We start from the raw sequence: 57,671 nt of genomic DNA, 5'->3' as shown, positions 1-57,671 counted from the left end.
CCGGAGACGGCGCCGAACAGGGTCCCCAGCGCCACCGCCACCAGGGCCGCCACTAAACCGACCACGATCGAGGTCTGGCCGCCCTTGATGGTTTTTTTAACGATGTCGTGGCCCCATTTGTCGGCGCCGAAAGGCAGGGTCGTGGCTTTGACCGCCTGCGTGGCATGGCCGTGCCGGACCAGCTCCGTCCTCAGTTCGGCGATATCGGCCGCCAGCGGATCGAAGGCATTCGGCGGCGTGGGCGCGAACGGACGGCCCAAGGCCGCCAGCGCGGGATCGGGACCGACGAAGGTCGGCGGCGCATAGTTGAGCGCGACTTCGTCCTCCCAGTCGGCGGCCACCAGGCCGGTGGCGGACAGCAGCACCGACAGCAGGAAGATCAGCACCACCGCCAGCGAAGCCATGGCGATGCGGTCGGCGCGCATTCGGCGCCAGGCGAGCGCCCACAGGCCGGGCGAAGCGTTTTCGATCATTTGAGTCATTTCATTTGCTCATTTGAGCAGATCACTTGAGCTGGACACGCGGGTCCACCGCCTGGTACATCAGATCGGCCAGCAGGTTGAACACCATGGTGGCGACGGCCACGTAGACCGTGATCGCCTTGATCACCGGAAAGTCGCTGCGCTCGACCGCCAGGATCACCTCGCGTCCGATACCCGGGATGCCGAAGAAGCGCTCCAGCAGGAAGGCGCCGATCAGGAGGGCCGGCAGGTTCGCCATCACGTAGGTGATGATCGGAATCGCGGCATTGCGCAGCACGTGGACCCAGACGATGCGCCGCTCCGACAGGCCCTTGGCGCGCGCGGTGCGCACATAGTCCTGCCCGACTTCGTCCAGCACGAAGCTGCGGAACAGGCGCAGGGTGGGCGCCACCGACACCGTCAGCCCGATCAGGATCGGCAAGGTGGCGTAGCGCAGCAGGTTTTCGAGGAAATGGTCGCCCCAGCCCTGCACCGGAAACAGCCCCAGCTTGTAGGCCAGTCCGTACTGGAACACGATGATGTAGACCAGGATCGAGATCGACATGCCGACCGTGCAGGCGATCATCACCAGGCGGTCGGTCAGCGAGCCGCGCACGAAAGCGATGGCGAGCGCCAGCGCGATCCCGATCAGGGTCTCCAGCACGGTCAGCGGCACCAGCACCGTCAGCGAGGGACCGAGCCGGGTGGCCAGGATGTGCGAGACCGGTTCGCCGGTGCTCCAGGCATTGCCGAAATCAAAGCTCAGGATCTGCTTGACGAAGATGCCGAGCTGCACGTACCAGGGCTGGTCCAGGCCGAGCTGGGTGCGGATGTTGGCGATCGCCTGCGCATCCGCCATCTTGCCCGCCAGCAGGTAGGACGGGTCGCCGCCGACCCAGTTGAACAGCACGAAGACCAGCACCACCACGCCGGCCATGGTCGGCAGCATTTGCCACAGCCGCCGGAGGATATAAGCAAACATCGGGTATTCCGGGTGAAAAACGAAACTATAGAACAGTTTCCGAATGTTGCAGAGCAAAAAATTTCCCACCTCCTAGCAGGGGAAATGCATACAAGTGTGGCATTTACGCAATGTTACGAGGAATTCATATTCATTCATATTGACACTGTAAGGACAGGAATGATCTGATGAGCCCCCGTAAGGTGAAAAAATTCTAATTTCTCACCGGACCACCATTGGTTACCTCTAGTGCTCGTATTCCTTGGTATATGCATGCCAAAGATTGACAAAAAAGCATATGCATGTGTGGACCGATTCATCAGACCATTTCTTGGAGTTGGAATGTATAAAAGAAAAGCTGTAGCCCAAGCAGTCTCCTTCGCCGTCGCCTACGTGGCGTTCGGCGCCGCCGCGATGGCGCAGGACACCTCGTCCGCCCCGATGCAGCGTGTCGAAGTCACGGGCTCGAGCATCAAGCGCGCCACCGCCGAAACCGCCTCGCCGGTCCAGGTGGTCACCCGCGAAGACCTGGCCAAGTCCGGCAAGGGCACCGTCGCCGAATACCTGCAGACCCTGACCGCCGACGGCGCCGGTTCGCTGCCGACCGGCTTCGGCAACGGTTTCGCCGCCGGCTCGACCGCGATCTCGCTGCGCGGCCTGGGCGCGACCTCGACCCTGGTGCTGCTGAACGGCCGCCGCATGGCGCCGTTCGCGCGCGCCGACGACGGCCAGAAAAGCTTCACCGACCTGTCGACCGTGCCGATGGAAGCGGTGGAACGCATCGAGATCCTGAAGGACGGCGCGTCCTCGATCTACGGCGCGGACGCGATCGCCGGCGTGGTCAACATCATCCTGCGCAAGGACTTCACCGGCCTGGTCGCCAAGGGCGAACTGGGCGAGTCGCGCTACCGCGACGGCGAAGTGGCCAAGGGCACCCTGACCTGGGGCAAGGGCGACCTCGACACCGACGGCTTCAACGTCATGACCAACCTCGAGGTCTACGGTAACCACGAGCTGATGAACAAGGACCGCGCCGGCCGCAAGTGGATCGGCCAGGGCGACATCCGTCCGTGGGGCTATGCGGCCAACAGCCAGTTCGCCGGCGGCTACATCACGCCGGGCGCTTCCAGCCCGACCCCGACCGGCGCACTGCGCGATCCGAAGACCGGCAACTATGTGTCGCTGCCGGGCTGCTCGCAGTTCTCGCCGGTGGTCAACCAGGACCCGGCCGGCGGCTGCCTGTGGTACCAGGACCAGTTCCGCTCGATGCAGCCGAATATCGACGGCGTGAACCTGTATGCGCGCGGCACCAAGAACCTGGACGGCGGCCTGCAGCTGTACGCGGAAGCCGGCTACTCCAAGCGCGACACCTCGTTCACCCTGACCCCGCCGTCGACCAGCCCGACCGTCGCCTTCCCGCCGAACGCGGCCAGCCCGACCGGCGTGATCGCCTACGGCAACACGATCCTGATGTCGGCCAAGCATCCGCAGAACCCGTACGGCGCCGACGTGCGCCTGCGCTACTCGATGTTCGACGTCGGCCCCAGCACCCGCTCGGTGGACAATGCCTTCAACCGCTTCGTGATCGGCATCAAAGGCCAGAAATTCGGCTGGGACTTCGACACCGCCTACCTGCACTCGATGTCGAAGCTGGACCTGAACTACAGCAACATGATCAACATGAAGGTGCTGCAGGCCGCCCTGGGCAATCCTTCCAGCCCCTACTTCCCGTACTACATCGGCACCCAGGCCAGCAAGAACCCGGCCTCGCTGTACGCCGCGATGGTGACCAATGCGACCTCGCATTCGACCACCAAGCTCGACATCGTCGACTTCAAGGCCTCGCGTGAGCTGATGCAGCTGCCGGGCGGCGCCATGGGCCTGGCGGTCGGCGCCGAACACCGCCGCGAGTCGCTGGACAACCCCTCGCTGTCGGGCACCGCCGACGGTTCGATCAACTCCTCCTACGTGGCGGCCAAGGGCGACCAGAACATCTCGGCGGTCTTCGTCGAAGTGGCTGCGCCTGTGATCCAGACCGTCGAACTGACCGGTGCACTGCGCTACGACAAGTACAAGAACTTCTCGTCCACCACCCCGAAAGTCGGCATCAAGTGGACCCCGCTGAAGACCTTCGCCCTGCGCGGCACCTACTCGGAAGGCTTCCGCGCCCCGGGTCCGGCCGAAGCAGGCGTCGAGTCGCAGAGCACCGGCAGCTCCTCGGTGCGCGATCCGGTCCGTTGCCCGGGCGGCGTCCCGGCAGCCGGCGGCGCAACCCAGGCCGACTGCGCGATCTCGATCGGTGCGGTCAAGGTCGGCAACCCGAAACTGTCGCCGGAAACCTCGAAGGGCTACACCCTGGGCATGGTCTGGGATCCGCTGGCCAACACCAGCCTGTCCGTGGACGGCTTCAAGATCCGCCGTGAAAACGAGATCAACCCGCTGTCCTACGTCGAAGCAGCCGCCCTGCCGACCGCGATCCGCAACGACAACAACCTGGTCGTGAACGGCGTCGTGATCCCGAACACGGGCACCCTGCTGCTGTCGAACGCACCGTACCAGAACTCGAGCTTCACCGAGATCAAGGGCGTGGACTTCGACGTCAAGCAGCGCGTCAAGCTGGGCGACTACGGCCGCGCGGTCGTGGGCCTGACCTGGACCCACATCGCATCGTGGGTACGCGCCGAGAAGAGCGGCACCCGTTACCAGTACGCCGGCACCCACGGCAACTGCGACACCTCGAACTGCGCCGGTACGCCGAAGGACAAGATCAGCCTCAGCGCTTCGTGGGACTACAGCCCGAAATTCAACATGACCGCGACGGCCAACTACCGCGCCGACATGCAGAACGTGTACTTCGCCGGCGACAAGTGCGCCTCGCAGTTCGCGAACGGCAACCCGGCGCCTGGCGACTGCCGCCTGGCCTCGTTCACCACGGTCGACCTGTCGGCACGCTATAACGTGACCCGCCAGCTGCAGATCTACGGCTCGATCCAGAACCTGTTCGACAAGGTTGCTCCGCTGGATCCGCTGACCTACGGTGGCATGAGCTACAACCCGATGGACGCCAGCGGCGCCATCGGCCGCTACCTCAAGGTCGGCCTGCGCTGGACCATGTAAGCAAGAAATACGGCGAACCTCGTTCGCCGTATTTCGCAGCCCCCGCGCAGGCGGGGGCCCAAGGTGTCCAGCACAACGGCGAGCCCCCGGGCTCGCCGTTTTTCATTCCGCGGCGCCTGCGCGCAGGCGCTCCAGCAGCACGCTCGCCGCTTCCGCCGACGATCCGGGGTTCTGGCCGGTGATCAGGAGCCCGTCGCGGACCACGTAGGATGCCCAGTCCGCCCCCTTCGAATACACCCCGCCCTTCGCCTTCAGCTCGTCCTCGACGAGAAAGGGCACCACATCGAGCAATCCGACCGCGGCTTCCTCGCTGTTCGCGAAGCCGGTTACCCGCTTGCCCTCGACCAGGGGACAGCCGTCCGGCGCACGCACGTGGCGCAGCACGCCCGGCGCGTGGCAGACGAATCCGACCGGCTTGCCCGCGGCCACGAAGGATTCGATCAGGCCGATCGAAGCGGGATCCTCGGCCAGGTCCCACAAGGGGCCGTGCCCGCCCGGATAGAAGACAGTATCGAAAGCGGCCTGGGACACGCTGTCGAGCGGCACCGTGGAAGCGAGCTGCGCCATCGCGTCGGCGTCGGCTTCGAAACGGCGGGTGAGATCGGTCTGGAAATCCGGCTCATTGCTTTTCGGATCGAGCGGCGGGCGGCCGCCTTTCGGCGACGCCAGGACGATCTCGGCGCCGGCATCCTTAAAGGCATAGTAAGGCGCGGCCAACTCTTCCAGCCAGAAGCCGGTCTTGCGCCCGGTGTTGCCGAGTTGGTCGTGCGAGGTCAGGACGATCAGAACTTTCATGCTACTCTCCCATGGTTGAGACCACTAATAGACCAGTCGTCTAATTCGCGGTTAAAAAAATGCACCTCACGACGAGGTGCCATTGCCCCTGCTCCGGTCAGGGGGCAAGGTGAAGCATCCGGCGCGTCGTCGCCAGTGCGGTATCGAAGGGCCTGGCTGCGCGCTCTATCTTGGCCATGATGCTGGCCCCCAGCCACAGCTGGTACAGGCTGCGCGCCACGCTCGCGGCATCGCCGTCGATGGCCAGCGAGCCCTCGTCCACGCCGGCCGCGATGGCCTGGGTCAGCCGGCTGACGATCCCTTCCGTGCCGTGCTGCAGCGCAAGGCGCATCGCTTCCGACAGGTCCGCCACTTCCGCGCCCAGCTTGACCGCCAGGCACTTTCCCTGGCAATCCTCGTAGGACTGCGATGCCCGCCACAGTTGCCAGTAGTCCATCAGGCGCTGCGCCATCGTCAGGCCCGGCTGTGCCAGGATGCGGTCGAATTCGGCCAGGTAGTCCTCGAAATAATGCTCCAGCAAGGCTTTGCCGAAAGCGTCCTTGGAGCCGAAGTAGTGATAGAACGACCCTTTCGGCACGCCAGCCGCCGTCAGGATCTCGTTCAGGCCCACGGCCGAGTAGCCCTTGCCGGCCATGATGCGCTGACCGGTCGCGAGAATGCCGGCGCGGACATCGGAATACTGGGCTGTGCTTTCAGTTGTCATGGGATGCAGCTTAAACCGAATTAGACCAGTCGTCTAGAACTATTTCCGCTGCTCCGGCTCAAGCGAGCCGGAGCAGCAATTGGACTGGCATTAGCGCTCAGTCCTGGCGCAGCCGGCGCTGGCGCACCGCCTGCGCCAGCCCCTCCAGCACGCCCACGCTGGTCTCCCAGTCGATGCAGCCGTCGGTCACGGACTGGCCGTAGACCAGCTCCTTGCCCGGCACCAGGTCCTGGCGTCCGCCCACCAGGTGGGACTCGACCATCACGCCGACGATGCGGTCGTCGCCGGCCGCGATCTGGCCGGCGATGTCGGCGCACACCGGCACCTGGTTCTGCGGATTCTTGCTCGAATTCGCGTGCGAGGCGTCGATCATCAGGCGGCCGGCGAGGCCGTTCGCGGCCAGTTGCTTGCAGGCGTCCTCGACGCTGGCGGCGTCGTAGTTCGGGGTCTTGCCGCCGCGCAGGATGATGTGGCAATCCTCGTTGCCGGCGGTCGACACGATCGCCGAATGGCCGCCCTTGGTCACCGACAGGAAATGGTGGGGCTGGGAGGCCGCCTTGATGGCGTCGGCCGCGATCTTGATGTTGCCGTCGGTACCGTTCTTGAAGCCGACCGGGCAGGACAGGCCGGAAGCCAGCTCGCGGTGCACCTGCGATTCGGTGGTGCGGGCGCCGATCGCGCCCCAGCTGATCAGGTCGGCGATGTACTGCGGGCTGATCACGTCGAGAAACTCGGTGCCGGCCGGCAGGCCCAGCTCGTTGATGTCGCGCAGCAGCTCGCGCGCCATGCGCAGGCCGTCGTTGATGCGGAAGCTGTTGTCCATGTAGGGGTCGTTGATCAGGCCCTTCCAGCCCACCGTGGTGCGCGGCTTCTCGAAATACACGCGCATCACGATCTCGAGTTCGCCGATGAAGCGGCGGCGCTGCTCGGCCAGGCGGCGCGCGTATTCCACCGCGGCCTTGGTGTCGTGGATCGAGCACGGGCCGATCACCACCATCAGGCGGTCGTCCTGGCCGTGCAGGATGCGGTGCAGCGCCACGCGCGCCGAAGCCGCGGTGTTCTCGGCGCTCGCCGTCACCGGAAACTCACGGATCAGGTGAGACGGCGGCGTCAGTTCCTTCATTTCGCGGATGCGTAGGTCGTCGGTGCGGGGCATTGCTGTTCTCCGTTGTCTGTTGATGCGCTGAGCTGGTCTGAAAACGAAAAAACCGCCATCGCTGGCGGTTTTTCTGGAATCTTGCGTCGGACTTCGTTCTGCTGATGCGTGAACCTGCCGCTACTCCACCGCCGTCGGGCTGGAATGGCTAAACCAAAAATAAAAGGTAAAGAAGGCAGTGTGGCGCATGTGTGGTCCGGGGTGTTCGGTTGACTATAACAACAATATATGAGCATTGGCAAGCTCTTTATCCGTCGCGTGCGACCGTCATGACAGTCGATCGGTTGCGTGAAGCAGACATCCAACCTGGGCAAGCCAAACACGGTTGAGAGATGTCAGTCGTTCATGCAGCTCCGATGCAAAAGTCGGGACATGCCCCGGCCGACTTGCGCCCTCCGCGAGCCGGGCCGGGAATCCCTCAATGCCAACTGGAGTCTGGAAATGACTGAAACCCCGATATCCCGATCGATCCGCCGCCTGTTCGCCAGTGGCGGCGCTGCCGGTCTGGCGCTGCTGGCGCTGCCGGCCACGCTGCCCTTGTCGGCCCAGGCGCAGGAAGCCGCGCCCAAGCCGATCCAGCGCGTCGAAATCACGGGCTCGAACATCCGCCGCTCCGAGGCGGAGACCGCGTCCTCCGTCATCACCGTCAACCGCGCCGACATCGAGCGCTCCGGCAAGGCCACCGTGGCCGAGCTGCTGCAGACCCTGGCGGTCGACAACCAGGGCTCGGTGCCGGTCAGCTTCGGCAACGGCTTCGCCGCCGGCGCTTCCGGCATCTCCCTGCGCGGCCTGGGCGCGGCCTCGACCCTGGTGCTGCTGAACGGCCGCCGCATCGCGCCCTACGGCCTGGCGGACGACGGCCAGAAGCAGTTCGCCGACCTCAACATCATTCCGAGCGACGCCGTCGAGCGCATCGAGGTGCTGAAGGACGGCGCCTCGGCCATCTACGGCTCCGACGCCATCGCCGGCGTGGTCAACGTCATCCTGCGCAAGGACTACCAGGGCAACACGGTGCGCGTCTCGCGCGCCTTCACCCAGGACTGGGACGGCAAGCAGACCAACATCGCCTTCACCAAGGGTGTCGGCAGCCTCGACACCGACCGCTACAACTTCCTGTTCAGCATCGAATACAAGAAGTTCGACGAAATCTGGTACCGCGAACGCGCCGACCGCGACTGGATCGGCCGGGTCGACCTGCGGCCCTGGGGCTATTCGTCCGAACAGGCCCTGGGCGGCACCGGCGCCATCATTCCCGGCAGCGGCACCGCCGGCAGCGCCATCAACGGCAACGTGCGCCCGGTGGGCTCGACCGGCGACTACGTCAACCGCGGCACCCTGATCCCGGCCGCGGCCTGCTCGAACTTCACCAGCCACCCGCAGGGCGACCCCGGCGGCGGCTGCCTGATCGATGCGCCCCAGCTCTACAACCAGCTGATCCCGAAACAGGAAAACCTGAGCTTCTTCGCGCGCGGCACCTTCCAGGTCACGCCGGACATCCAGGCGTACAGCGAGCTCAACTACTACACCAGCCAGACCAGCACCTCGACCACGCCGTCCACGGTCAGCGGTTCGGTCGGTTTCCCGGGCGGCCCGGTCAACAACGGCATCGTCCGCCTCGGCCCCACCCATCCGGACAATCCCTTCCCCGGCACACCCGCCACCCTGCGCTACCTGGCCGCCGACGTCGGTCCGCGCACCGCCCGTCTCGACGGCAACTTCATCCGCTGGATCGGCGGCGCCAAGGGCAGCAACTACGGCTGGGACTGGGACACGGCGATCCTGTTCTCGCACAACCACGTCAACAACACCCAGAACGGCTTCCTGCAGCGCGACGTCGCCTTCGCCCTGCTCGATCCGAGCGCGGCGAACGTCGCCGCCGCCCGCGCCGGCAGCCCGGCCTATGCGGCCCTGCCGCCGGGCACCGTCTCGCGCATCGGCGAGAACGCCGGCCTGAACTCGCCGGCGCTGTATGCGGCGCTGTCGCCGACGATCGGCAACCGCGCCAACACCAAGATGGTGCAGGGCGACGTCAAGGCCACGCGCGAATTCGACGGCATTCCCTACCTGGCAGGAAAGCTGGGCCTGGCACTGGGCGCCGAATGGCGCCACGAGGCGACCGAGCTGCAGCCGACCAGCGGCACGGAGCGCGGCAACATCATCGGCCTCGGCTATTCCGCCTACGAAGGCGCGCGCAACGTGTTCGCCCTCTACGGCGAGGCGCTGGTGCCCCTGCCCTACAAGGTCGAAGCTTCGCTGGCCCTGCGCTGGGACCACTTCACCGACGTCGGCAACTCCTATACGCCGAAGGCCGGCCTGAAGTGGACGCCGGTGCGCGAGTTCGCCCTGCGCGGCACCTTCGCGCGCGGCTTCCGTGCGCCGAGCTTCGCCGAGAACGGACGCGGCGGCCTGGCCGCGTACTCGACCGCCGCCGACCCGGTGCGCTGCGCCCTGGGCATCGCCAGCGCCTGCAACCCGGCCTCGGTCGCCCTGATCACCTCGCCCAACCCCAAGCTGTCGCCCGAGCGCTCGTGCAACTACTCACTGGGCATGATCTGGGATCCGCTGCCGCGCACCAGCATCTCGGTCGACTACTGGAAGATCAAGCGCAAGAACGAGATCAACCAGGAACAGGTCGCCTCCGCCATCGCCGCCGGCAGCGTGGCGCGCGACCCCACCAACGTCAGCGCCATTCCCGGCGACCCCGGCCCGATCACCGCGGTGCTGACGCGCTACGTGAACTCGAACCAGACCAAGGTGCGCGGCCTCGACGTCGATGCGCGCTACGCCCAGCGCCTGCCGGACGACTACGGGCTGGCGACCGTCGACGTCAAGTACACCCGCCTGTTCGAATGGCTGCGCACCGAGCAGGACGGCAGCAGGACCGAGTACGCCGGCACCCACGGCAACTGCGACGTGACCAACTGCACCGGCACACCGGACAACAAGATGAACCTGCGTTTCGGCTGGGAGCGCAACGACTGGCGGGTCTCCCTCAACGCCAACTTCCGCGGCCGGATCCAGAACACCCTGTTCCGCGGCGACGCCTGCGCAGTGACCTTCGACAGCGGCGCCAACGCCCCGAACGGCAGCTGCGAACTGCCCTCGTTCACGAGCTGGGACCTGGTGGCACGCTGGAAGCCGCTGAAGGATTGGGAGGTCTTCGGTTCGATCCAGAACCTGTTCGACAAGGTCGCGCCGCTCGACCCGCTGACCTACGGCGCCCAGTCGTACAACCCGCTCGACTTCGAAGGCGCGCGGGGGCGCTTGTTCACGCTGGGGGCGCGGTATACCTTCCAGTGAGCGGCTGATACACCGCGCAAAAACAAAAATGCCCGCAGCGATGCGGGCATTTTTCGTGTGGCGGGGGCTGTCGATCAAGCCGTACCACCCACCGTCACGCCATCGATGCGCAGGGTCGGCTGGCCCACGCCCACCGGGACGCTCTGGCCTTCCTTGCCGCACACGCCCACGCCGGAGTCCAGGCGCATGTCGTTGCCGATCATCGAGATGCGGTTCATCACGTCCGGGCCGTTGCCGATCAGGGTCGCGCCCTTCACCGGGTAGGTCACCTTGCCGTTCTCGATCATATAGGCCTCGCTGGCCGAGAACACGAACTTGCCGTTGGTGATGTCGACCTGGCCGCCGCCGAAGTTGACCGCGTAGATGCCGTTCTTGACCGAGGCCAGGATCTCCTGAGGATCCTTGTCGCCGGCCAGCATATAGGTGTTGGTCATGCGCGGCATCGGCAGGTGGGCGAAGGATTCGCGGCGCGCGTTGCCGGTGACCGGCATCTTCATCAGGCGCGCGTTCATGGTGTCCTGGATATAGCCCTTCAGGATGCCGTCCTCGATCAGCGTGGTGCACTGGGTCGGGTTGCCTTCGTCGTCCATATTGAGCGAGCCGCGGCGGTCCTTCAGGGTGCCGTCGTCGACCACGGTCACGCCCTTGGCGGCGACGCGCTGGCCGATCATGCCCGAATACGAGGACGAGCCCTTGCGGTTGAAGTCGCCTTCCAGGCCGTGGCCCACCGCTTCGTGCAGCAGCACGCCGGGCCAGCCCGGGCCGAGCACGACGGTCATCGGACCGGCCGGGGCCGGACGCGCCTCGAGGTTGACCAGGGCCGCCTGCACGGCTTCGTCGGCATATTTGTCCAGCAGCTCGTCGCTGAAATAGCTGTAGTCGTAGCGGCCGCCGCCGCCGGACGAGCCCATCTCGCGGCGGCCGTCCTGCTCGGCGATGACGGTGACGGACACGCGCACCAGCGGACGGATGTCGGCCGCCAGCACGCCGTCGCTGCGCACCACCAGCACCACGTCGTATTCGCCGGCCAGGCCGGCCATCACCTGCACCACGCGCGGATCCTTGGCACGCGCGATCTTCTCGATGCGCTCGAGCAGTTTCACCTTGGCGGTGGCGTCGAGGGAATTCAGCGGATCGTGCGGCAGGTAGAGCGAGCGGCCGCCGCTCGGCTGGATGCTGGAGGCGACCTTCACGCGGCCGGCGCCGGCACGGGCGATGGTGCGAGTGGCCGCGGCGGCGTCGAGCAGCGCGGCCTGCGAGATCTCGTCGGAATAGGAAAAGGCGGTCTTGTCGCCGGACACGGCGCGCACGCCCACGCCCTGGTCGATCGAGAAGCTGCCGCTCTTGACGATGCCCTCTTCCAGGCTCCAGCCTTCGCTCTTGGTGAACTGGAAGTACAGGTCGGCATAGTCGACCTTGTGCGTGAACATCGTTCCGAGCGTGGTGATGAGCTTGCCTTCGTCGAGCCCGAACGGCGTCAACAGCACGTCGCGCGCGACGGCGAGGGAGGAAAGATTCGGTTCGAATGGCTTCATGTTCAGGTCTTTCTGGTAAGGATAGGGGCATTTTGCCATATCGCGCCGGCGTTCGCGTTTGGCTGCGTTCGCGTGGGCACCCTGTGCCCACGCACGACCATGATTACAGTTTGCGGTGTTTCAGCGCGGGCAGGCTCTGACGGACTTCGGCCAGGACGTTCGTATCGATCTCGCCGACAACCACGCCTTCACCCTCCGGCAGCTGGCCGATCACCTCGCCCCAGGGCCCGATCAGCATGCTGTGGCCGAAGGTGCGGCGGCCGTTGCGATGGGTGCCGCCCTGGGCCGAGGCCAGCACATAGCACTGGTTTTCGATGGCGCGGGCGCGCAGCAGCACTTCCCAGTGGGCCATGCCGGTGGTATGGGTGAAGGCGGCCGGCACCACGATCAGGGCGACCTCGCCCATCGCCCGGTACAGTTCCGGGAAGCGCAGGTCGTAGCAGACCGACAGGCCGACCTTGCCGAACGGCGCTTCGAAGCTGCCGACGGCTTCGCCGGGCACGATGGTGCGCGCTTCGTCGTAGCTTTCCTCGCCGCGGGTGAAGCCGAACAGGTGGATCTTGTCGTAACGGCTGGCCGGCCTGCCTTCCGGATCGTAGACCAGGGTGGTGTTGAGGACGCGGCCCGCTTCCGGCGACACCAGCGGCAAGGTGCCGCCGATCAGCCAGAAACCGTGCTCGCGCGCCTGCGCCGCCATGAATTCCTGGATCGGGCCCTGGCCCGCCTGTTCGGCGTGGCCGACCTTGTCCGAATCCGACATGCCCATGATCGGCCAGTACTCCGGCAGGGTCACCAGCTTCGCGCCCTTGCCGGCGGCTTCCGCCAGCAGGCGGCGCGCGGTTTCCAGGTTTTCGTCGACGTCCGGTGAGGACACCATCTGCACTGCTGCGACTGTCGTCTTGCTCATCATTGGCCTTTCTTCTTCGCGGTTTGCGCAGGCGGCGCCGGATTGCCCGCGGCGGTGGCCGCCGCATTCGCCGCCTGGGTGTCGAGCTTGATCACATTGGGCGACTTCCACGGACCGGTCACCTGCATGTGGTAGGTCAGCGCCTTCATCACCGGCGCCCTCAGGAAGAGCTGGGCCAGGTAGCTGCCCAGGCCGATGACGGGGTTGACCGCCAGCGCATACACCAGCGGTCCGGTGCCGAGGTTGAATTCCGGGATCACCACCACGTGCAGGTTGGTCGATTCGTTGGCGATGTCGGCGGTGCCGTCCATCAGCACCGTGGCCGCCACCCCATGCATTTTAAGATTATCGGTGTGCACCACCCCGCGCGAGATCATGGCGTTGGCGGTGATGCCGTCGAAGGCCAGGCCWTCCGAGAAYACRTCGTGGAAGTCGAGCTTGAGCATGCGCGGCAGCATCTGCAGGCTCAGCACGCCGAGCAGCTTGGCCGCGCCCGGGTCCTTCTTGAGGAACTGGCCGTCCTCGACGTTCATCTGCAGCTGGCCCGAGAGGCTCGGGATGTCGAGCGAATACGGCAGCCCGGCCCAGGAGATGTCGCCCGACAGCGAGCCCTTGCCGCGGCGCAGGGTGCCGGGGAAGCCGAGGCGGTCGAGCAGGCGGCCGGCATCGCTGATGTCGAGATTGAAGTTGAGCGCGGTATTGCTCTTGCCGTCGCGCGTCAGCCAGCGCCCGTTGGCCTTCAGCTGGCCGTCCGGATTGGTGATGGCCAGCCGCTCGATGCGCCATTCGCGCCCGGCCAGGGCCTGGGCATTGCTGGCCACCAGCTCCAGGCGGCCGAACTGCTTGTCGAACAGCTCGAAGCGCTCGGCCACGATGTCCAGGCCCGGGATGTTGGCGCCCGGGTCCTTGCCCGCTTCCAGCAGATCCTTGACTTCCCTGGCCGAGGATTCCGGGATGTCCAGCGAGGCCAGGCGCGCCGTCACCTTGCCCGACAGTTGGCCGTTCCGGGCTTCATCCCAGGTGACCCAGCCGGTGATCTGGCGCGAATCGACGCTCGCCTGCCACACGCCCGGCTGGTGCGACACGCCCAGCACCACATCGTGCAGCGAGCGCTCGCCGATCACCAGTTCGCCGGCGCGCGCGCCGATCAGGTCCGGCACCACGTACTGGGCCATGCCGCCGCCGGCATCAAGCGAAGCCGCGCCCTGGCCGGATGCCTCGGCAGATCCGGCGATGCTCGATGCCGCCGCCAGCCAGCGGTCGACGTTCACCGACTTCATGTCGACGTTGATCATCATGCCGCTGTCCGGCTCCGGCGCCGGCACGTTCACGCCGATGCCGCCGCGTTTGACGATCCAGGGACCGTGGGGCTGGCGCTCGCGCACGTAGCGCGCCGCCATCGTGCTGCCGAGGGCGACGCGGATCTCGTCGTGGGCCACGCCGTTTTCCCCAGTCGGCTGGCCGGTGAGGGTGAAGTGCAGCGGCAGCGCGTCGGCGGCCGGTTTGTTCAGCGGGGCCGGCAGTTCGACGCCGAGGCCGGCCAGGTTCGAGTCGAGCACGATCTGGGCCTGGCGGTCCCTGACCGTCACCGAGCCGCCGAAGCGGGCGCCGCCGGACAGCTTGCCGGCCAGGCGCTGCAGGGCCGGCAGCGAGCTCGTCGCGCGCATGCCATCGGCGGTGGCGGTGCCGGCCATGCGGATCACGATGGCGCCGTCGCGCTGGGTGCCGCCGGACAGCTGCAGCGGCCCGCCCAGGAAGCTGGCGCCGATGCCGTTCAGGTTCACGCCGTGTTCTGTGAATTCGACCTTGCCGAGCGCGGCCTGGACCGGCGGCAGTTCCGGGAACAGGGTGATGTCGTTGTTCTGCAGCTGCAGCGCGCCTTGCACCTTGGTCTCGTGCAGGTCCGCCAGCGGCAGGTGCAGTTTCAGGCCCAGGCGCGCGCCGCCGGTGCCCTTGGTGTCTTCCGTGAAGTGGCCGATCCATTCCAGCACCGGGCTGCTCGCCACGTAGCGCAGGAATTCCTGCAGCTGGCCGGCGGCGGTGCCGTCGATGTCGAGCATCGACTCGTGGGCGCCCAGTTCGGGGATCACGGCGCGCACATTGCTCAGGTTCAGGCCGAGGGTGCGGGCGGTCTCGGCACGGATTTCCATGCGCGCGCGGTCGAACACGATGGAGCCGTTGATGTTCTCGGCCAGCGGCCACAGCGGGGTCTTGCCGTCGGCCGCGCGGTGGGTCGGCGCGTACTCGAGCTTGCCGTTGTCGATGCGGCCGCTGACGCGGAATTCGCCGCGCGCGCGCTCGGCCGCGGTGTCGCCGTGGAAGGGGAAGTGGGCGAGTTCGCCGCGCAGGCGCACCCTGGCGTCGCGCAGGGTGCCGCCCTGCAGCGCGCCGGTCAGCCAATCGCGCAGGCCTTCGTGGGTCACCAGCGGCAGCCAGCGGCCGATGGTGGCGATGTCGAAGCCGTCCACGGTGCCGGAAAAGTCGGCGCTGCCCGGGCCCTTGACGCCGTCGCGGTGTTCGTTCAGCGGCAGCAGGTGGCGGCCCGACAGCGAGCCCTTCAGGCTGCCCTGGGTGAAATTGAAGCCGTCGACTTCGACCAGCAATTGATCGTCCTGCGGGTAGGACCAGCGCGCGCGCAGGCCCAGATCGTCGAACGGCAGGTCGGCTTCCGCGAACCAGGCCGGCAGCGCCAGCGCCATCTTTTCGGAGGCGATGTTCAGGCTGCCGCCGCGGTCGCTGGCGTCGATGCTGCCGCTCAGGTTGCGTACGCCCGGCACCGCCGCGCGCGCCGGGCGGGCCGGGTTGGCGCCCTCGGCCGGCTGGGCCGGACGCGCCGCCAGCGGCTCGATGCCGAAACCGTCGACCTGGCCGCGCAGGCGCCAGGCGGCCGGCCGCGGCAGGCTGCCATCCCATTCGGCGTCGACGTCGGTCAGGCGGCCGCGCGGCGCCAGCGCGGTCAGCAGTTCGCGCTGCTGCGGCGCCAGCGGCATCTGGGCCGCCAAGGTGGCCAGGGCGCCAAGGTCGACCTGGTCGGCACGCACCTCGAAGCGCTCCGGCTTGCCGTGCGCCGCCGGACGCCAGGTCTCGCTCAGCGTGGCCGGGGGCAGCACCACGCCGTCGCGGGTGACGACCGCGAAATTCTCGACCCCGATGCTGTGGCCGAGCGCGCCGAAGGTCGGCTTGCCTTCCTGGACGCCGGGCTTGATCTCTTCGCGCGCCGACAGCCGTCCGGAGACCCGCGCCAGCTGCAGCGGCGGCGCATCGGCCGCCAGGCGGGCACTGACCCCGGCCAGGGCGAGGTCGGCGGTAAAGCCTGCCAGGCGGGCCTGGTCGAAATTGATCCAGGCGCGCACCGAGCCGCGGCCGGCATCGACGTTGAAGGGATAGCTGATGTACTGCTTCCAGCTGGCCAGGTCGGTATTGCGCAGGTCGGCGTACAGCTCGCCCTTCCAGCGGCTGGCGTCGGAGGCCTTGGCGCCGAAGGCCGGATGGGTGAAGCGGACGCGCACGTCGAGCGGATCGGAGACCCCGGCCGGCGGCGTGGCGCGCAGGGCCAAACGGTGCGCCTTCCAGCGGTTTTCCAGCACCATGGTGAGGTTCGACAGCTGCAGCACGGGTGCGCCGCGCAGCTCGTCGGTCCAGGACAGGCGGCCCTCGCGCACCACGATTTCATGCTGGCGCAGCAGCCAGTCGGCGCCGCCGCCGCCCTCCTCCTTCTTCTGCTTCGGGTCGATGCGCACGCCGGCCACCCAGAACACGCCGTCCGCGGTGCGGCGCACGTCGAGCTCGGGACGGTTGATTTCCAGGCTCTCGAAGCGCGGCTCGGCGGCCACCACCGACCACCAGGACAGGGTCGCCGATACCGAGGGCAGCGCCAGCAGCTGGCGCCCTTCGCGGTCGCGCAGGTGGACGTCGCCGAGGAAGAGGCTGGGATGCAGTCCGCTCCAGGAGGCGTAGACGCGGGCGATCGTGACCTGGTTGCCGAGCACGCGGCTGGCGGCGCGCTCGATGTCGGGCTTGTACAGGTCGATGTTCGGCAGCACCGCCCAGCGCAGCGCCAGGAACAGCAGCATGAAGGTGAAATAGGCGAGCAGGACCGCCTTCACCGTGAAGCCGAGCACATGGTGCGAAGCCAGGTTGGCATAGCGGTAGGCGGCCTGCAGGCGGTGCCAGCGCTCGGACAGCGGCAGGTGGGCGTGGGCCGCAGGCGAATCGGACGCGGGGCCGGATGCGGATTCGGAAGGCGCAGGCGCATCCGCGACACGGGCGTCTGCCGCGTGCCGGTCCTCGTCCTCTCGTCCGCCCTGCTGTTCCGGGTTGTGCATCAGGATGCTCAAATAAAGGCTTCGCCGTAAATTATTTCATCAATAAGAGAAGCGCTTGCAACAATCGCGGCGTCTACCTTACCATCACGCTGACCCAGGGCAGCATGGCGGGCAATTTTACCGCATAGCACGCCTCCCGGAACGTAGAAACTCGCCTGGATCCGCCCTATGAATTCCCCCGCAAGCGCATCACGCTTCTTTCAACGCTGGCTCGGCGCCGATGCCACACGGGCCGAACGGCTTGCGGCCCTGGCCGAATTATCGCTGTCCTCCCTCGATTTCGGCGCAGCACTGGAGCGTGAAGCCAGCGCCGGCCCGAATGGCGCGAGGCTGCCGCTGGGCCGGGCGATGCGCCGCCTGCGCAATCTTTTGATCTGCGCCATTATCGAGCGCGACCTCGACGGCAGGGCCGACCTCGACGAAGTCGTCACCGCCATGAGCCGCTTCGCCGACTTCGCCGTGCAATCCCACCTGGCCGAGCTGATGGATGAGATGACCGCCATCCACGGCATCCCGGTCGGGGCCGAATCCGGGCGTCCCCAGCAGATGATGGTGCTGGCGATGGGCAAGCACGGCGGCGGCGAGCTCAACGTCTCGTCCGACATCGACCTGATCTTCGTCTACCCGGAAGACGGCGACACCCAGGCCGGGCCGGGCCAGCGCTCGCTGTCGAACCACGAGTTCTTCATCCGCCTCGGCAAGAAGCTGATCGCCGCGCTGTCGGAAATCACGGAAGACGGTTTCACCTTCCGGGTCGACATGGCGCTGCGCCCGAACGGCAAGTCGGGCCCGCTGGCGGCCAGCCTGAACATGGTCGAGGACTACCTGATCGTCCAGGGCCGCGAGTGGGAGCGCTACGCCTGGGTCAAGGCGCGCGCCGTCAGCGGCGACCCGCTGGATATCGAGCTGCTTACCGCCATCGTCCGCCCCTTCGTGTTCCGGCGCTATCTCGACTTCGGCGTGATCGATGCGATCCGCACCATGCACGCCCAGATCCGCGCCGAGGTCAACCGCCAGGAGCGCCTGCACCCTGAACGCAGCGACAACGTCAAGCTGGGCCGCGGCGGCATCCGCGAGATCGAATTCCTGGCCCAGGTGTTCCAGCTGATCCGCGGCGGGCGCGACCCGGCGCTGCGCGAACGTTCGACCCGCAAGACCCTGCGCCTGCTGGCCGAGCGCGAGTTGCTGCCGCCGGAGACGGTCGAGTGCCTGCTGGAGGCCTATACCTTCCTGCGCAACCTCGAACACCGCCTGCAATACCTGGAAGACGCCCAGACCCATACCCTGCCGGTCTCGCCCGACGACCGGCTGACGGTGGCGCGCATGATGGGCCTGCCGGACGAAGCCACCCTGCTGGCGCGCCTGAACGAGCAGCGCGCCTATGTGGCGGCCCAGTTCGACGCCATCTTCGCCGACAAGGCCGCGGGCGCCGAGCCGGCCGACCCGGCGGCCTCCTTCGGCCCCGCCATGAGCGACCCGGAAAACAGCGAGGCGATCGCCCAGCAGCTGGCCGCCCTCGGCTTCGACCGGCCGGAAGAAGCGGCCGCCCGCCTGGTCGCGACCTGGCACGCGCCGCGCCTGCAGACCCTGCCGGAAGCCAGCCGCAACAAGCTGGCGGCGCTGGTCAACACGGCCCTGCCGCAGATCGCCGCCGTGGTGCGCGAAGCCGGCCTGGGCAGCCATGCCGCCACCCTCGGCCGCCTGCTCGACTTCTTCGAGGCGATCGCGCGCCGCGCGGCCTACCTGTCGTTGCTGATCGAGTATCCGCACACGCTGGACCGCGTGATCCGCATGATCAACGCCAGCGGCTGGGCCGCGACCTTCCTGACCCAGCACCCGATCCTGCTCGACGAGCTGCTGGACGACCGCGGCACGACCACCGACTGGACCGGGGAACTCACCGCCCTCGCCGCCAGCCTGGCCGGCCAGCTCGACGCCGCCGCGGGCGACACCGAGCGCCAGCTCGACATCCTGCGCGAAGCCCACCATGCCCAGCTGTTCCGCCTGCTGGCGCTGGACCTGGCCGGCGAGCTCTCGGTCGAGCGCCTGGCCGACCACTTGTCGGCGCTGGCCGACCTGATCGTGCTTGAAGTCGTCAAGCGCGCCTGGCTTACCCTGCCCCGCCGCCACCGCGAGGTGCCGCGCTTCGCCGTGATCGCCTACGGCAAGCTGGGCGGCAAGGAGCTCGGCTATGTGTCCGATCTCGACGTGATCTTCCTGTTCGACGACGACGACCAGGACGCGCCGGGCAACTACGCCAAGCTGGCCCAGCGCTTCATCACCTGGATGACGACGCACACCCCGGCCGGCATCCTGTTCGATATCGACACCGCGCTGCGCCCGGACGGCGCCAGCGGCATGCTGGTCTCGACCGTTTCCGCCTTCGAGCGCTACCAGCGAAGCTCGGCCTGGATCTGGGAGCACCAGGCCCTCACCCGGGCCAGGTTCTGCGCCGGCGACGCCGACATCGGCGCCCGTTTCGAAGCCATCCGCGAGGAAGTGCTGCGCCAGGACCGCGGCACGCGCGAGGCCGAGCTGCGCGACGAGGTGGTCAGGATGCGCAAGCGCATGCACGACGCCCACCCCAGCCACAGCGACCGTTTCGACCTGAAGCAGGACGATGGCGGCATGATCGACATCGAATTCATCGTCCAGTACCTGGTCCTGCGCCATTCCCACGCCCATCCCCAGCTCACGGCCAACAAGGGCAATATCGCCCTGCTCCACATGTGCGGCGAACTCGGCCTCATCGATCCCTCCCTGGCACAGGGCGCGGCCGACGCCTACCGCGTCATGCGCCGGCTCCAGCACCAGGTGCGCCTGCAGGGCCAGGAACAGGCCCGTGTCGACCCCGCCCTCGTGGCAGCCCACGCCGATGTGGTTTTACGCCTGTGGCGCGCCTGTTTCGGCTGAGATCCCGCGAAATTCCGACTCGTTTATGCACGCAGCATAAACAATAGACGTCAATCTTGATATTTCCCCAAGACAAACAGTTAAGGTTGAACGTTGCGCAAAAGTGACAAAGCGCTAAGAAATAGCGCTCTCACGCTGCATTTCTATTGTGCCAGCTTTGCAAAGCATAAACCCGATGACACACTGCACAGGCTGGTTTCCAGCTGTTCGGAAACAATTCTCACGCGCAATTCTTTGTGAGAATTCGGCTGCTTGCGTAACGTGAAATGTTTCAAAAGAACGTTGGTATTTACGCAAATATGCAACAAAATTATTTATTCTCCGGAAACGATTGACATCCGGTTCCACAAGATGATTTTATTGCTGTTTTGGAATGTATGTACTCTGCACATCGTTTCAAATAAGCCGCGACAACGACGGCATTCTTCACGGTTTGCTTGATCAGTCCACCGTGCCCTAACCCTAGGAGTTTTGCAATGATGATGGAAAAAGTCTTATCCCGGTCGATCCGCCTGATCTGTCTGGGTGGCGTTGCTCTCAGTGTGAACGCTACGTATGCGCAGGAGATGCAGACGCAGCAGGGACAGAACCAGAGCGGTGCCGCACAGCAGCAAGCTGCAGCGGCAACCCAGACGCCGACGCAGGCACCCGCCGCGATCCAGCGTGTGGAAGTGACCGGTTCGCGCATCGCCTCGCCGAACGCCGATTCGCCGTCGCCGCTGCAGGTGCTGTCCGCCGCCGACATCGCCGCGTCCGGCGCCACCAACCTGCAGCAGGTGCTGCTGGAAAACCCGACCATGGGCTCGCCGGCGATCAGCCGCACCAACTCGGCTTTCCAGACCGCCAGCGTGGGCGTGTCCACCGTCGACCTGCGTAACCTGGGCATCTCGCGTACCCTGGTGCTGGTCAACGGCCGCCGCTTCGTTTCCGGCATCCCGGGCGAATCCGCAGTCGACCTGAACTCCATCCCGACCGACTTCATCGAGCGCGTCGAACTCCTGACCGGCGGCGCCTCCGCAGCCTACGGCTCCGACGCCGTGGCCGGCGTGGTCAACATCATCACCAAGCGCAACTTCAACGGCCTGCTGCTGGACGCCCAGGCCGGCCAGAGCTCCCACCACGACGACCTGAAGCGCAAGTTCTCGCTGACCTTCGGCACCAGCAACGACGACGGCTTCCTGATGGGCCACCTGGGCTTCACGCGCCAGGGCCAGGTCTGGTCGCGCGACCGCGAAGCCTCGGCGATCGACCAGAACTCGAAAATGATCAGCACCCGCAATCCGGCCGACGCTTTCACGCCGATCCGCCCGTTCTACTCGAGCTATGCACCGCAAGGCCGCTTCTTCCATGATACCGGCAGCTATACTTACGATGCGCAGGGCAACGTCATTCCGTGGAACCAGAACGGCACCAACGGCGTCGGCGCGACCGGTTTCAACCGCTCCTTCTACCGCTCGATCGCCGTGCCGGTCGACCGCTACCTGTTCGCCACCAACGGCGAGCTGAAGATCACGGAGCGTACCCGCGCCTTCATGGAAGGCACCTATGCCTCCAGCCGCGTGTCCTCGACCATCGAGCCGTTTGCACTGGGCGCGGAAAATATCTTCCCGACCACCGGCCAGGTCCCGGCCGCCTCGATGGTCAACGGCAAGCTGGTGAAGAATCCGCTGGTGCCGCAGTACCTGTACGACCGCATCAGCGACACCGACGGCGACGGTATCCCGGACTACTACTTCACCCGCCGCCTGTCGGAAGTCGGCACCCGCAGCAGCACCGCGGACCGCGACACCTTCCGCTTCGTCACCGGCCTCAAGGGAGACTTCGATGCCTGGAAGACCTGGAACTACGAAGTGTACGGCGCCTACGGTCAGACCAAGGAAGCCCAGCAGTCGACCGGCCAGGTCAATGTCCTGAACTTCGCCAACGCACTGCAGGCGATTCCGGGCGAGAACGGCGGTCCGCCGGTCTGCGCCAGCGCCGATGCGCGCGCCCAGGGTTGCGTGCCGATCAATGTGTTCGGCTTCAACAGCATCACGCCGGCCGCGCTGGCCTACGTGACCGCACCGGGCTCGCTGGTGACCCGCACCACCCAGAAGCTGGTGGGCGGCCAGATCAACAGCGAAATCTGGGACCTGCCGGCCGGCCCGCTGGGCATCGCCGCCGGTTTCGAATGGCGCAAGGAACATTCGGAAGCCGTTCCGGATGCCCTGACCCAGGCCGGCCTGAACGCCGGTAACGCGACCCCGCCGACCTCGGGCGACTTCAGCGTCAAGGAAGTCTTCGTCGAAACCCGCGTGCCGGTGCTGAAGGGCCTGCCTTTCGTCAAGGAACTGAACTTCCTGGGCGCCTTCCGCCACGGCGACTACTCGTCGGTGGGCAGCACCAACAGCTGGAACGCCGGCTTCGAATGGTCGCTGGTCGACGACGTCAAGTTCCGCGGCACCCGTTCGCTGTCGACCCGCGCGCCGAACATCAACGAGCTGTACCAGGCCCCGAGCCAGGACTTCCCGTCCGGCATCGTCGACCCCTGCCTCGGCGTGACCGCGACCTCGAACGCAACACCGTATGACGCACTGTGCCGCGCCGCACCGGGCGTCTCGGCGAACATCGCCGCCAACGGCAGTTTCACGCAGAACCAGGCCGACCTGCAGGGCATCAGCGGCTTCAACCGGGGTAACCCGAACCTGAAGGCGGAAAAAGGCCGGTCGACCACCGTCGGCGTGGTCTGGACCCCGCGTTCGATCGACGCGCTGAAGCGTTTCACCTTCACGGCTGACTACTTCAACATCAAGATCGCCGATGCGATCGTGAGCACCGATCGTGCGTTCATCCTGACGAGCTGCTACAGTGGTTCGAACCCATCGTTCTGCCAATTCATTACCCGCCGCCCGGCAGCCACCGGCAACAACAGCGCCGGCTCGCTGCAATATATCGACACCGCCGTGTCGAACAGCGGCACGCTCGGCACCGAGGGTATCGACCTGACGGCTTCCTGGAATGACCGCGTCGGCCCTGGCCGTCTGTCGACCAAGCTGGCGTACACCTATGTGAAGCAGGGCTACACCACGCCGCAACCGAATTCCGACCGCAATCAGTTCGCCGGCGAACTGGGCGCGCCGAAGAACAAGGCACTGTTCGACATCGGCTACAAGTGGAACCAGCTCAGCGTGAGCGCGACCATGACCTACCTCGGCCGCTCTTCGCTGGATGACCAGTTCCTGGCTGGCTTCAAGCTGCCGGCGAACTCGATCAAGGTCGGCTCGCGTACCTACACCGACCTGCAGGCATCGTGGGCCCTGATGAAGTCGACCGAGCTGTACTTCGGCATGAACAATGCGTTCAACCAGAAGGCGCCACCGATCATCAGTGGCCTGCCGGGCGACAGCACCGGTACCGAAACGGATGCCAGCACCTACGATCCGATCGGCCGCCGTTACTACGCAGGTATCCGCGTGAAGCTCTGATCGCTTCCCTGCGGGGATGATCCAGGAACGCCGGGTTCGCCCGGCGTTTTTTTATTCGCGGTTATCATAGAGGGATGCCGGCGCAGGGCCGGCCATCACACTCTATATACATGGTCATCAAACTCAAGAACGACAAGGACATCGCCAAGATGCGCGTCGCCGGCCGCCTGGCCGCCGAGGTGCTCGACATGATCTCCGAACACGTGGTGCCCGGCGTCTCCACCGAGGAGCTCGACCGGCGCTGCAACGAATACATCCGCAAGGTGCAGAAGGCGACCCCGGCCAACGTCGGCTACCACGGCTTCCCGAAAACCCTGTGCACTTCGGTGAACGGCGTGGTCTGCCACGGCATCCCGAGCGAGAAGGACGTGCTGAAGGACGGCGACATCATCAACATCGACGTCACCGTGATCAAGGACGGCTGGCACGGCGACACCAGCCGCATGTACTTCGCCGGCACGCCCTCCCCCGAGGCCAAGCGCCTGGTCGACGTCACCTTCGAGGCCATGATGGCCGGCATCCGCGTGGTGAAGCCGGGCGCGCGCCTGGGCGACGTCGGCCACGCGATCCAGACCCTGGCCGAAAAGGCCGGCTATTCGGTGGTGCGCGAATACTGCGGCCACGGCATCGGCCGCGTCTACCATGAAGACCCGCAGGTGCTGCATTACGGCCGCCCGAACACCGGCCTGCTGCTGAAGGAAGGCATGACCTTCACCGTCGAGCCGATGCTGAACGCGGGCGACGCCGACGTCGAGCAGCTCGACGACGGCTGGACCGTGGTGACGGCGGACAAATCGCTGTCGGCGCAGTGGGAGCATATGATCGCGGTGACGAAGAATGGCTTCGAGATCCTGACGCCCTGGCCCAAGCGGTAATTTCGGCGGAACACCCGCGCAAAACGAAAAAAGCCCGCGGGCAAACATCCGCGGGCTTTTTGCTGCCCGTCCGGCAAGCCGGACGGGTGGCTCAAGCAGGAATCACTTGAAGATGTAGCGTGCGCTCAGGCTGAAGTAACGGCCGTACGGGTTGTGCAGGGTTTCGTTGTAGCCGGAAGCCGTGTAACCCGGATCGTACGGAGCCTTCTCGTCGAAGATGTTCTGGATGTTCAGGCTCATGGTCCAGTTCTTCAGGCCGGTGTACGTGTAACCCAGGCCGAAGGTCAGCCATTCCTTGACTTCGCAGCGCGGGTAGTAAGTCGTGTACAGCGGGATGGTGTTGCTGCCCTTGGTGCTGTACTGGCAGAACGGCTGCGCGTAGGTGGTGTCGCCTTCCCAGATACGCAGGCGGGAAACCTTGCCCACGTAGTTGGCCGACAGGTTGACCGCGTGGTCGCCATAGCGCCAGGTGGTCGAGACGTTGCTCTTCCAGCGCGGGGTCGCGCTGCCGGTCGACAGTGCCCAGTCGCGGACGCTCGGGAACGAACCGGCCAGGTTGTGGATCGGATCGCCGGCGAAGGTCTGGATGTAGAGGGTGTCTACATAGGTCGAACGCAGGGTGGTCGACAGCGAGCCCCACTGGCCAAGGTTCTGGCGCAGGTGAGCTTCGATGTCGGCGCCGCGCAGTTCGGTCATGCCCTGGTTCTGCCACGGCAGGAACAGCATGATCAGCGGACCGGTGCCCGGGATCGGCTTGCCGTTGGCGTCGGTGATGAAGTTGACCGGGTTGGTGTCGCGCACCACGTTGGCCGGCACGCGGTCTTCGTTCTTCAGTGCGTCATACGAGCTGCCCAGCACGATCTCGTTCTCGCGCTTGATGCGGTAGAAGTCCACCGACACGTCGAACTTGGTGCTCGGCGACCAGACGAAGCCCAGGTTGTAGCTCTTCGAGGTTTCCGGCTTCAGGTCCGGGTTGAAGCCGCCGGAGCCGCCCACGCTCTTCGAGCAGTCGGCGGTGGTGCCGTTGGGCTTCGGGGTGACCTCGTCTTCGTTGCAACGCTTCGGATCCCAGGTGCCGTTCAGGAAGAACTGGGCGCCGCCCGGCACGACCTGGCTCAGCGACGGTGCGCGGAAGCCTTCCGCGTAGGTGCCGCGGATCGCGAAGGTGTCGGTGACGGTCCACTTGCCGCTGATCTTCGGCACATAGTTGGTCTTCAGGTTCGGATATTTGTCGGCGCGGCCGGCAAAATCGAACTCGAGGTTCTTCAGGACCGGCAGGCGCGCCTCGACGAAGGCCGACTTGACGTTGCGCTCGCTGTTCAGGATGGTATTGGCCAGGCCGTAGATCTGGCCGCTTGCCACCAGCGGATCCGGGGTCAGGTTGATCTTTTCCTTGCGCAGTTCGAAGCCGGCCGCGAAGCCGATTGCGCCGCCAGCCAGCTGGCCGAACTCGGTGGTGGCCTTGCCGTCCCACTGCGTGATCTGCGACATGTTGTGGGTGACCACGTCATGACCGATGGTCGGGTCGGCCGCCACCGAAGCGATCGAAGCGCCGGCGTTCAGCTTGCTCAGGGTCGGCAGGTAGAGACGGCCGTAGTTGGTGCTTTCGTTCTCGGCACGGTTCCACAGCAGCGCGGATTCCCAGTCCCAGCCGAAGTGCGTGCCCTTGACGCCGGCCAGCAGGCGCTTGCCCTCGTTGATAGCCTGCGAACCGCCGCGCAGGTTGACGAAGCGGTAGCCGAGCGAAGCGCGCGCATCCGGGAACGGGTTGTTCGGGTGGCCGATCGGCAGGATGGTCTGGTAGGAAGCACCCGGACCGTTGGCGGTCCAGTTGGTCACGACGCCGGTGCCGATGGTGATCGGCTCGCCGGTGTAGTCGCGGCGGGCGCGCGAATAGGCGATGTCCGCGAAACCGGTGACGTCCTTGCCCAGCTTCAGCTCACCGTGGGAGATGATGTTGGCATCGCGGCCATAGCCCTGGGCTTCCAGGTAAGGCGTGTTGTCGAAGTTACAGAAGGTGCGGCCCACCAGGGTGCTGGTCGGCAGCAGGCCATTGCCGGCAACGCTGCCGGTGATCTGTTGGCTGGCCGGGCAGCCCAGGTCGAACAGCATGTTGGTCGGACCGGTGGCCTGGGTCACGCCGAAGTTCTTGGAACCCGGACGGGTTTCCTTGTACATGGTCGGGTACTGCGACACCGAGCTGGCATACGGCGACAGGAAGCGGCCGTTCAGCAGCTTGAGCTGGTCGTATTCGACATCCTTGGCATCGCGGCGGGTGGTGCGATCACGCTGGTTCACGTCGGCGGTGATCATGAAGTTGTAGCCGTCGGTGTCCAGGTTGCCCTTGCCGAAGATGCCGTTGAAGCCTTTGCGGCGGAACAGGTTGTCGTCGTTCGCGCTGTAGCGTCCGGCGACTTCCACGCCTTCGTAGTTCTGCTTCAGGATGAAGTTGATGACGCCGGCGATGGCGTCGGAGCCGTACACGGCCGATGCGCCGTCCTGCAGCACTTCGACGCGCTCGATGGCCGAGATCGGAATCGAGTTCAGGTCGTACAGGACCGAGTTGCCGTCGTTCGGGTCGGCATACGGGGCCGGGGTGACACGGCGGCCATTCAGCAGCACCAGGGTCGAGGACGAGCCCAGGCCGCGCAGCGAGGCGGTGGCCACGCCCTTGGCGAAGCCGGAGCCGCTCTGGAAGTCCTGAGCGCCGTCGGTACCCATCGACGGCACGAACTTCATCAGTTCGGATACGGACGCGGCACCGGTGTTCTTGATGTCCTGTGCCGTCATGACGGCGATCGGCGAGGAGCCTTCCGTGTCGGTGCGCTTCAGGTTGGAACCCGTCACGACGACTTTCTGGATGTGGCTGCCAGTCGTGGTCTCGGTAACTGCACTGCCACTGCCACTTACGGTTTGGGCGAACGTGATCGACGTTCCCCCGAGCGTCATCGCCACGGCGATGACGCTACGTTTCAGCATGAGTTGCTTGTTCAAGTTAATCCCTCGGCATCTAGTTGTTATATGCATCACCTGTATGCACATCAAGAGTGTCGCTGAGGAAAATATTTTTTTGTACTGATTTGTATCAAATTATTACAAGAAAATGACCTTCGTTGTATTTTCGAAACATCTTTTTGCTAATATAGTATTTACAACTAGCATAAAACAACGCCCCTGGTCCGGTTTCCCAGTCCAGGGGCGTTTTTACTGCCGGTTAAATCTAACCGATTATTTCGCGTTCATCAGCGCGACGGTGGTATCCAGCATGCGGTTGCTGAAGCCCCACTCGTTGTCGTACCACGAGGAGACCTTCACCAGACGGCCCGAGACCTTGGTCAGGGTGGCGTCGAAGTTCGACGAGGCCGGGTTGTGGTTGAAGTCGACCGACACCAGCGGCTCGGTGTTGTAGGTCAGGATGCCTTTCAGCGCGCCTTCCGAAGCGTCCTTCATGATCTTGTTGATTTCTTCAACAGTCGTGTCGCGCTTGGCGATGAAGGACAGGTCGACGATCGACACGTTGATGGTAGGCACGCGGATCGCGTAGCCGTCCAGCTTGCCGTTCAGTTCCGGCAGCACCAGGCCGACCGCGGCGGCGGCGCCGGTCTTGGTCGGGATCATCGACTGGGTGGCCGAACGGGCGCGGCGCAGGTCTTCGTGCATCACGTCGGTCAGCACCTGGTCGTTGGTGTAGGCGTGCACGGTGGTCATCAGGCCGGTTTCCAGGCCGATGGCGTCGTGCAGCGGCTTGACCAGCGGGGCCAGGCAGTTGGTGGTGCAGGAAGCGTTCGAGATGACGGTATCGGTGCTCTTCAGCACGTCCTGGTTCACGCCGAAGACGATGGTGGCGTCGACATCCTTGCCGCCCGGGGCCGAGATGATGACTTTCTTGGCGCCGCCCTTCAGGTGGGCCGACGCCTTTTCCTTGGTGGTGAAGAAGCCGGTGCACTCCAGCACCACGTCCACGCCCAGCTCGCCCCACGGGATTTCGGCCGGGTTACGCTGCGCGAACACGCGGATCTTGTCGCCGTTGACGATCATGGTATCGCCCTCGACCACGACGGTGCCCGGGAACTTGCCGTGGGTGGTGTCGTAACGGGTCAGGTGGGCGTTGTGCTCGGCGTTGCCGAGATCGTTGATCGCCACGATCTGGATGTCCTGCTTCTTGCCGCCTTCGTAGAAAGCGCGCAGCACGTTGCGGCCGATGCGGCCATAGCCGTTGATTGCTACTTTGATCGTCATGTTTACTCCTGATTGAAAAAAATCTTATCGTCGAAGCATAGCGCGAGACGCTTGCCGCGCAGGCCGTCTCCGGGCCCGCGCGGCATCTACATCAAAACTCAAACCAGCACGGACTTGACCTTGCCGACCACGTTCTCGACGGTGAAGCCGAAGTACTTGAACAGCACCGGGGCCGGGGCCGATTCGCCGAAGGTGTCGATGCCGACCACGGCGCCTTCCAGGCCGACGTACTTGTACCAGAAGTCGGTCACGCCGGCCTCGACGGCCACGCGAGGAATTCCCTTGCCGAGGACGGCGGCCTTGTAGGCGGCGTCCTGGCGCTCGAACACGTCGGTCGACGGCATCGAGACCACGCGCACGGCGATGCCCTGGCCGGCCAGCGTAGCGGCGGCGTTCACGGCCAGTTCGACTTCCGAACCGGTGGCGATCAGCACGGCGCGCGGATTGTCGGCGTCGCGCAGGATGTAGCCGCCCTTGGCGATGTTGGCCACGGTGGTGGCGTCACGCTCCATGAACGGCAGGTTCTGGCGCGAGAAGATCAGGGTCGACGGGCCGTCCTTGCGCTTCAGGGACTCGCCCCAGGCCACCATCGATTCGGTGGTGTCGCACGGACGCCAGTTGTCCAGGTTCGGGATCAGGCGCAGCGAGGACACGTGCTCGACCGACTGGTGGGTCGGGCCGTCTTCGCCCAGGCCGATCGAGTCGTGGGTGAACACGAACAGCGAGCGGATCTTCATCAGCGCGGCCATGCGCAGCGCATTGCGGCTGTAGTCCGAGAAGGTCAGGAAGGTCGCGCCGAACGGGATGTAGCCGCCGTGCAGGGCGATGCCGTTCATCATGGCGGCCATGCCGAATTCGCGCACGCCGTAGTTGATGTGGTTGCCCGGGGTGCCCGAACGGACCGGGATCGATTCCTTCCAGTTGGTCAGGTTCGAGCCGGTCAGGTCGGCCGAGCCGCCCAGGAATTCCGGCAGCACGCCGGCCAGCGCCTGGATCGCGTTCTGGCTGGCCTTGCGGGTGGCGATGGTTTCCTTCTTCTCCAGCGTCGCAGCGATGGCGGCGGCCAGGGTTTCCTCGAACTTGCCCGGCAGCTCGCCCTTCATGCGGCGCTCGAATTCGGCGGCCAGTTCCGGGAATTGCGCGCGGTAGCCGTCGAACAGCTTGTTCCACTGGCCTTCGTCCTCGGCGCCTTTCTGCTTGTGGTCCCATGCTTCATAGATCGGGGCCGGGATGTCGAACGGGATCGCATCCCAAATCAGGTGTTCGCGCACGGCCGCCACTTCCTTCTCGCCCAACGCGGCGCCGTGCACCTTGTCGCCGCCCTGCAGGTTCGGCGAACCCTTGCCGATGATGGTCTTGCAGCAGATCAGGGTCGGACGGTCCGAGGTCTTGGCCTTGGCGATGGCGGCATCGACGGCTTCGACGCTGTGGCCGTCGACGTCCGGGATCACGTTCCAGCCGTAGGCCTCGAAGCGCTTCGGGGTGTCGTCGGTGAACCAGCCTTCGACCTTGCCGTCGATCGAGATGCCGTTGTCGTCGTACAGCCAGATCAGCTTGTTCAGGCGCAGGGTGCCGGCCAGCGAGGCCACTTCGTGCGAGATGCCTTCCATCAGGCAGCCGTCGCCCAGGAAGGCGTAGGTGTGGTGGTCGACCACGTCGAAGCCCGGACGGTTGAATTCCTTCGCCAGCAGCCACTCGGCCAGCGCCATGCCGACTGAGTTGGCAATGCCCTGGCCCAGCGGGCCGGTGGTGGTTTCCACGCCCGGCGTGATATGCACTTCCGGGTGGCCCGGGGTCTTCGAGTGCATCTGACGGAAGTTGCGCAGGTCGTCCATCGACAGGTCGTAGCCCGACAGGTGCAGCAGCGAATAATGCAGCATCGAACCGTGGCCGTTCGAGAGCAGGAAGCGGTCGCGGTTCATCCACCCCGGATTGCCCGGATTGTGGCGATAGTGGCCGTCCCACAGCGCAACGGCGATCTCGGCCATGCCCATYGGCATGCCCGGGTGGCCGGAATTGGCTTTCTGGACGGCGTCCATCGCCAGCGCACGGATCGCGTTGGCCATCAGGGTGGTGGTTTGAACTGGTTTCATGGATGTGGTAAGTCTGAGGATTGGAAAGCGGTGGTGCTGCAATGCATGAGCACTGCTGGTCTTAACCGGGTATTTTACCAGAGCATGCCGGCGAAGCCTTAAAATGCCGACTTCTTATATAGAGAGCTTGCCGTTCATGCCACGTTTCTACTGCCCCCAGCCGCTCATCGAAGGCGCGATCGTCGACCTGCCGGAAGCCGTCGCCCACCACCTGCACGTCGTGCGCCAGCAGCCGGGGGACGAGGTGGTGCTGTTCAACGGCGAAGGCGGCCAGGTTCGCGCGCGCCTGCGCGAGATCGGCAAGCGGCGCGCCAGCGCGGACGTGGTCGCCTTCGAGGACGTCGACGTCGAACTCCCCTACCCCGTCACCCTGGCCCAGGGCCTGCCCGAAGGCAGCACCAAGATGGACTGGATCGTCGAGAAGGCGGTCGAACTGGGCGTGGCCGCGATCCAGCCGCTGGCGGCGGCGCGCTCGGTGGTCAAGCTGTCGGGCGAGCGCGCGGAAAAACGCCAGGCGCACTGGGAAGGCGTGATCGTGGCCGCGTCCGAGCAGAGCGGCCGCAACCGGCTGGCGCGGCTGGCGCCACTGCAGGATTTCGGGCGCTATATCGCGCAGCCGCCGGACCAGCCGCGGATTTTACTGTCGCCGCGGGCGACGCAATCGCTGGCCGGCTGGGCGCGCGCCACGCCGCCCTGCCCGGTCACCTTCCTGATCGGGCCCGAAGGCGGTTTCAGTGCCCAGGAAGAGGATGCCGCCATCGCTGCCGGCGCACTGGCGTTGTCGATGGGGCCGCGGGTGCTGCGCACCGAGACCGCCGGGCTGGCGGCGCTGGCGACCTTGAACGCTGTCTGGGCTGAAGTATAAAAAAAGCCCACGGCGAACCGTGGGCTTTGCTTGATCAGGCGACTTGATCAGTCGGTGATCAGTCGGGGTCAGAGCCCACCCGTGAAAACCGGGCTCTGACCCCAAGGCTACAGTTTCAATTACTTGAACTTGTAGTTGTACTCGGCGCTGAACTTCATCGAACGCGGTGCCGAGAAATAGATCGGCATTTCGTACGTAGCGACGCGCGCGCTGTCGCTGTTGTAGCTTTCATCAACCTTGGTGACGGTCTGGCTGTTGAACACGTTGAAGATGTCCGCACGCAGCGACAGGCCTTGCAGGAACTTCGGACGGTAGGTCAGGTTCAGGTCGACAGTCTTTTCCCAAGGCAGGCGGCCGAGGGAGCCACGCGGCGACAGCACATTGTTTTCGGCAACGTCACCGAAGCAGTAGTGCGCGGCGCTGCTGTAGTCGCCACCGCGATGCAGCGGGTCGGTGCCGAAGCACGAGCGCGGACGGCCCGATGCCAGCAGCAGGTTGCCGCCGATGGCCAGTTCAGGCGTCAGGTCGTAGAAACCGAAAGCCTTGATCTGGTGCGTACGGTCGTTCGGCAGCAGGCCATCTGCGCCGATCATCTGCTCCGGGTAATCCCAGGTCTGGGTTGCTGCGACGTCGGCCTGGGCGGTCGAGGTATCCGACAGGGTCTGGCCTTCGGTATTACCCTTGTTGCGCGACAGGGTATAGGTCAGGCGTGCCCACCAGCCATTGCGGTACGGGTGCTCGAAGGTGAAGTCGAGTGCCGCGTACGAACGCGTCGGCTTGTCGAAGCCCAGGTCGGCCTTGCTCAGGTGAACCTGGGTGTAGTTCTTGTTGCCGGCATAGTCGACCAGGAAGTTGTTGTCTTCACCCGGATTGAACGTGGCGCAGCCGAAGCCGGCATAGTTCGAGGTGTCGATGTTGTGGGCCACGGCATAGGCGTCGATCGGACGCGAATCGCAGAAGTCGTCGATGGTCGACTTCAGCTTGCGGTAGGTGAACTTCATGCCGAAGGTGTAGTCCGGGGTCAACTGGCGTTCCAGGCCCAGCGTGATCTCGTCCTGGTAAGCCGGCTTCATGTCCTGCGCGGCGACGGTCTTCGGATCCTTGGCCTGGCCGAACTCGTTGTTGTTCGACACCGGCTGGAGGATGCGCTGGGTACCGGTCGGCAGGCCGTTCGCATCGGTGCCGGTGTAGGTGAAGTACTCGAAGGTGTAGGTCGAACCGTTGGCGCCGCGCAGGGCAACCGAGCTCGGGATCGGCACGGTGTAGCGGCCGGCGCTGCCGTAGACCTTGAACGAGCTGTCGCCGTTCACGTCCCACGCCACGTTCAGGCGCGGCAGCCACTGGTTCTTCATCTCGATGTACTTGGCGCCGTCCTGGTTGGCGTTGTAGAAGCCTTCACGGCGCACGCCGGCGGTCAGCAGCACGTCCTTGGTCACCTGCCAGCGGTCTTCCAGGTACTGCGCGTCCTGGCCGGCAAAGGCGTTCGAGTAGGTCTTGTAAACGATGTTACGGACGTAGTAGCCTTGCGCAGCGATGCCGCCATAGGTGTTCAGCGGTGCCGGCAGGACGCCGCCCGACACGACCAGCGGCGTGGTCACGTTGCTGGTCTTCTGGTATTGCCAGAGGCTGCCGCCGGCATAGCCGACGCCGGCGGACTGCGTCACGATCTTGTTGTTGTCCACGCCGCCGCGGATGGTGTGGTCGCCCAGCTTGTATTCGAGGTCCAGGCGCTTCGACTGCACTTCGTCGCTCGATCCGCTCAGCGGCACCGTGCCGGTGACCTTCTGGCCGCTGGTGTAGTTAAAGCCAGGATAGCGGTTGGCCGTCGCTGCCGACACCTGCGGCAGGGTCGGATCGTAGCCGGTCGGCTCATAGATGTGTTCCGACTTCATCTTGCCGTACAGGGCGTTGATGGTCAGGTTGTCGGTGATGTTGCCGACGTAGCGCAGGCTGTTGAACTTGCCGCCATTGTTCTGGTCCGGGCCGAATTCCTGGTGGTTCGAAGCGGTGACGGTCGAACCGATCGCGCCGGTCGCGTAGTCGTAGGAACGGGAAGAGGCATCCGATTTCGGCAGGTCACCGATGGACGTGAATTCCAGGCGGTGATTGTCGTTGATGTTCCAGTCCAACTTGCCCATGTAGCGGTTGTTGGTGGTTTGCGTGTCACGCCAGCCCGCGGTGGCCAGGTTGGTCGCGCTGATGGCGCTGGCGACCGCGTGCTGGTCGCTCCGGGTCTGCTCCAGCGCGACGAAGCCGAACAGGGTGTCCTTGATCAGCGGGCCGCCAGCGTAGGCCGAGTACTGCTTCTGCTCCAGTTCGTTCTGCGAACGGCGCACGTACAGGGTGCCGTCGGTGGCCGGGAAGGCGCCGGTGTTCGCGTAGTAGCGGTCGCGGTACTTGGCGCGGGTCGACGACGGGGTGATCGCCGCGTAGGCGCCGGCTTCCCAGGTGTTGGTACCGGATTTGGTGGTGATGTTCACCACGCCGCCGATCGAACGGCCGAATTCGGCGCCGTAGCCGCCGGTCAGCACCGATGCCTGGGCGATCGCACCGAACGGCAGCTCCATCGCGCCCAGGCCGGTCAGCGGGTTGGTCACGGTCATGCCGTTGATGTAGTAGGCATTCTCGGTGGCCGCGCCACCGCCGAAGCTGGCGCCGGCGCCATAGCTCGGGTCGCTGCGAGTGGTGTTCGGGGCCAGCTGGATGATGGCGTCGACGTTGTGGCCGATCGGCAGCTTGTCCAGTTCACGTGCGGTGAAGGTGGCGCCGTTGACGGAGCTCGACACGTCGATACGGGTACGGCGTCCGCTCACCTGCACCGTTTGCACGGGGCCATTCGCGAAGAAAGCTTCGACACCCTGGCCTGCGATGACTTCGAGCTGGGTGGTGCTGACGACGTTTCCGCCTTTCATCAGGGTAGCGGTATAGCTACCGATCGGCAGACTGGTAGCGCGGAAGTTACCGCCTGCATCCACCGCGGTCGTACGGGTCGCGTTCGTGCCGGTGTTCTTCAGGACGACGGCATCTCCACTGCCGGCCGCGATCTTGCCGAACACGGCGCCTGACGCATTCGACTGCGCCATTGCCGGCTCGACGACGCCAACGGTCAGCGCAACCCCTCCAAATGCCAAGGCCAAGGCATGAACTAATACGGATTTCTTCAACATGTGATTCCCTTATTTTCGATTCAAACAGTCTTGTAGACCGTTTCTTTTTAAATCACGGCCCCTACCCACTTTGTATTGACACCTGTATTTATAGGGATCAAAATAGGGCGCCCATTTCTTTGGTGCACAAAGATAATGTTTTGCCATAAAAACATATGCATTCTTTCAATGTCAATTTTCTTTACGTATTGACATCGCATTGCCGCAGCCAAAATTTGATGCGCCGATTTGGTGCAAATCCATATCTCCAGCATGCTGCGTCGCAGTATGCCGGCCGAGTCGTTTTATCCCCGTGATTTGATTTTTTGCTATTTTCGGGTAACGATCGCCGAAGTTAGCAAGAATTAAAGAGCCACTGTTCCGTATTGCGCCCCATGCGGCGCAACAATCTGGTGCGTATGGCGCACTTTGCCGAAGCAAATTCGGCAAACCCAATGTAAAAATCATGCGGCTTGCATATACAAATTATGCAATCGACATGTCTGATTGCTGCAACAAGCAAAAAAAATGCCCCGGCGAACCGGGGCATTTTTGCTTCAGGCCAGGCTGATCAGAACTTCTTGTCGTACGACACGGTCAGGCGAACCGAACGCGGCTGGGTATAGCTCAGCGGGGTCTCGTAGGTGTTGCGGATACGATTGCCGCTGTTGTAGCGCTCTTCCACGTTCTGCACGGTCTGCTTGTTGAAGACGTTGAACAGGTCGACGCGTGCCTGCAGGCCCGGCAGGAAGTCAGGCTTGTAGGCCATGTTCAGGTCCAGGTTGATATCCCACGGCAGGCGGCCGATGCTGCCACGCTGATGGACCGTGTTGTGCGGCACGTCCGAACCCAGGCACCAGAAGGACTGGTTGGCGTAGTTCGGCGAGTCGCCCGGCTGTGCCGAAGTACCGATACAGCTGCGCGGACGGCCCGATGCTGCCAGGAAGTTGGCGCCGGCGATCCATTCCTTGGTCACGTCATAGAAGCCGTAGGCCTTGATCTGGTGGGTACGGTCGTTCGGCAGATAGCCGTAGGCGCCGACCATCAGCTCCGGGTAGTCCCAGGTCGAGGTCGCCGACACGTCGGTCTGGGCGTTATCCGACTTCACCTGGCCTTCGGTATTACCCTTGTTGCGCGACCAGGTATAGGTCATCTTGCCGTACCAGCCGTTGCGATACGGGTGCTCGGCGAACAGGTCGAGGGCGGAGTAGGTGCGCTTCGCCTTGTCGAAGCCCATGTCGGCCGCGCTCAGCGGAACACGGGTCAGCTTCGAGGTATCGCCCGAGAAGTCCACCAGGAAGACATTGGCCTCGCCCGGGTTGAAGCTCTGGCAGGTATTGCCCCACAGCGGGTTGGTGATCGCGATGTTGTTGGCCTTCGCATAGCGCTCGAACGGACGCACGTCGCAGAAGTCGTCGATGGTCGCGCCCAGCTTGCGGTAGGTGAACTTGGCGCCGAAGTTCAGGTTCGGCGACCAGGCCCGCTCGAAGCCCAGGCTGATCTCGTCCTGGTAGGACGGTTTCATGTCGAGGGCGGCGAGGGTCGCGGTGACCTTGTCCTGGCCGAACTCGTTATTGCCCGAGAGCGGCGGGGTCAGCTGCACCAGGCCGGTCGGGGCGCCGTTGGCGTCGACGCCGGTATAGGTGTAGTACTGGTCGGTAAAGGTCGAACGGCCGGCGCCGCGCACCGAGATGTGGGTCGGGATCGGCACCGAGTAGCGGCCCAGGGTACCGTAGACCTTCAGGCTGGCGTCGCCATAGACGTCCCAGGCAGCGGCGATACGCGGCTGGATCTGGTTCTTCATCTCCAGGAAGGTCACGTGCGCGTCGTTCTGGTTCTTGAACGACTCGCTGCGCAGACCCAGGGTCAGCAGCACGTCCTTGGTGACCTGCCACTTGTCTTCCAGGTACAGCGCGCTCTGCTCGCTGAAGGAGTCGGTCACGGTCGAGAACAGGTCCTTGGCCACGTAGTAGCCCTGGGTGCCCAGGCCGCCGCCGGTCGCCGGCGCCGGCATGGTGCCGCCGGTCACGTCGACCGGTGCGTTCGGGGTGTCGGTACGGTAGTAGATCCAGGTACCGCCGCCGGCCTTGAACTCACCGGCCTTCAGCGACGAGATCTTCGACTGGTCGAAGCCGCCGCGCAGGGTGTGTTCGCCCAGGCGGTATTCGAGGTCCAGACGGCCGTTCTTGACGATGTCCTTCGAGCCCGGCGCCAGGATATTGCCGGCGATGACCTGCGGGTTGGTGTAGGTCAGGCCCGGCGCGCGCACCGACGGGTCGGAGCTGGTCGAGAACACGTTCGGGTTATAGCCGACGAAGGCGTTCTCGTGCTTCGACACCGAACGGCCGTACAGCGCGGTCACCGTGAAGTCCTGGGTGATGTTGCCGGTGTACTTGCCCATGTTGACCACGGCGCCATTGTCGTTGACGTTGTTCAGGGTCTGTTGCGAGGTGACGTTGCCGGTGCGTTTCTTGTTCGCGAAGTCGAAGCCGCTGTCGGTCAGGTTGCGCTCGGGCGTGTCGCCGATATTGGTGTACTCGAGGCGGTGGTCGTCGGTGATGTTCCAGTCGAGCTTGCCCATCCAGCGCTTGACCTTCTTGTCGTCGTCGCGCCAGCCGTTGTTGGCCATCGACGGCGAGATGCGCTCCAGGTTGACGTAGCCGCGCTGGCGGTCGTTATATTCGGCCGACACGAACATGAACAGCTTGTCCTTGATGATCGGACCGCCGACATAGGCGCCGTAGGTCTTCTGCGTCTGGGTGTTGTCGTGCTGGTAGAAACGGATGGTGCCGTCGGTTGCCGCGTTATAGGTCTGGTGCGTATTGCCGTAGTAGATGTCCTTCTCGCGGGCGCGCAGGCTCTCCGGCTCCCACATCGCCATGGCGCCGGCTTCCCAGGTATTGGTACCGCTCTTGGTGATGATGTTCAGCACGCCGCCGACCGAACGGCCGAATTCGGCGCCGAAGCCGCCGGTCAGCACCTGCGCCTCGGCGATTGCGCCGTAAGGCAGCTGGGACGCGCCCAGGCCGGTCAGCGGGTTGGTGACCGGGAAGCCGTTGATGTAGTACGAGTTTTCCGATGCGGCGCCGCCGCCCATCGAAGCGCCGCCGGAGAAGCGGGAGTCGACGCGGGTGGTGTTCGGGGCCAGCTGGATGATGGCGTTGATGTTGCGGGCGATCGGCAGCGCCGCCAGCTGGCGCGCATTGAAGGTCGCGCCGCCGGTGGAACTGGTGACGTCGATGGTGCGGCGCTGGCCGGTGATCTGGACGGTCTGCACGCCGGCGGCCGGCGCGAAGACGGCTTCCGAATTCGAGCTGACGCTGGCGTCGACGTCGACCGACGACACCACGGTGTCGCCACGCACCTGGGAAACCTTGTACGTACCCGGCGGCAGTGCGGTTGCCTGGAAACGACCCTGGGCATCCGGCGTCAGGACACGGCGCAGGCCGGTCGCAGGGTTTTCGACCACGACCTTGACGTCGCTGCCGGCCGTGGTGCGGCCGTAGATGCTGCCGGTGGCGTTCGACTGCGCCATTGCCGGTTCCATCACGGCAACGGTCAGCGCGGCGCCACTGAATGCCAGCGTCAACGCATGTACTAAAACTGTTTTCTTAAGCATGTGATTTCCTATTATGGGTAGTACGTTTTGAATCACTCAACTAGCCAGATCGAAAACTTCTCTCTCTAATTCGCCCGCAAGCGAAGGCCGTATCCTTCTTTCGTTAAGGATATGTACACACATAGAAACATGGCGATTCTGCAACTGTCAATTGCCGGAAATTGCCTGATGACCGCAGCGTAATTACAAAAAAATCGCGCACCGAAAGAGGGCATGCCGATATGCACAATTGTGTGGCGCAGCAATACAAACGCTTCCGACTACACCAGGCATCCGCATGCTTGAAAAAACCTCAATAAAATCAAGTCAATACATATACATATGCGTCAATACCATGCGTCTTGAGTTTATTGCAGCGCGGTATTTGTATATACAAAATTCTTATATCAAGAAATAATGCACCGTTATGGTGCATTCAAGAATTTTGTCTGGAATTTGTCAAATGTTGGGCCGGTGCAACGTCGGGGGCATGCAGCGGACATATGGCGGACACCCGGCGGACATGCAGCAGACATGGCGCCCGGCCCCGGCAAGGCATGGAAAACGGACAATGCGGACAGGGCATTTTGCCGCCGGCCCCGGCGGGTTACAATAGAAGGTTGAACCGACCAAGCGTTTGCTAGCGACGACCCTACCATGTTGAGAATTGCCGAATTAAAACTTCCCCTCGACCATACCGAGCCCCAACTGCGCCAGGCCGTGCTGAAGCGCCTCGGCATCGCTGAAGACGAACTGATCGACTTCACCGTGTTCAAGCGCAGCTATGACGCGCGCAAGCGCAGCGCCATCGTGCTGATCTATGCGCTGGACGTGGAGGTGAAGAACGAAGCACAGGTACTGGCCCGCATGCGCGACGACCGCCAGGTCATGCCTGCCCCCGATACCGGCTACAAATTCGTGCAGGCTGGCAAACCGGCCCCCGGCATGCCGCGCCCGATCGTGGTCGGCCTGGGCCCCTGCGGCCTGTTCGTGGCCCTGATCCTGGCCCAGATGGGCCTGAACCCGATCGTCCTGGAGCGCGGCAAGATCGTGCGCGAGCGCACCGTCGACACCTTCGGCTTCTGGCGCAAGCGCAAGCTGAACACCGAGTCGAACGTGCAGTTCGGCGAAGGCGGCGCCGGCACCTTCTCGGACGGCAAGCTGTACAGCCAGATCAAGGATCCGAAGCACTATGGCCGCAAGGTCCTGTCCGAGTTCGTGAAGTCGGGCGCGCCGGAAGAGATCCTGTACGTCAGCAAACCCCACATCGGCACCTTCCGCCTGGTCAAGATGGTGGAGCAGATGCGCGCCGAGATCCTGTCGCTGGGCGGCGAAATCCGCTTCGAGACCCGCCTGGAAGACGTGCTGGTCGAAGGCCAAGGCGACAATCGCCAGGTGGTCGGCGTGCGCCTGGCCTCGGGCGAGGAAATCCCGACCCGCCACCTGGTGATGGCGATCGGCCACAGCGCGCGCGACACCTTCCAGATGCTGTACGACCGCGGCGTTTATATAGAAGCGAAGCCGTTCTCGATCGGTTTCCGCGTCGAGCACCCGCAATCGCTGATCGACGCCTGCCGCTTCGGCCCGAACGCCGGCAACAAGATCCTCGGCGCGGCCGACTACAAGATCGTGCACCACGCCTCCAACGGCCGCAGCGTGTACAGCTTCTGCATGTGCCCTGGCGGCACGGTGGTCGCCGCGTCCTCGGAAGAAGGCCGCGTGGTCACCAACGGCATGAGCCAGTACTCGCGCGCCGAGCGCAACGCCAACAGCGCGATCGTGGTCGGCATCACGCCGGAAGACTATCCGGGCCACCCGCTGGCCGGCATCGCCTTCCAGCGCGAGCTGGAGTCGCGCGCCTTCGTCCTCGGCGGCAGCAACTACGATGCCCCGGGCCAGCTGATGGGCGACTTCGTGCGCGGCGTCGCTTCCACCGAATTCGGTTCGGTGGTCCCGTCCTTCAAGCCGGCCGTGCACCTGACCGACCTCGCCACCGCCCTGCCCGACTACGCCACCCACGCCCTGCGCGAAGCCTTCGTCGCCTTCGACAAGCAGATCAAGGGCTACTACAAGGAGGACGCGGTACTGACCGGGGTCGAGACCCGCACCTCCTCGCCGATCCGCATCAAGCGCCGCGACGACAACCTGCAGAGCCTGAACACCCGCGGCCTGTACCCGGCCGGCGAAGGCGCCGGCTACGCGGGCGGCATCATGTCGGCCGCGGTGGACGGCATCCGGGTCGCCGAAGCGGTCGCCCTGTCGATGGCCGGCTGAGCGTGGCGTCCGAGAGCAAGGACGGCGCCGCCATCCCGGTGCTGGCGATCGCAGCAAGCATGGTCTCGACCTACGCCGGCGCGGCCTTCGCCAAGCACCTGTTCCCGCTGGTAGGAAGCGAGGGCGTGGTCGGGCTGCGCGTCGGCCTGTCGGCCCTGCTGCTGGCGGGATTCGCCCGGCCCTGGCGCGCCCTGCCCTCGCGCGCCGACCTCCCCTGGCTGCTGCTGTACGGCCTGGCGCTCGGCTCCATGAACCTGCTGATCTACCGTGCGTTCTCGCGCATCCCGATCGGCATCGCGGTCTCGATCGAGGTGATGGGACCGCTCGCCGTGGTGCTGCTGTCCTCGCGCCGCGCGCGCGACTTCGCGTGGGTGGCCTGCGCCGGCTTCGGCCTGTGGCTGCTGCTGCCGCTGCGCGGCTCCAGCGCCGCCCTCGACCCGGTCGGCATCGCCTATGCGGCCGGCGCCGCCTTCTGCTGGGCGCTGTACATCGTGTTCGGCAAGCGCGCCTCCCAGGCCCGGGGTTCCGGCATCGTCGCCTGGGGCATGCTGGCGGCCAGCGTCTTCATCGTGCCGATCGGCGCCCACTACGCGGGCAGCGCCCTGCTCTCGCCCTTCGTGCTGGCGGCCGGCCTGGCGGTGGCGGTGCTGTCCTCGGCGGCCCCGTACACGCTGGAGATGATCGCGCTGCGCCGGCTGCCGCGGCGGGTGTTCGGCATCCTGGTCAGCTCCTCGCCGGCGGTGGCCGCGCTGGCCGGCTTCGTGGTGCTGGGCGAGCGCCTCGCCCCCGTCCAGTGGATCGGGATCGCGCTGGTCATCCTCGCCTGCGGCGCGACCGCGGCCAGCGCATCGGACTGACCTTCGCTTGAGGTTCGCGTGTAGACTAGGCTTGTTGCCACTTCGACCACAGTCTCCATGCGCAAAACCCTCCTTTCCAGCTGCCTGGCCCTGGCCATCTGCGCCCCATCCGTGGCCGCCGAATACGCCCTGCCCGCCACGCCGCAAACGGTGGCCTGGGGCTACTACTCGGGCCAGTCGAAACCCGTCCTCACCGTCCATTCCGGCGACACGGTCCGCATGCAGGCCCTGTCGACCTGCGGCTCGCCCGAGCGCATGATCGCCAACGGGGTCAGGGCGGAAGACATCCCGCCCTACACCGCAGCGATCTATAACGAGGTCAAGGAAAAGGGCCCGGGCGGGCATATCCTGACCGGGCCGGTGGCGATCGCGGAGGCGGAGCCCGGCGACGTGCTCGAGGTGCAGATCCTGAAAGTCGACCTGGACGCCGATTTCGCCTGCAATGTGTTCGGCGTCGGTTCCGGCTTCCTGCCGACCGACTATCCTTACGGCCGCTACAAGGTGGTCCCGCTCGACCGCAAGAAGATGATCGGCCATTTCGCGCCCGGCATCGAGATCCCGCTGCGGCCCTTCTTCGGCAGCATGGGCGTGGCGCCCGCCGGCGGCAAGATCGACACCGCGCCGCCTTACGTCCACGCCGGCAACCTGGACAACAAGGAGCTGGTGGCCGGCACCACCCTCTACATCCCGGTGGCGGCGAAGGGTGCGCTGTTCCAGGCCGGCGACGGCCACGCGGCCCAGGGCAACGGCGAGGTCGACATCACCGCGCTGGAGACCTATCTGTCGGGGACCTTCCGCTTCGTGGTGCACAAGGACCGCCGCCTGATCTGGCCGCGCGCCGAAACGCCGACCCACTACATCTCGATGGGCTTCTCGAAGGACCTGAAGGAAGCGACCACCCTGGCGCTGCGCGACATGATCGCGTTCCTGATGGAGGAAAAGAAGCTGTCGCGCGACGACGCCTACATGCTGTCCAGCGTGGCGGTCGACATGGAGATCACCCAACTGGTGGACGGCAACGTCGGCGTGCATGCCATGCTGCCGAAGAAGATCTTCAGCGCGAAACGATAAGCCGCGCAGGCATGAAAAAACCCGCCGCATCTGCATGCGGCGGGTTTCGTCGTTTACACGCTTACCAGGACAGGATTTAGAACTGGTAGGTCGCGCTCACGTAGCCGGTCTGGCCGTGCGGATCGTACCAGGTCGGATCGTAGCCGGTCTGGAAGTAGGAACCACCAGTGATGACTTCGGTCGGCTTGCGGTTGAACAGGTTCTTGACGCCCGCGGTCAGGGTCAGGTTCTTGATGCCGCCGTAGGTGCCCTGCAGGTCCCAGGTCGAGAAGGCGCCGACGTGCTGGGCGACCGGCAGGTCCGCGTCCGCGCGGGCCGCATCCCAGTAGCCCGACTGGAAGTTGTTGGTCAGCGCGAGGCCGAACTTCTTGTACTTCCAGTCCAGGGTCAGCTGATCCCTCCAGCGGAAGATGATGCCGCCGTTGGAGACTGCGCTCAGCACGTTGCCGTCCTTGTCGATGGTGGCGGCGACGCTGCGCTGCACGGTGCCGTCGGCCAGGGTCAGGTCGTACTTCGAGGTGTAGGTACCGTTCAGGCGCAGGTTGAAGTTACCGTAGGTCGGGCTCTTCAGCAGTGCCCAGCGCAGGTCGAGGTCGACGCCTTCGGTCTTCACGCTGCCGGCGTTGATGTTGGTGCCGACGATGTTGGTGATGTTGCCTGCGGAATCACGGGTCACCAGGCCGGTGTAGGCCGGGTTGCCGGCAGCCGCCTGGCCCAGCGTGAACGACGGCGACAGCGTGGTCACCAGGTTGTTCACGTTGATCTTCCACCAGTCGACGGCGATCGACAGGCCCTTGACCGGGTCGACGACGATGCCCAGCGAGGACTGTTCCGACTTCTCCGGCTGCAGCTTCGGGTTGCCGCCGTAGGTCTGGTTGAACTGGCCGAACTGGCCGGTGACCGGGTCGGTCAGGTTGGCGCTGGTGCCGATGGTCTGCTGGTTCATCAGCTCAGGCAGCGACGGCTCGCGGAAGCCCTTGCCGTAGGAGCCGCGCAGCAGCACCTGCGAGATCGGCTGCCAGCGCAGGCTGACCTTCGGGTTGGTGGCGCTGGCGTTCGGGTAGCGGTCGTGACGGACGGCCAGGTCGGCTTCCAGGTTCTTCACGATCGGGACGATGGCTTCCGCGAACACCGCCGACGAATTGCGCGATGCCGACAGCGGCAGCTGGGCGCCGCCGTAGCCCGACACGTCGCCGCTCTGGTAAGCCGCGCTCGGGTTGATCGCCAGGTTCTCGTCGGACATCGAAGCGCCGACGGCGAACTTCACCATACCGGCCGGCAGCTGGACCAGGTCGCCCGAGATGCGTGCGTTCAGGGCGTCGTTGCGCAGCACGGCGTTCATGACCGGACCGACGTAGTTGGTGCCGTAGATCTTGCGCGCCAGGTCGGCCGACTGGTACTGGACCAGCGGGTTGAAGTCGGGGTTGTTGCTCAGCAGCTTGACCAGTTCGGTCTGGCGCTGGTAGCCCTGGATCGCGCGCTCGGTGACGTCGCTCGAGTTGTGGGTGTAGGCGACGTCGTAGTCATAGCCCTTGACGTTGCCGCGGAAGCCCAGCACCAGGTGCGATGCGATCGCGGTGTCCTTGGCGATGCGGTCGCCGCCGTCGAAGGCGCGGTAGCTGACGGTCAGCGGCTGGCCGTTGACGCCGGCCGCGGTGGCCAGGGCGGTCGGGTAGTACTGGCTGTTCGGCGAGACGACGATGGCCGGGTACTGGTTGTTGGTCGCGAAGGCCGGGTCGGTCGACAGGAAGGAGGCGCTGTACGGCGAAGCCTGCGCCTGCTGCGTGGTCTCGTTGCGCGACACGAAGCCTTCCATGAAGAATTCGGCGTTGTCGTTCAGCTTGAAGCGGAAGTTGCCGCCGATGTTGGCGCGCTTGGCCGCCGGCACCAGGTTCACGTACGGCGAGCTGTCGAAGCGGCATTTGCCGAGGTTGGCGTCCCAGGCGCTGCCGTTGGCCGCGCAGTTGGCCTGCGACAGGCCGTGGCCGATGCCGGTGCCGATCGAGTTCAGCGAATTCGGGACCACGCCCATGGCGTTCGGGGTGGTGGACGGATCGAAGGTGCTGTACGCGCCGCTCGGGGTGGCGCTGGCGTCGCGCAGGCCGTTGTTGTTCCAGGCGTTGCGCGCATAGTCGCGCTGGCGGCCGAAGATGGCGTCGTCCTTGCTCACGTCGGCCGACAGGGTGATGTTGTAGCGGTCGCTGTCGAAGTCGCCCCAGCCGCCCAGCAGGCTGGCCTTGTGGGTCTGGCCGCCGCCGTAGCGGCTGACGCTGGTGTAGGCGGTGGCTTCCACGCCCTGGTAGTTCTGGCGGGTGATGAAGTTGATGACGCCGCCGATCGCATCGGAGCCGTACACGCCCGAGGCGCCGTCCTTCAGGACTTCCACGTGGTCGATCGACGCCAGCGGGATCGCGTTGACGTCGACGGCGGTGCCGTCGGTGGCGTAGTTGCCGAGGCGGCGGCCGTTGACCAGCACCAGGGTCTTGCTCGAGCCCAGGCCGCGCAGGCTGGCGCTGGACATGCCGTAGGTCGACTGGCCCGCGCCTTCGGCCTGGTTGGTCGCGCCGGCCATGGCGTTCGAGGTCAGGGTGGTCAGCAGTTCGGCGGTGTTGGTGGCGCCGCTGCGCTTGATGTCGGCGGCGGTGACCATCTGCACCGGCAGCGCGCCTTCGACGTCGGCGCGCTTGATCGAGGAGCCGGTCACTTCGACGCGGGCGATCGGCTTGGCGGATTCCTGAGCCGACTCCTGCGCCAGCGCCTGGCCGAACATGCCTGCGCCAACGGCGCCGGCGAACATGACGCGCACGGCGCGCGACAAGGTTTTTTCTTTGAACATGGATGATTTCCCAAACGATGATGAGATGTCGCTGGCTTGGGAAGATCAGGTCGCCCAAGTCGGCGGACTGAATAATGATCGCCGCCTTGAGTATCGGTCAATATTTACAGCGCTCGAAATACATTTTCGCAACAGAACATTTAGTAACAATTGTAAGGTTGCTGAACAACGTATGGTTCGTTCCATTTGCTGCATAGCAATAAAAAAAGGCGCTCAAGGCGCCTTCTTTCGGATTTTTTCACATTTTCATGACGTTTTGATGACGTTTCCCATGATTACAGCCATCCAGCCTTGCGGAAACGCCGATACAAATAGACACATACCGCAATCATCACGCCGAGGGCCATCGGGTAGCCCCACTTCCATTCCAGCTCGGGCATGACCTTGAAATTCATGCCCCACACGCCGGCGAAGGCGGTGAAGACGGCAAAGATCGCGGCCCAGGCGGCCAGCTGTTTATTCACCTCGCTCTCGTCGATCGAGACCATGGCCAGGTTCACCTGGATCGCGGTGGCGATGGTGTCGCGGATGCTGTCGAGGCGGCCGGCGATGCGGATCAGGTGGTCGTGGACGTCGCGCAGGTAATCCTGGACGCCGGTCGCCAGCGCCGGCGCCCGCCCGCCCAGCAGCGAGCCGACGGCATCCACCAGCGGGATCACGGCATGGCGCAGCTCCAGGCCCTTGCGCTTGAGCTGGTACAGGCGCTCGACGTTCTGGCGCTGGGCGCCGTGGGTGAAGATGCGGTCCTCGATGGTTTCCAGTTCGGATTCGAGCATGTCGACCACCGGGAAGTAGCGGTCGACCACGGCGTCCATCAGCGCATACATCACGAAGCACGAGCCCATGCTCAGCAGGTGGGGTTCGCGCTCGGCGCGGGCGCGCACGCCGAGGAAACCCTTGACGGCGTCGCGCCGCGCCGACAGCACGTAATTCGGGCCGGCGAAGATCGCGAGTTCGCCGGTGACCAGGGCATCGCCCTCGAGGTCGACCGTGTGCACGATGGTGAACAGGCTGTCGCCGTATTCCTCGATCTTGGGCCGCTGGTGGCCGCGGGCGGCATCCTCGACCGCCAGCTCGTGCAGGCCGAACTCTTCCTTCATCTGCACCATCTCGGCGTCGGTGGCATCGCGCAGCGCGACCCACACGAAGCAGCCGGGGCGCTCCAGATAATCACTGATGTCCTCGACGGGGATGTCGGAGAGTTTTTTACCTTCCTGGTAGGCGACGCAGTTGATCAGCATGCCAACAGTTTATCACGTAGGGTGGGCGCTCCCGCGCCCGCGCGGACGCTACCCCGCCGCCGTCCCCGCGTACCGCTTATTCGTCTTTGGCCCCATCAATCCCCAGCTCGGCAATCTTGCGCGTGATCGTATTGCGCCCGATCCCCAGCCGGATCGCCGCATCGTTCTTGCGTCCGTGGGTATGCTTGAGCGCCGTGCGGATCAAGGCCGTTTCGAACTGCTTGCCCAGCACGTCCATCACCTCGACCTGGCCGTCGGACAGCATGCGCGCGGCCTGCAGTTCGAGCAGGCCGATCCAGCCGTCGGCGGCGACCGGCGCGGCTGGCGTCATCGCCGGCAGGATGCCGCTGGCGTCCGTGCTGCCGTACAGGGGGCTCGCCGCCGGCGCCGGCATCGCCACCACCGGCGCCATGGCCGCCGCGGGCAGCGCCTGGGCCTGGGTCGTCAGGTCGCGCGGCAGGTCCTTGACCTCGACGGTCTGGCCGGGCGCCATCACGGTGATCCAGTTGCACAGGTTTTCCAGCTGGCGCACATTGCCCGGCAGGTCGAGGCTGGAGAGGAAGCGCTGCGCATCCTCGCTCAGCCGCTTGGGCTCGACGCCCAACTGGCGTGCGCTCTGCACCAGGAAGTGGCGCACCAGGATGGGGATGTCTTCGCGCCGCTCGCGCAGGGACGGCAGCCGCAGCCGGATCACGTTCAGGCGGTGGTACAGGTCTTCGCGGAACAGGCCGTCGCGCACGCGCTGCTCCAGGTTCTGGTGGGTGGCGGCGATCACGCGCACGTTCGCCTTGACCGGCTGGTGCCCGCCCACGCGGTAGAAGTGGCCGTCGGACAGCACCCGCAGCAGGCGGGTCTGCAAGTCGAAGGGCATGTCGCCGATCTCGTCCAGGAACAGGGTGCCGTTCTCGGCCTGCTCGAAGCGGCCGCGCCGCATCGCCTGGGCGCCGGTGAAGGCGCCGCGCTCGTGGCCGAACAGTTCGGATTCCAGCAGATCCTTCGGGATCGCCGCCGTGTTCAGGGCGATGAAAGGCTGGGAAGCACGCGGGCTGTGCTTGTGCAGGGCGCGCGCCACCAGCTCCTTGCCGGTGCCGCTCTCGCCCGTGATCAGCACCGTCACATTCGATTGCGACAGGCGGCCGATGGCGCGGAACACTTCCTGCATCGCCGGCGCCTGGCCGAGGATCTCGGGGGTCTCGCTGGGCACGGTCTCGACGCTCGCTTCGCGCAGGCTTTCCTCGAGGGCGCGGCGGATCAGGGCCACCGCCTTGTCGATGTCGAAGGGCTTGGCCAGGTATTCGAAGGCGCCGCCCTGGAAGGAAGCGACCGCGGAATCGAGGTCGGAGAAGGCGGTGATCACGATCACCGGCAGGCCGGGATGCTTTTCCTTGACGGCGGCCAGCAGGTCGAGGCCGGATTCGCCCGGCATGCGGATGTCCGAGACCAGGACTTGGGGCGTATCTTCCTCGAACGCGGCCAGCGCCTCGCGTCCGCTGGCGAAGCTCCGGGTTGCGAGGTTCTCGCGCGCCAGGGCTTTTTCCAGCACCCAGCGGATCGATGCATCGTCGTCGACAATCCAGATTGGTTTCATTGGTTCAGTGCTTCCCGCATAAGTACATCCATCGTTGGACCGCGGCCGCACCATCCCGGCGCTTATGGCAGCGGGATCAGGATGCGGAAATCCGTCAGTCCAGGCCGGCTTTCGCACTCGATCAGCCCCAGGTGCTGTTGCACGAAGGTCTGCGCCAGCGTCAGCCCGAGACCGCTGCCGCCGTCGCGCCCGGAGACGAGCGGATAGAAGATGCGGTCGCGGATATCGGGGGCGATGCCCGGTCCATTGTCGATGATATGCAAGTCTAATGCCAGCCCGTAACGAACCTTGGCCAGGGTGACCTGGCGCGCCACCCTGGTGCGCAGCACGATCTCGGCATCGCCCGCGGCAATCCGCTCGCGCAGGGCCTGGGCGGCGTTGTGGACGATGTTCAGCACGGCCTGGATCAGCTGCTCCTTGTCGCCGCGGAACTCGGGAATCGAGGCGTCGTAGTCGCGGCGGATCGCCAGGCCGGACGGAAATTCGGCCAGCACCAGGCTGCGCACCCGCTCGCAGACTTCGTGGATGTTGACGTCGCCGACGATATGGGGACGGCGGTGCGGCGCCAGCAGGCGGTCGACCAGGGTCTGCAGGCGGTCGGCCTCCTTGATGATGACCTGGGTATATTCGCGCAGCGAGGCATCCGGCAGTTCGAGCTCGAGCAGCTGGGCGGCGCCGCGGATGCCGCCCAGCGGGTTCTTGATCTCGTGCGCCAGGTTGCGGACCAGTTCCTTGTTGGCCTGGCTCTGGTCGAGGATGCGCTCCTCGCGGTCGAGCTTGAGCTGCTGGACGTTCTCGCGCAGCTCGACCATCACCTCCTCTTCGCCGGCGGCGCTGACGATCACGTGCACGTGCAGGGGCTCGCGTCCGCTGCGCTGCAGGGTCAGGTCCTGGCGCAGGTCGGCGTACTTGTGCGCCCGCGCCTGGCGGCACAGCGCATCCAGCTCCTCGCCGTTGGTGAAGAGTTCCGCCAGGGTCTGGCGCGACAGCGATTTCACCGACACCTCGAGCAGGTGCTCGGCGGCCGGATTCGCGTAGCGCACCTGGCCGGCGGCATCGGTCACCAGCACGCTGGATGCGAGCAGGTCGAGACCGGCGAAGCGCTCGTGGTTCGGCGTCATGTCAGCGGGTATTGGGTCAGCGGAAATTGGGTCAGCGGATATTGGCGATCTCGCGCTTGATCGCTTCGATGTTCTTTTCGGCGCGGCCGATATCCTCGCGCATCTGGGCCACGCGCTCCTGGTACTTGGCGTAGTTGCGCTCGTTGCCCTGGCGTTCGGGCTCGCCGTTGTTGAAGTCGCGCTTGAGGTCGGCCAGTTTCTTTTCTTCGGCGCGCAATTCCTCGTCGAGGATGGCGCGGCGGTCGTCGTCGCGGGCGCGCTGGGTGGCGTTGTCGACGCGCGGGAAATTCGCCGGGCTGGAGGCCGCGGCCGGCGGACGGCTGGCGCCCTGGCGCATCGTCACAGCAGGATTCGCGGCCGGGGCGCGGGTCGGCGCCGGTGTCGAGATGGCGCCGGAGACGATCGAATCGACCACCTTGCAGTTGCCGGTATTGGTATCGGTGTACAGCACGCGGCCTTCCTTGTCGACGCAGCGGTAGACGACGGATTGGGCGAAGGCCGGGACGGCCAGCGCGAGCGCCAGGTAGATGCCGGCCAGGCGCAGGCAAACGGCAGAGCTTGTCATTCGCATCAGGTCAGTCGGCACGATGTGCCTGGTTGGGAATCCACCGACTATACCGCATCCAAAGAAAAACGCGGGGCAGCCGGCCGGCTTTCCCCGCGTTTTTGTTACCGCATGGATACAGCTTGTCGAGAGATTACGACGAGTAGTACATGTCGAATTCGGCCGGGTGCGGGGTCATGCGCAGACGCTGCACTTCCTGCATCTTCAGCTCGAGGTAGGCGTCGATCATGCTGTCGCTGAACACGCCGCCGCGGGTCAGGAACTCGCGGTCCTTGTCCAGGGCTTCCAGGGCTTCTTCCAGCGATGCGCACACGGTCGGGATCAGCTTGTCTTCTTCCGGCGGCAGGTGGTACAGGTCCTTGCTCGCGGCTTCGCCCGGGTGGATCTTGTTCTGGATGCCGTCCAGGCCGGCCATCAGCAGCGCGGCGAAGCACAGGTAGACGTTGGCCAGCGGGTCCGGGAAGCGCACTTCGATGCGGCGGCCTTTCGGGTTTGCCACGTGCGGGATGCGGATCGAGGCCGAACGGTTGCGGGCCGAGTAGGCCAGCTTGACCGGGGCTTCGTAGCCCGGCACCAGGCGCTTGTACGAGTTGGTGCCCGGGTTGGTGATCGCGTTCAGGGCCTTGGCGTGCTTGATGATGCCGCCGATGTAGTACAGGGCGGTTTCCGACAGGCCGGCATAGCCGTCGCCGGCGAACAGGTTCTTGCCGTCCTTCCAGATCGACTGGTGCACGTGCATGCCCGAGCCGTTGTCGCCGTTCATCGGCTTCGGCATGAAGGTGGCGGTCTTGCCGTAGCTGTGGGCGACGTTCCAGATCACGTACTTCATGGTCTGGGTCCAGTCGGCGCGCTCGACCAGGGTCGAGAAGCGGGTGCCGATTTCGTTCTGGCCGGCGCCGGCCACTTCATGGTGGTGCACTTCGACCGGGATGCCCAGCGATTCGAGGATCAGGCACATTTCCGAGCGCATGTCCTGGAAGCTGTCGACCGGCGGGACCGGGAAGTAGCCGCCCTTGACGGTCGGACGGTGGCCGCTGTTGCCGCCTTCAAATTCCTTGTCGGTCGACCAGGACGCTTCTTCCGAGCTGATCTTGACCATCGAGCCCGACATGTCGATCTTCCAGTGGACCGAGTCGAAGATGAAGAATTCCGGTTCCGGGCCGAAGAAGGCGGTATCGCCCACGCCCGAGGACTTCAGGTAGGCTTCGGCGCGCCTGGCGATCGAGCGCGGGTCGCGGTCATAGCCCTTACCGTCCGACGGTTCGATCACGTCGCACTGCATGAAGACGGTGGTCTCTTCCATGAACGGGTCGATGTTGGCGGTGCTCGGGTCCGGGATCAGCAGCATGTCCGATGCTTCGATGCCCTTCCAGCCGGCGATCGACGAGCCGTCGAAGGCGTGGCCGGATTCGAACTTGTCTTCGTCAAAATGCGAGATGGGAACGGTCACGTGCTGCTCTTTGCCGCGGGTATCGGCGAAACGCAAATCGACGAACTTGACTTCGTTATCCTTCAGCATCTGCATTACATCTGCGGCGGTCCTTGCCATTCGTATTCTCCTGATTGAAAAAGGGGTGTCGGTGACGCCAACGGGGCGTGCGACAGGCACATCTCCGTTAAAGCGAAAACTGTGCCAGCACTTGACTCTGAGCAAATAAGCAATCTGTCCTTGGACCGCCTGCGATTTGCCCCTTAAAATCGACTACCGGTGCGGTGCACAAACTTGATGCAGGCTCGCTGCGAGCTCATCCATACGCACCAGCTTGGTGCAAGTGCGGCAGTATGCACCAACTTGATGCAGGATGCACCATTTGTGCGAGCACGACAATCATAGGAAAACGACCATGAGCACAACCGACGAAATCCTGGCCGCCGCCAGGGAGCGCGCCCCCGGCCAGCCCTATGCGGGCGCCGTCACGCCGCAGGAAGCGTTCACCCTGATCAAGACCGATCCGCGCGTCAAGCTGGTCGACGTCCGCACGAATGCGGAGCGCGACTGGATCGGCCGCCCCGCCATCCCCGAGGCCCAGCACGGTGCGGTGCAGTGGACCCTGTACCCCGGCGGTGCGCCGAATCCGGACTTCGCCACCCAGCTGCTGCAGGCCGCGGACAAGGACGACGTGCTGCTCTTCCTGTGCCGCTCGGGCGTGCGCTCGCGCCACGCGGCGCGCGTGGCAACCGAACTCGGTTACCAAAACGCCTTCGACATCCTGGAAGGCTTCGAGGGCGACCGCGACGGCGAAGGCCACCGCAAGACCGTGGGCGGCTGGTGCAAGGCCGGCCTGCCCTGGACCGGGGCCTGAGGCATCCATCCGCGCCTGCCTGAGGCGGCGCGTTCAGCCATGTATCCGGAGACCGTCATGCCGATAAAAATAGTACGATCGTTCGCATTTTCGATGGTAACGGCCCTGTGCGCCGCCTGCGGAGGCGGTGGCGGCAGCGGCGGCTCGAGCGCGGCCGGCAGTCCGGGCTTTTCCGCCGGCGTGACCACCCTGGGCCTGGTGGCCGGCAGCGCCGGCGAGGCCGGCAACGTCGACGCCACCGGCGCCGCGGCCCGCTTCGCCCATCCGGCCGGGATCGCCGCCGACACTGCCGGCAACCTGTATGTGGCCGACCGCGATAACTGCAGCATCCGCAGGATCAGTGGGGCGGGCGCCGTCAGCACCCTCGCCGGCTCGCCCCAGCGCTGCCGGAGCATCGACGGCGCCGCCGGCGTGGCGGGCTTTTCCTTCCTGACCGCGATCGCCGCTTCGCCCGACGGCAGGCTGTACGCCACCGACGGCCTGGCGGTGCGCGAGATCGACCAGGCCGGCACAGTGCGCACCATCGCCACCCTCGATACCGCCACCGTGGTGAACGCCGCCGACATCCCTTATTTCTACGGCGGCGGCATCGCCGTCGATGGCTTCGCCAACGTGGTGGTGGCGAATGCGATCGGGGTGCGCAAGATCTCGCCCACCGGCGCCGTCACCATGATCGACGGTGTGGCGCGCCTGGACAATATCGCCAGCGTGCTGGGCAGCCATGCCTTCCAGCAGCGCGGGGTGGCCGCCGCGAAGGACGGCACCGTCTACGTGGGCGACTTTGCCAGCACGGTCGGCCGCATCGACACTGCCGGCAACAAGATGGCGCTGGCCGGCCTGTCCGGCGGGCGCGGCTTTGCCGACGGCGTGGCCGGCGCGGCGCGCTTCGACCACCTGATCGCGCTGACCTTGGACGCCGCCGGCATGCTGTATGCGGCCGACGCCGGCAACGACCTGGTCCGCAGGATCGCGCCGGACCGGACGGTTTCCACGGTGGCCGGCACCATCGGCGCTACGACGCTCCAGCTCGGCAACGGACCGGGCGCCCTGCCCGCGCTGGGCGGACTAACGGGCGACGGCAAGGGGAAGCTGTATGCGATTTCCGGCAATGCGGTGGTGAAGATCACCCTGCCGTAGAGCTCTTCAGGCCGGCGCGCACGCGCTGGCGCACGAAGTTGATGTGGCTCCGCAAGCCGTACAGCGCATCGGCATAGGCCAGCGGGATCGAGATGTGGTTGACGCGCGCCTCGATGTCGTCGAGGCGCCGCAGCAGGTTGGTGCGCACCTCGTCGCAATGCGCCGGATCGGCGCTCTCCAGTGCCTGCTCGACCGCACGCAGCTGGCCGTACCAGCGGTAGACGCGCGAGCGGATCCGCCACACGTACAGCGGCGGCACGATCTTCGACAGCGGGATCACCAGCGCCGCCAGCGCCACCACCACGACCCACAGGCGGTCGAACAGATTCGCCAGCCAGAACGAGAGGTAGCGCTGCAGGAAGGGCGGGCCGTCGCGGTAGTATTTCGCCGCCTCGCGCGAGACCGGGATCTCGGTGTACTTCGGCGACGGGAACTGGCCCTGCTGCTGGAACCAGCCGGCGCCGCCGTGGATCTCGGTGGCGGCTTTCACGAGTTCGTCGACCAGGGCCGGATGCAAATCGTCGCGCGCGACCAGGGTGGCGGTGGGCGCGATCAGGTGGAAGTCCTGGGCCGGGATATCCTTGCCGAGATCGACGATCCCGCGCGGCAGCACCACATGGGTCAGGAAAGGCAGGCGGCGCGTATAGGCTTCGGCCTGGCGGAAGTCGAACAGCCTGATGCCCGGGGTCTGGAGCAGCATCTGGATCAGCGGCGCCTCGGGCGCGGAGCTGAACACGAGGCCGTCGATGCGTCCCGCCAGCAGCTCGACGGTGGCCGGGGTATTCTCCAGCGACGAGATGGTCAGCTGGCCCGGCTCGACGCCGTTCACCGCCAGCACCTGGCGGAACAGCCGCGGCACGCCGGTGCCTTCCGGGCCCAGGTTGATGCGCAGGCCCTTCAGTTGCGTGAGGCTGTGGATGTCGGCTTTACGGCTCTTCTTACCTTCGCGCAGGAACARCCACACCGGTTCGGTGAACAGGCTGCCCAGCGACATCAGGTTGCGCCGCTCGGCCTGGGCTTCGCTGGTCGAGCCGCTCTGCACGAAGGCGATGTCGGCCTTGCCGTCGATGAGGCGCTGCAGGTTGTCTTCGGAGCCGAGGGAGCGCTGCAGCTCGGCCTTGATGCCGTCGCGCGCCAGCACGGCCGCGTACTTGCGCCCGAACTCCTCGTAGGCGCTGTTTTCCTGGCCGGTGGCCAGCACCACGTGGCGCGGCGGCGCCGGGTCGACCACGATATAGGCGACAACGCAGGCCGCCAGCACCAGCAGGATGGTGGGCAGGGAGGCGACCACCAGGTCGCGCAGCGATACCAGGCTGAACTTGCCGATCCTGGGCCGCTTCACGCGCCCTCCTTGCGGGCGGTCCCGCTCAATGCAGCACTTCCTCCACCGCCGCCGGCTTCTGGCGCGGCGCCGGCTCTGCCTTCGGCTGTTCCGAAGGCTCGGTGCGCGGCTTGACCGGCTTGGCCGGCGCCCTGGCGCGCAGGGCGTCCACCGCCTTCGGGTGCTCGTCCGCGTCGGCCGGCTTTGCGTGGGCGCTTTCGCCCGCCGGCTTGGGAACGGCCGGCTTCGGCGCGGCCGGCTTGTGGTGCGGCGTGTCGGCGGCCTCGGATTTGGCCTCCGGCGCCGCTTCCTTCACCGGCTTGGGATGCACCGGCGTTGCCTCGGCGGCAGGCTTGGCCGGCTTGACCGCCTCGGCTTCCGCGGCAGCCGGTTTCGCAGGCTTGGCCGGCGCCTCGATCTCTTCCGCCTGGGCGCTGTCGGGCGCCGGCTTCACGGTGGCGACGTCGTCGGTGAGCGGGGTCGGCGTCGGCGCCGGCGGCTTGGCCGGGGTCACGTGCAGGCCCGGCACCGTCACCGTGTCCTGCTTCTCGATCATCGGCATCAGGCTCGGCGCCAGCGTCACCAGCAGCTGCACCGGCAACGCGCTGGTGAAGTCGTAGTGGGCCGATTCCGGACCGTGCACATAGGCCGTCATGCTGCCGAAGAAGCGCTCGCCGATGTTGAACACGAAGGTCGCCGAACGGTTCACGTAGCGCGACTCGATCAGGCGGTGACCGGCGCCGTAGACGTCGAAGCGCTGGTCGCCGGTGCCGGTCTTGCCGCCCAGTGCGATCACGCTGCCGTCCTGCTTGTAGAAGGCCTGCTTGACGCGCTTGGCCGTGCCTTCCTGCACCACGCCGCGGATGGCGTTGGCCACCGCACGCGCGACGTCGGGGTTCAGCACCTGCTCGCCCTTGCTGTCCTGGCTGCGCTTGACCATGGTCTCGTAAGGCGTGTCCTTGGCGAAGTGCAGCGAGTCGATGCGCTCGGTCGGCTTGCGCACGCCGCCGTTGATGATGATGCCCATCAGTTCGGCCAGCGCGATCGGACGGTCCGCCGAGGCGCCCAGGGTCGTCGCATAGGACGGCACCAGGGAATCGAAGGGATAGCCCATCTTCTTCCACTGCGCGTGGATCTTCAGGAAGGCTTCGACCTCGATCAGGCCGGCGATGCGCTTGTCCTGGGCATGCTTGCGGTGGGTCTTGAACAGCCAGGAATACACTTCCTGTCGCTCCTTCACCGACGCCTTGGTGACCTCGTCCCAGCCCGCCTTCGGATGGGTGCGCAGGTAGCCGGCCAGCCACAGCTCGAGCGGGTGGACCGAGGCCACGTAGCCGCGGTCGGCCAGCGACATGTTCGCCACCGAGTACTGGTCGTACATCTTGGCGATGCGCTCTTCGTCGACGTCCCTGGAATCGGGCAGGTAGGTATGGACGAACTTGCTGAACTCGGCCAGCGAGGCGTCCGGCATGATGGTGCGGTGGACCGCCGCGATCTTCGAGGCCGCCGGGCGCACGCCCTGCATCAGCGCGGTTTCGATCTCGGGCCAGTCCATGCCGCGGTACTTGTTCCAGAAGCGCGCCAGGAAGTCCTTGCCTTCGCGGTCGGCGAAGCGCGACAGGTATTCGGCGCGGCGCGGATCGTCGGCGTCGGCCAGCAGCTGGGCCGAGGAGCCCGGCAGCTGGAACATGTAGTAGCGCACCACGTCGCGCATCAGGCGCACGAACACCAGGTTGGTCGAGTTCTGCAACGCCTGCTGGACGGTGAGGATGCGGCTGTTGTCCAGCTTGCTGAAGTTGCCGAAGATGTGGACGCCGCCGCCGGTGAAGAAGGCTTCGCCCGGATTGCCCGAATACTTGCGCTCCATCGCCGCGCCCAGCATCGGGGGGAGGGTCCGGTCGGCGCCCGGCGGCAGCGCCAGGAAGTAGTCGATCGCCCACTGGCTCAGCCTGTCCTTCGGGTCGATCCTGACCTTGGCCAGCTCTGCCTTCGACATCGGCTCGTAGCGCTGGTGCAGCTGGTCGACGATGTCGAGGTAGGTGGTCAGGGTGCGCAGCTTGGCGGTCGAGCCGAGATCCAGCTTGGCGCCTTCGTTGATGTCGAGCGGCTGGTCGTAGTTGTCGGTCTGGACGCGCAGGTAGTTGACCTTGTCGCCGCGTTCCATCAGCGTGAAGCTGTACACGACCTTGGACGGATCGCCGTTGCCGAGCATGCCCTTGCCGGTCAGGCCGGCGGCGGCCGCCGCTTCGTTGTCGGTCAGGCGGCGCAGTGCCGCGGTGACGGCCTTCTGCGCTTCCGAATTCAGGGTCGTCACCACCGACAGGTCGAGGCGGTCGAGGTTGTACAGGCGCGAGTCGCCCAGCAGGTTGGCCAGGTGGTTGCGCACCGCGTTGGCGGCCTTGCGGGTGACGAAGGTGTTGGCCGGCGGCGGCGCCACGCCCGAGCCGAGGGCCGGATGCAGGACCACGCCCAGCGCGGCGTCGCGCAGCTGCGGCGAGATCACGCCGGCCTGGGCCAGCACCCGCAGGTGGCTGTTGGTGAGCTGTTCGAGATCCTTCTCGCCGGCGCCCAGGTAGTAGGCCGGACGGCGCTGCGCGATCATCAGCGACAGCGCTTCCTTGTACACCAAGGCGAAGTCGGGCGTGACCTGGTTGCTGGACAGGACCCGGTTGACGTCGGCGAAGTCGCGGCCATACCAGACCCACATGCCGTCGCCGATGCCGTTGACTTCACCGTAGCCCAGCTTGGCCGACAGCGGCACCGTGTTCAGGTACTCGAGCACGATGCGGCGCCGGGTCGCGCTGGTGTCCTCGCCGTCCTGGTAGGCGCGCAGCATGGCCGAGGCCATCTGGCGCAGCTTGTCCGACAGCGAGGCGGTGCGGCCTTCCGGCGAATGGCGGTATT

The 57,671-nt window shown here is 65.4% G+C and carries 33 protein-coding genes (2 of these 33 cut by a window edge); 11 read left to right on the top strand and 22 right to left on the bottom strand.

The annotated features are described in order from the left end of the window. Window positions 1-482 carry the beginning of an ABC transporter permease gene (locus AB4Z32_RS15310; RefSeq protein ID WP_442122711.1) on the bottom strand. The gene continues 535 nt to the left of window position 1, outside the view, so 482 of the gene's 1,017 nt are visible here — the first part of the coding sequence; the start codon lies at window positions 480-482; its stop codon lies off the left edge, out of view. A 22-nt stretch (window positions 483-504) separates the two neighbouring features. Beyond that, window positions 505-1,443 (bottom strand): ABC transporter permease, encoded by a 939-nt coding sequence (locus AB4Z32_RS15305; protein WP_442122710.1) that lies wholly within the window; start codon window positions 1,441-1,443, stop codon window positions 505-507. 321 nt (window positions 1,444-1,764) lie between these two features. Between AB4Z32_RS15305 and AB4Z32_RS15300 the strand changes: the two genes are divergently transcribed. After that, a complete protein-coding gene (locus tag AB4Z32_RS15300) occupies window positions 1,765-4,539 on the top strand; it encodes a TonB-dependent receptor (RefSeq protein ID WP_442122709.1) in 2,775 nt (924 codons plus the stop codon). A gap of 102 nt (window positions 4,540-4,641) precedes the next feature. Here AB4Z32_RS15300 and AB4Z32_RS15295 read toward each other — a convergent pair whose 3' ends face one another. From AB4Z32_RS15295 to aroG, 3 genes are all read right to left on the bottom strand, one after another. Further along, window positions 4,642-5,334: a type 1 glutamine amidotransferase domain-containing protein gene (locus AB4Z32_RS15295; protein WP_442122708.1), complete on the bottom strand. Its 693-nt coding sequence runs from the start codon at window positions 5,332-5,334 to the stop codon at window positions 4,642-4,644. A gap of 97 nt (window positions 5,335-5,431) precedes the next feature. Beyond that, window positions 5,432-6,037, bottom strand: a complete 606-nt coding sequence (locus tag AB4Z32_RS15290) for a TetR/AcrR family transcriptional regulator (protein ID WP_442122707.1) — start codon at window positions 6,035-6,037, stop codon at window positions 5,432-5,434. Window positions 6,038-6,134: 97 nt separating this feature from the next. Then, window positions 6,135-7,193, bottom strand: coding sequence for a 3-deoxy-7-phosphoheptulonate synthase AroG (gene aroG, locus AB4Z32_RS15285; RefSeq protein ID WP_442122706.1), 1,059 nt, complete (start codon window positions 7,191-7,193; stop codon window positions 6,135-6,137). 441 nt (window positions 7,194-7,634) lie between these two features. Between aroG and AB4Z32_RS15280 the strand changes: the two genes are divergently transcribed. Beyond that, a complete protein-coding gene (locus tag AB4Z32_RS15280; protein ID WP_442122705.1) occupies window positions 7,635-10,493 on the top strand; it encodes a TonB-dependent receptor in 2,859 nt (952 codons plus the stop codon). A 74-nt stretch (window positions 10,494-10,567) separates the two neighbouring features. On the opposite strand, the gene tldD is transcribed toward AB4Z32_RS15280, so the two are convergent. From tldD to AB4Z32_RS15265, 3 genes are all read right to left on the bottom strand, one after another. After that, window positions 10,568-12,028, bottom strand: a complete 1,461-nt coding sequence (gene tldD / locus AB4Z32_RS15275) for a metalloprotease TldD (RefSeq protein ID WP_442122704.1) — start codon at window positions 12,026-12,028, stop codon at window positions 10,568-10,570. Window positions 12,029-12,131: 103 nt separating this feature from the next. Then, complete coding sequence (locus AB4Z32_RS15270) at window positions 12,132-12,935, bottom strand: carbon-nitrogen hydrolase family protein (protein WP_442122703.1); 804 nt, start codon at window positions 12,933-12,935, stop codon at window positions 12,132-12,134. Then, window positions 12,935-17,272 (bottom strand): YhdP family protein, encoded by a 4,338-nt coding sequence (locus AB4Z32_RS15265; protein ID WP_442122702.1) that lies wholly within the window; start codon window positions 17,270-17,272, stop codon window positions 12,935-12,937. Before AB4Z32_RS15265 ends, AB4Z32_RS15270 begins: the two co-directional genes overlap by 1 nt. A gap of 156 nt (window positions 17,273-17,428) precedes the next feature. Between AB4Z32_RS15265 and glnE the strand changes: the two genes are divergently transcribed. From glnE to map, 3 genes are all read left to right on the top strand, one after another. Beyond that, on the top strand, window positions 17,429-20,173 hold the full coding sequence (gene glnE, locus AB4Z32_RS15260; RefSeq protein ID WP_442122701.1) for a bifunctional [glutamate--ammonia ligase]-adenylyl-L-tyrosine phosphorylase/[glutamate--ammonia-ligase] adenylyltransferase: 2,745 nt from the start codon (window positions 17,429-17,431) through the stop codon (window positions 20,171-20,173). A gap of 566 nt (window positions 20,174-20,739) precedes the next feature. Further along, window positions 20,740-23,637, top strand: a complete 2,898-nt coding sequence (locus AB4Z32_RS15255; RefSeq protein ID WP_442122700.1) for a TonB-dependent receptor plug domain-containing protein — start codon at window positions 20,740-20,742, stop codon at window positions 23,635-23,637. Window positions 23,638-23,747: 110 nt separating this feature from the next. Continuing rightward, complete coding sequence (map, locus tag AB4Z32_RS15250; protein ID WP_442122699.1) at window positions 23,748-24,512, top strand: type I methionyl aminopeptidase; 765 nt, start codon at window positions 23,748-23,750, stop codon at window positions 24,510-24,512. 102 nt (window positions 24,513-24,614) lie between these two features. Here the strand turns inward: map and AB4Z32_RS15245 are convergent, their stop codons facing one another. From AB4Z32_RS15245 to tkt, 3 genes are all read right to left on the bottom strand, one after another. Further along, window positions 24,615-27,491 carry a TonB-dependent receptor plug domain-containing protein gene (locus tag AB4Z32_RS15245; RefSeq protein WP_442122698.1) on the bottom strand — a complete coding sequence of 959 codons (2,877 nt, stop codon included), beginning with the start codon at window positions 27,489-27,491 and terminating at the stop codon, window positions 24,615-24,617. Between the two features lie 249 nt (window positions 27,492-27,740). Then, the gene (gap, locus tag AB4Z32_RS15240) at window positions 27,741-28,751 is read right to left on the bottom strand and encodes a type I glyceraldehyde-3-phosphate dehydrogenase (RefSeq protein WP_442122697.1); all 1,011 of its coding nucleotides are present in this window, start codon (window positions 28,749-28,751) and stop codon (window positions 27,741-27,743) included. A gap of 98 nt (window positions 28,752-28,849) precedes the next feature. Then, window positions 28,850-30,844, bottom strand: coding sequence for a transketolase (gene tkt, locus AB4Z32_RS15235; RefSeq protein WP_442122696.1), 1,995 nt, complete (start codon window positions 30,842-30,844; stop codon window positions 28,850-28,852). 136 nt (window positions 30,845-30,980) lie between these two features. Between tkt and AB4Z32_RS15230 the strand changes: the two genes are divergently transcribed. Next, the gene (locus AB4Z32_RS15230; protein WP_442122695.1) at window positions 30,981-31,709 is read left to right on the top strand and encodes a 16S rRNA (uracil(1498)-N(3))-methyltransferase; all 729 of its coding nucleotides are present in this window, start codon (window positions 30,981-30,983) and stop codon (window positions 31,707-31,709) included. Between the two features lie 119 nt (window positions 31,710-31,828). Here the strand turns inward: AB4Z32_RS15230 and AB4Z32_RS15225 are convergent, their stop codons facing one another. From AB4Z32_RS15225 to AB4Z32_RS15215, 3 genes are all read right to left on the bottom strand, one after another. Further along, window positions 31,829-34,792 (bottom strand): TonB-dependent receptor, encoded by a 2,964-nt coding sequence (locus AB4Z32_RS15225; RefSeq protein ID WP_442122694.1) that lies wholly within the window; start codon window positions 34,790-34,792, stop codon window positions 31,829-31,831. 255 nt (window positions 34,793-35,047) lie between these two features. Further along, on the bottom strand, window positions 35,048-35,323 hold the full coding sequence (locus AB4Z32_RS15220; protein WP_442122693.1) for a hypothetical protein: 276 nt from the start codon (window positions 35,321-35,323) through the stop codon (window positions 35,048-35,050). 103 nt (window positions 35,324-35,426) lie between these two features. Continuing rightward, a complete protein-coding gene (locus AB4Z32_RS15215) occupies window positions 35,427-38,474 on the bottom strand; it encodes a TonB-dependent receptor (RefSeq protein ID WP_442122692.1) in 3,048 nt (1,015 codons plus the stop codon). A gap of 636 nt (window positions 38,475-39,110) precedes the next feature. Here AB4Z32_RS15215 and AB4Z32_RS15210 point away from each other — a divergent pair. Genes AB4Z32_RS15210 through AB4Z32_RS15200 form a run of 3 tightly spaced genes read left to right on the top strand, consistent with a single transcriptional unit; the run spans window position 39,111 to window position 42,655 of the window. Further along, window positions 39,111-40,727, top strand: coding sequence for an NAD(P)/FAD-dependent oxidoreductase (locus AB4Z32_RS15210; RefSeq protein ID WP_442122691.1), 1,617 nt, complete (start codon window positions 39,111-39,113; stop codon window positions 40,725-40,727). Between the two features lie 2 nt (window positions 40,728-40,729). After that, window positions 40,730-41,584: an EamA family transporter gene (locus AB4Z32_RS15205; protein ID WP_442122690.1), complete on the top strand. Its 855-nt coding sequence runs from the start codon at window positions 40,730-40,732 to the stop codon at window positions 41,582-41,584. Window positions 41,585-41,641: 57 nt separating this feature from the next. Then, window positions 41,642-42,655, top strand: a complete 1,014-nt coding sequence (locus AB4Z32_RS15200; RefSeq protein WP_442122689.1) for an acetamidase/formamidase family protein — start codon at window positions 41,642-41,644, stop codon at window positions 42,653-42,655. A gap of 76 nt (window positions 42,656-42,731) precedes the next feature. Here the strand turns inward: AB4Z32_RS15200 and AB4Z32_RS15195 are convergent, their stop codons facing one another. From AB4Z32_RS15195 to glnA, 6 genes are all read right to left on the bottom strand, one after another. After that, window positions 42,732-45,491 carry a TonB-dependent receptor gene (locus tag AB4Z32_RS15195; protein WP_442122688.1) on the bottom strand — a complete coding sequence of 920 codons (2,760 nt, stop codon included), beginning with the start codon at window positions 45,489-45,491 and terminating at the stop codon, window positions 42,732-42,734. Between the two features lie 275 nt (window positions 45,492-45,766). Continuing rightward, window positions 45,767-46,732 carry a magnesium/cobalt transporter CorA gene (gene corA, locus AB4Z32_RS15190; RefSeq protein WP_442122687.1) on the bottom strand — a complete coding sequence of 322 codons (966 nt, stop codon included), beginning with the start codon at window positions 46,730-46,732 and terminating at the stop codon, window positions 45,767-45,769. 76 nt (window positions 46,733-46,808) lie between these two features. Continuing rightward, a complete protein-coding gene (gene ntrC / locus AB4Z32_RS15185; protein ID WP_442122686.1) occupies window positions 46,809-48,320 on the bottom strand; it encodes a nitrogen regulation protein NR(I) in 1,512 nt (503 codons plus the stop codon). Window positions 48,321-48,382: 62 nt separating this feature from the next. Then, window positions 48,383-49,441, bottom strand: a complete 1,059-nt coding sequence (gene glnL, locus AB4Z32_RS15180; RefSeq protein WP_442122685.1) for a nitrogen regulation protein NR(II) — start codon at window positions 49,439-49,441, stop codon at window positions 48,383-48,385. Window positions 49,442-49,472: 31 nt separating this feature from the next. Next, entirely contained in the window at window positions 49,473-50,006 is a 534-nt protein-coding gene (locus AB4Z32_RS15175; protein WP_442122684.1) for a DUF4124 domain-containing protein, read from the bottom strand. Window positions 50,007-50,139: 133 nt separating this feature from the next. Next, window positions 50,140-51,555: a type I glutamate--ammonia ligase gene (gene glnA / locus AB4Z32_RS15170; protein ID WP_442122683.1), complete on the bottom strand. Its 1,416-nt coding sequence runs from the start codon at window positions 51,553-51,555 to the stop codon at window positions 50,140-50,142. Window positions 51,556-51,850: 295 nt separating this feature from the next. Here glnA and AB4Z32_RS15165 point away from each other — a divergent pair, with 295 nt between their 5' ends. Next, on the top strand, window positions 51,851-52,309 hold the full coding sequence (locus tag AB4Z32_RS15165) for a rhodanese-like domain-containing protein (RefSeq protein WP_442122682.1): 459 nt from the start codon (window positions 51,851-51,853) through the stop codon (window positions 52,307-52,309). A 93-nt stretch (window positions 52,310-52,402) separates the two neighbouring features. Next, the gene (locus tag AB4Z32_RS15160; RefSeq protein ID WP_442122681.1) at window positions 52,403-53,446 is read left to right on the top strand and encodes a hypothetical protein; all 1,044 of its coding nucleotides are present in this window, start codon (window positions 52,403-52,405) and stop codon (window positions 53,444-53,446) included. Here AB4Z32_RS15160 and AB4Z32_RS15155 read toward each other — a convergent pair. Together AB4Z32_RS15155 and AB4Z32_RS15150 are read right to left on the bottom strand one after the other, a co-directional pair. Continuing rightward, window positions 53,433-54,788: a TAXI family TRAP transporter solute-binding subunit gene (locus AB4Z32_RS15155; protein WP_442122680.1), complete on the bottom strand. Its 1,356-nt coding sequence runs from the start codon at window positions 54,786-54,788 to the stop codon at window positions 53,433-53,435. The two genes, AB4Z32_RS15160 and AB4Z32_RS15155, sit on opposite strands and share 14 nt — an antisense overlap. Before the next feature lie 25 nt (window positions 54,789-54,813). Beyond that, window positions 54,814-57,671, bottom strand: partial view of a transglycosylase domain-containing protein gene (locus AB4Z32_RS15150; RefSeq protein ID WP_442122755.1) — the 3' portion only. 616 nt of this gene lie beyond the right edge of the window; only the last 2,858 of its 3,474 coding nucleotides appear in the window; its start codon lies off the right edge, out of view — the gene reads right to left on this strand; it ends in the stop codon at window positions 54,814-54,816.

The organism is Massilia sp. 2TAF26, assembly GCF_052115005.1.
Taxonomy (GTDB): Bacteria; Pseudomonadota; Gammaproteobacteria; order Burkholderiales; family Burkholderiaceae_D; genus Telluria.
Note: the sequence above shows the minus strand (reverse complement) of the source record. Positions and strands in the feature narration are given on the sequence as shown.

Excerpts from the sequence above, each read along its gene's own strand:
- AB4Z32_RS15305 (WP_442122710.1), bottom strand. The coding sequence starts at position 1,443 with ATGTTTGCTTATATCCTCCGGCGGCTGTGGCAAATGCTGCCGACCATG.
- AB4Z32_RS15300 (WP_442122709.1), top strand. The coding sequence starts at position 1,765 with ATGTATAAAAGAAAAGCTGTAGCCCAAGCAGTCTCCTTCGCCGTCGCC.
- AB4Z32_RS15295 (WP_442122708.1), bottom strand. The coding sequence starts at position 5,334 with ATGAAAGTTCTGATCGTCCTGACCTCGCACGACCAACTCGGCAACACC.
- AB4Z32_RS15290 (WP_442122707.1), bottom strand. The coding sequence starts at position 6,037 with ATGACAACTGAAAGCACAGCCCAGTATTCCGATGTCCGCGCCGGCATT.
- aroG (WP_442122706.1), bottom strand. The coding sequence starts at position 7,193 with ATGCCCCGCACCGACGACCTACGCATCCGCGAAATGAAGGAACTGACG.
- AB4Z32_RS15280 (WP_442122705.1), top strand. The coding sequence starts at position 7,635 with ATGACTGAAACCCCGATATCCCGATCGATCCGCCGCCTGTTCGCCAGT.
- tldD (WP_442122704.1), bottom strand. The coding sequence starts at position 12,028 with ATGAAGCCATTCGAACCGAATCTTTCCTCCCTCGCCGTCGCGCGCGAC.
- AB4Z32_RS15270 (WP_442122703.1), bottom strand. The coding sequence starts at position 12,935 with ATGAGCAAGACGACAGTCGCAGCAGTGCAGATGGTGTCCTCACCGGAC.
- glnE (WP_442122701.1), top strand. The coding sequence starts at position 17,429 with ATGAATTCCCCCGCAAGCGCATCACGCTTCTTTCAACGCTGGCTCGGC.
- AB4Z32_RS15255 (WP_442122700.1), top strand. The coding sequence starts at position 20,740 with ATGCAGACGCAGCAGGGACAGAACCAGAGCGGTGCCGCACAGCAGCAA.
- map (WP_442122699.1), top strand. The coding sequence starts at position 23,748 with ATGGTCATCAAACTCAAGAACGACAAGGACATCGCCAAGATGCGCGTC.
- AB4Z32_RS15245 (WP_442122698.1), bottom strand. The coding sequence starts at position 27,491 with ATGCTGAAACGTAGCGTCATCGCCGTGGCGATGACGCTCGGGGGAACG.
- gap (WP_442122697.1), bottom strand. The coding sequence starts at position 28,751 with ATGACGATCAAAGTAGCAATCAACGGCTATGGCCGCATCGGCCGCAAC.
- AB4Z32_RS15230 (WP_442122695.1), top strand. The coding sequence starts at position 30,981 with ATGCCACGTTTCTACTGCCCCCAGCCGCTCATCGAAGGCGCGATCGTC.
- AB4Z32_RS15225 (WP_442122694.1), bottom strand. The coding sequence starts at position 34,792 with ATGGCGCAGTCGAATGCGTCAGGCGCCGTGTTCGGCAAGATCGCGGCC.
- AB4Z32_RS15220 (WP_442122693.1), bottom strand. The coding sequence starts at position 35,323 with ATGATTTTTACATTGGGTTTGCCGAATTTGCTTCGGCAAAGTGCGCCA.
- AB4Z32_RS15215 (WP_442122692.1), bottom strand. The coding sequence starts at position 38,474 with ATGCTTAAGAAAACAGTTTTAGTACATGCGTTGACGCTGGCATTCAGT.
- AB4Z32_RS15210 (WP_442122691.1), top strand. The coding sequence starts at position 39,111 with ATGTTGAGAATTGCCGAATTAAAACTTCCCCTCGACCATACCGAGCCC.
- AB4Z32_RS15200 (WP_442122689.1), top strand. The coding sequence starts at position 41,642 with ATGCGCAAAACCCTCCTTTCCAGCTGCCTGGCCCTGGCCATCTGCGCC.
- AB4Z32_RS15195 (WP_442122688.1), bottom strand. The coding sequence starts at position 45,491 with ATGTTCAAAGAAAAAACCTTGTCGCGCGCCGTGCGCGTCATGTTCGCC.
- corA (WP_442122687.1), bottom strand. The coding sequence starts at position 46,732 with ATGCTGATCAACTGCGTCGCCTACCAGGAAGGTAAAAAACTCTCCGAC.
- ntrC (WP_442122686.1), bottom strand. The coding sequence starts at position 48,320 with ATGAAACCAATCTGGATTGTCGACGACGATGCATCGATCCGCTGGGTG.
- glnL (WP_442122685.1), bottom strand. The coding sequence starts at position 49,441 with ATGACGCCGAACCACGAGCGCTTCGCCGGTCTCGACCTGCTCGCATCC.
- AB4Z32_RS15175 (WP_442122684.1), bottom strand. The coding sequence starts at position 50,006 with ATGACAAGCTCTGCCGTTTGCCTGCGCCTGGCCGGCATCTACCTGGCG.
- glnA (WP_442122683.1), bottom strand. The coding sequence starts at position 51,555 with ATGGCAAGGACCGCCGCAGATGTAATGCAGATGCTGAAGGATAACGAA.
- AB4Z32_RS15165 (WP_442122682.1), top strand. The coding sequence starts at position 51,851 with ATGAGCACAACCGACGAAATCCTGGCCGCCGCCAGGGAGCGCGCCCCC.
- AB4Z32_RS15160 (WP_442122681.1), top strand. The coding sequence starts at position 52,403 with ATGGTAACGGCCCTGTGCGCCGCCTGCGGAGGCGGTGGCGGCAGCGGC.